The organism is Clostridium celatum (genome assembly GCF_021412605.1).
Lineage (GTDB): Bacteria > Bacillota > Clostridia > Clostridiales > Clostridiaceae > Clostridium > Clostridium celatum.
The window spans coordinates 1-43,506 of record NZ_JAJKGM010000031.1; the positions used below are offsets into that span (position 1 = coordinate 1).

General features: G+C 26.8%; 36 protein-coding genes, 1 pseudogene and 1 other annotated feature. Of the genes and pseudogenes, 8 read left to right on the forward strand and 29 right to left on the reverse strand.

The genetic code is table 11. The features are described from left to right. Nucleotides 1-91: 91 nt before the first annotated feature. Nucleotides 92-361: a binding site (T-box leader), on the reverse strand. A gap of 164 nt (nt 362-525) precedes the next feature. From LPC13_RS17120 to LPC13_RS12210, 5 genes are all read right to left on the reverse strand, one after another. Continuing rightward, nucleotides 526-1,314 (reverse strand): M15 family metallopeptidase, encoded by a 789-nt coding sequence (locus tag LPC13_RS17120; RefSeq protein ID WP_005214313.1) that lies wholly within the window; start codon nt 1,312-1,314, stop codon nt 526-528. A 240-nt stretch (nt 1,315-1,554) separates the two neighbouring features. After that, on the reverse strand, nt 1,555-2,970 hold the full coding sequence (locus tag LPC13_RS12195; protein ID WP_195244131.1) for a nickel-dependent hydrogenase large subunit: 1,416 nt from the start codon (nt 2,968-2,970) through the stop codon (nt 1,555-1,557). Then, entirely contained in the window at nt 2,967-3,848 is an 882-nt protein-coding gene (locus LPC13_RS12200) for a hydrogenase small subunit (RefSeq protein ID WP_005214316.1), read from the reverse strand. The genes LPC13_RS12195 and LPC13_RS12200 overlap by 4 nt, the downstream gene beginning before the upstream one ends. 99 nt (nt 3,849-3,947) lie before the next feature. Beyond that, nucleotides 3,948-4,652: a hypothetical protein gene (locus LPC13_RS12205; protein ID WP_005214319.1), complete on the reverse strand. Its 705-nt coding sequence runs from the start codon at nt 4,650-4,652 to the stop codon at nt 3,948-3,950. A gap of 218 nt (nt 4,653-4,870) precedes the next feature. Continuing rightward, nucleotides 4,871-5,689, reverse strand: a complete 819-nt coding sequence (locus tag LPC13_RS12210; RefSeq protein ID WP_005214321.1) for a MerR family transcriptional regulator — start codon at nt 5,687-5,689, stop codon at nt 4,871-4,873. 80 nt (nt 5,690-5,769) lie between these two features. Here LPC13_RS12210 and LPC13_RS12215 point away from each other — a divergent pair, with 80 nt between their 5' ends. The 3 genes from LPC13_RS12215 (at nt 5,770) to LPC13_RS12225 (ending at nt 9,206) form a co-directional block, all read left to right on the forward strand. Next, on the forward strand, nt 5,770-7,116 hold the full coding sequence (locus LPC13_RS12215; protein WP_040419772.1) for an MATE family efflux transporter: 1,347 nt from the start codon (nt 5,770-5,772) through the stop codon (nt 7,114-7,116). A gap of 109 nt (nt 7,117-7,225) precedes the next feature. Next, a complete protein-coding gene (locus LPC13_RS12220; protein ID WP_221699043.1) occupies nt 7,226-8,281 on the forward strand; it encodes an IS1595 family transposase in 1,056 nt (351 codons plus the stop codon). A gap of 502 nt (nt 8,282-8,783) precedes the next feature. Continuing rightward, entirely contained in the window at nt 8,784-9,206 is a 423-nt protein-coding gene (locus LPC13_RS12225; protein WP_147576262.1) for a hypothetical protein, read from the forward strand. 400 nt (nt 9,207-9,606) lie between these two features. Here LPC13_RS12225 and LPC13_RS12230 read toward each other — a convergent pair whose 3' ends face one another. Next, on the reverse strand, nt 9,607-10,977 hold the full coding sequence (locus tag LPC13_RS12230; protein ID WP_005214331.1) for an MATE family efflux transporter: 1,371 nt from the start codon (nt 10,975-10,977) through the stop codon (nt 9,607-9,609). 21 nt (nt 10,978-10,998) lie between these two features. Then, nucleotides 10,999-11,808: an MBL fold metallo-hydrolase gene (locus LPC13_RS12235; protein ID WP_005214333.1), complete on the reverse strand. Its 810-nt coding sequence runs from the start codon at nt 11,806-11,808 to the stop codon at nt 10,999-11,001. A gap of 268 nt (nt 11,809-12,076) precedes the next feature. Here LPC13_RS12235 and LPC13_RS12240 point away from each other — a divergent pair, with 268 nt between their 5' ends. From LPC13_RS12240 to LPC13_RS12250, 3 genes are all read left to right on the forward strand, one after another. Then, complete coding sequence (locus tag LPC13_RS12240) at nt 12,077-12,907, forward strand: pyridoxamine kinase (RefSeq protein ID WP_195244129.1); 831 nt, start codon at nt 12,077-12,079, stop codon at nt 12,905-12,907. Between the two features lie 21 nt (nt 12,908-12,928). Continuing rightward, the gene (locus tag LPC13_RS12245; protein ID WP_195244128.1) at nt 12,929-13,588 is read left to right on the forward strand and encodes a TIGR04100 family radical SAM protein; all 660 of its coding nucleotides are present in this window, start codon (nt 12,929-12,931) and stop codon (nt 13,586-13,588) included. 239 nt (nt 13,589-13,827) lie between these two features. Next, complete coding sequence (locus LPC13_RS12250; protein ID WP_005214340.1) at nt 13,828-14,454, forward strand: biliverdin-producing heme oxygenase; 627 nt, start codon at nt 13,828-13,830, stop codon at nt 14,452-14,454. Nucleotides 14,455-14,568: 114 nt separating this feature from the next. On the opposite strand, the gene LPC13_RS12255 is transcribed toward LPC13_RS12250, so the two are convergent. Next, the gene (locus LPC13_RS12255) at nt 14,569-15,729 is read right to left on the reverse strand and encodes an iron-containing alcohol dehydrogenase (protein ID WP_234088832.1); all 1,161 of its coding nucleotides are present in this window, start codon (nt 15,727-15,729) and stop codon (nt 14,569-14,571) included. 205 nt (nt 15,730-15,934) lie between these two features. On the opposite strand from LPC13_RS12255, the gene LPC13_RS12260 reads away from it, so the two are divergent. After that, nucleotides 15,935-16,729, forward strand: a complete 795-nt coding sequence (locus tag LPC13_RS12260; protein WP_005214343.1) for a Cof-type HAD-IIB family hydrolase — start codon at nt 15,935-15,937, stop codon at nt 16,727-16,729. Nucleotides 16,730-16,885: 156 nt separating this feature from the next. On the opposite strand, the gene LPC13_RS12265 is transcribed toward LPC13_RS12260, so the two are convergent. From LPC13_RS12265 to LPC13_RS12305, 9 genes and pseudogenes are all read right to left on the reverse strand, one after another. Beyond that, nucleotides 16,886-20,110 (reverse strand): ligand-binding sensor domain-containing protein, encoded by a 3,225-nt coding sequence (locus tag LPC13_RS12265; protein WP_234088833.1) that lies wholly within the window; start codon nt 20,108-20,110, stop codon nt 16,886-16,888. 156 nt (nt 20,111-20,266) lie between these two features. Beyond that, nucleotides 20,267-20,917: a helix-turn-helix transcriptional regulator gene (locus tag LPC13_RS12270; RefSeq protein WP_005214345.1), complete on the reverse strand. Its 651-nt coding sequence runs from the start codon at nt 20,915-20,917 to the stop codon at nt 20,267-20,269. 45 nt (nt 20,918-20,962) lie between these two features. Then, nucleotides 20,963-22,149, reverse strand: a pseudogene (locus LPC13_RS12275) (M20 metallopeptidase family protein). A 233-nt stretch (nt 22,150-22,382) separates the two neighbouring features. After that, nucleotides 22,383-23,069 (reverse strand): MgtC/SapB family protein, encoded by a 687-nt coding sequence (locus tag LPC13_RS12280; protein WP_234088834.1) that lies wholly within the window; start codon nt 23,067-23,069, stop codon nt 22,383-22,385. Between the two features lie 269 nt (nt 23,070-23,338). Then, complete coding sequence (locus LPC13_RS12285; RefSeq protein WP_005214353.1) at nt 23,339-23,683, reverse strand: hypothetical protein; 345 nt, start codon at nt 23,681-23,683, stop codon at nt 23,339-23,341. Then, nucleotides 23,676-25,598 (reverse strand): OPT family oligopeptide transporter, encoded by a 1,923-nt coding sequence (locus LPC13_RS12290; RefSeq protein ID WP_005214355.1) that lies wholly within the window; start codon nt 25,596-25,598, stop codon nt 23,676-23,678. The genes LPC13_RS12285 and LPC13_RS12290 overlap by 8 nt, the downstream gene beginning before the upstream one ends. Nucleotides 25,599-25,953: 355 nt before the next feature. After that, nucleotides 25,954-27,366, reverse strand: a complete 1,413-nt coding sequence (locus tag LPC13_RS12295) for an MATE family efflux transporter (protein ID WP_005214356.1) — start codon at nt 27,364-27,366, stop codon at nt 25,954-25,956. Nucleotides 27,367-27,539: 173 nt separating this feature from the next. Continuing rightward, nucleotides 27,540-29,426, reverse strand: a complete 1,887-nt coding sequence (locus LPC13_RS12300; protein WP_005214365.1) for an endonuclease MutS2 — start codon at nt 29,424-29,426, stop codon at nt 27,540-27,542. 481 nt (nt 29,427-29,907) lie between these two features. Then, entirely contained in the window at nt 29,908-30,285 is a 378-nt protein-coding gene (locus LPC13_RS12305) for a hypothetical protein (protein WP_005214366.1), read from the reverse strand. A gap of 139 nt (nt 30,286-30,424) precedes the next feature. Between LPC13_RS12305 and LPC13_RS12310 the strand changes: the two genes are divergently transcribed. Then, on the forward strand, nt 30,425-30,682 hold the full coding sequence (locus tag LPC13_RS12310) for a hypothetical protein (RefSeq protein ID WP_234088835.1): 258 nt from the start codon (nt 30,425-30,427) through the stop codon (nt 30,680-30,682). Between the two features lie 68 nt (nt 30,683-30,750). Here LPC13_RS12310 and LPC13_RS12315 read toward each other — a convergent pair whose 3' ends face one another. The 12 genes from LPC13_RS12315 to LPC13_RS12370 all read right to left on the reverse strand — a co-directional run bounded on the left by LPC13_RS12315 (nt 30,751) and on the right by LPC13_RS12370 (nt 43,207). After that, nucleotides 30,751-32,166 carry a glycoside hydrolase family 32 protein gene (locus LPC13_RS12315; protein ID WP_320414758.1) on the reverse strand — a complete coding sequence of 472 codons (1,416 nt, stop codon included), beginning with the start codon at nt 32,164-32,166 and terminating at the stop codon, nt 30,751-30,753. A 157-nt stretch (nt 32,167-32,323) separates the two neighbouring features. Beyond that, nucleotides 32,324-33,397, reverse strand: coding sequence for a PTS transporter subunit EIIC (locus tag LPC13_RS12320; protein ID WP_005214369.1), 1,074 nt, complete (start codon nt 33,395-33,397; stop codon nt 32,324-32,326). A gap of 166 nt (nt 33,398-33,563) precedes the next feature. Further along, a complete protein-coding gene (locus LPC13_RS12325) occupies nt 33,564-33,782 on the reverse strand; it encodes a PTS transporter subunit EIIB (RefSeq protein WP_234088836.1) in 219 nt (72 codons plus the stop codon). 213 nt (nt 33,783-33,995) lie between these two features. Then, on the reverse strand, nt 33,996-34,976 hold the full coding sequence (locus tag LPC13_RS12330) for a LacI family DNA-binding transcriptional regulator (RefSeq protein WP_005214372.1): 981 nt from the start codon (nt 34,974-34,976) through the stop codon (nt 33,996-33,998). 190 nt (nt 34,977-35,166) lie between these two features. Further along, nucleotides 35,167-36,540 (reverse strand): MATE family efflux transporter, encoded by a 1,374-nt coding sequence (locus LPC13_RS12335; protein WP_195244114.1) that lies wholly within the window; start codon nt 36,538-36,540, stop codon nt 35,167-35,169. A gap of 180 nt (nt 36,541-36,720) precedes the next feature. Next, complete coding sequence (locus LPC13_RS12340) at nt 36,721-36,975, reverse strand: hypothetical protein (RefSeq protein WP_005214374.1); 255 nt, start codon at nt 36,973-36,975, stop codon at nt 36,721-36,723. A gap of 15 nt (nt 36,976-36,990) precedes the next feature. Then, on the reverse strand, nt 36,991-37,605 hold the full coding sequence (locus LPC13_RS12345) for a DUF4318 domain-containing protein (RefSeq protein ID WP_005214375.1): 615 nt from the start codon (nt 37,603-37,605) through the stop codon (nt 36,991-36,993). After that, nucleotides 37,605-38,057, reverse strand: coding sequence for a LytTR family DNA-binding domain-containing protein (locus tag LPC13_RS12350; RefSeq protein WP_040419774.1), 453 nt, complete (start codon nt 38,055-38,057; stop codon nt 37,605-37,607). The genes LPC13_RS12345 and LPC13_RS12350 overlap by 1 nt, the downstream gene beginning before the upstream one ends. A gap of 432 nt (nt 38,058-38,489) precedes the next feature. Then, nucleotides 38,490-40,001 (reverse strand): bifunctional metallophosphatase/5'-nucleotidase, encoded by a 1,512-nt coding sequence (locus tag LPC13_RS12355; protein ID WP_005214380.1) that lies wholly within the window; start codon nt 39,999-40,001, stop codon nt 38,490-38,492. A 95-nt stretch (nt 40,002-40,096) separates the two neighbouring features. Beyond that, a complete protein-coding gene (locus LPC13_RS12360; RefSeq protein WP_005214384.1) occupies nt 40,097-41,389 on the reverse strand; it encodes an MBL fold metallo-hydrolase in 1,293 nt (430 codons plus the stop codon). Between the two features lie 221 nt (nt 41,390-41,610). Then, a complete protein-coding gene (locus LPC13_RS12365) occupies nt 41,611-42,756 on the reverse strand; it encodes a glycerate kinase family protein (protein ID WP_005214385.1) in 1,146 nt (381 codons plus the stop codon). Between the two features lie 124 nt (nt 42,757-42,880). Next, nucleotides 42,881-43,207: a thioredoxin family protein gene (locus LPC13_RS12370; protein ID WP_005214387.1), complete on the reverse strand. Its 327-nt coding sequence runs from the start codon at nt 43,205-43,207 to the stop codon at nt 42,881-42,883. Between the last annotated feature and the right edge of the window lie 299 nt (nt 43,208-43,506).

Consider the following 43,506-nt stretch of genomic DNA (forward strand, 5'->3'; position numbering starts at 1 on the left):
CTAGTGGTTCCCACTACCAAGCCCACAACGGACTTTCACCGTCAAGTTGTTGCCCATGCTGGGCACACACAAAAAAGCCCTCATCCTATACAAATAGGACGAGAGCTATACTCACGTGTTACCACCTAAATTTATCATTACTTCACAATAACAACCTCTTCAAGTACGCCAAAAATATAAAATAAACCTTTGGTTATACTCTAGCACTATAACGTGTACATTACGACATCTGCCTACTGGTTGTTATCTTTCGGAGTGCTGCTCAGAGATGTATTCAAATTAACTCGTTTTGCCCCTTTCACCAACCGGGACCTCTCTATAAAACTCCATTAATTCTACTCTTTCTCTTCAAAGCTTTAAATATTAATTAAAATTTACTTTCTAAAACTTCAATTTAATAAAGTAAATTCATACCTACTAATGTAAAAAAGTAGGAATCTCTTTTTATAATCAATTATATTCTCTTATTAAGTTTTGTCAATATATAAAAAATATTTATATAATTTTTTTACTTAGTAGTTATACCTATTGTTGTAAATATTCTTCTAAAGTTAATCCTTTTTCAGTTATTTCTTTAGCATCATCAACACCTACATATCTTAAGTGCCAAGGCTCATATTCATACCCCGTTATCTCTTCTTTACCCTTTGGATATCTAAGTATAAATCCATAATTACTCATATTTTCACTTAGCCATTTGAAAGCATTTGTATTTTCAAATCCTTCATCTAATGAAGAATATTCATTTGATAAAACATCCATTACTAAACCTGTTTGATGCTCACTACTTCCCGGAACTGCAACATATTGACTTGTTTTAAGTTCCCCTTCATTTTTTACATTATTATCATATACTGTTTGTTGATAATCATATGATCTATAACCTGAAATTCCAATTAAATATACTCCATCTTTTTCTGCATCATTAAACATATTCTCAAGCGCTGTTGCTACTTCTGCTCTTACATATTCAGTCATATCCTCTGCTGTAGTTAATCGTATATTAGGTATAGTTAAATCACTAGGTACATACTCTTCATCAAGGGTGTTCTCCTTATTTACTAGTATTAAATTACTATTACTCTTTAAAATATTCTCCTTTTTATTTCCTGTTGATGAATTATTTGTTGTTGCCACTACTGAATTATCTGTTACTACATCAACAGATCTATTTAAATTAGTATTTATCTTAAAAATATCATTTTTTACTATATTTGCTATAACCAATATGCCTAAAGCGCTTATAACTAATAAAATCTTTTTCATTTTCTTTTCCTTATCCCTCTTTAATCTATTTTTTATCTTTATGTCCACTAAGCTATCTTCTTCTCTTTATCATAATACTTTTTATTTTTACATTAAGTTTACCAGATAAAGCTAATAGATTGCCCTTTTTAATATTAAGTATAATATATCATAAGTATACTATATTATTTAATATATTTATTTACAAATTAATTACAAAGTCCTATTAAAATTTATACAGTTAATTATATCAAAATTACTTTTATTAAAATAACACTTATTATGAGATTATTAACACTTTTACTTTTATTATACAATTTTTATATAAAGCTGTTTATATTTATCACTAACTACATGAGCTGCACAATTTGAGCATGGATCAAAACTTCTTACTACTCTTCCTATTTCAACTGGAGATAATGTATTTTCAATTTCCATTCCTATAAGTGCTTGTTCAACAGTTCCTTTAATCCCCTTATTATCCATAGGCGATAAATTCCACGCTGATGGAGTTATTACAGTATAATTATAAACTTTGCTATCATTTATAGAAATCCAATGACCAAGTGACCCTCTTTCAGCTTCTATAATACCTATTCCCTCTGATTTTTTTGGAATTATCCATTCTTTTTGAAATGCATTTTTAAGATTGAGTAATGATATTAACCCCTCAATTATATTACACATTTTCTTAGCTTCAAAACTTTTAGCAACTATTCTATCCATTACTGAAATTCCTTTTGTATATTCTTTTGCTAAAGTCATCCTAGCTAATGCTCCTACCTCCATAGGATTACCACTATATCTTGGTGCATTAATCCAGCTATATGCTTCTTTTTTTAATGGATTTCCTTTAATATATACATTTGTTCCTGGTATTAATTCAGAACTATTACCTTCAATCCAAGTACTGTTTATATGCTCAGTTATATTTTTTAGTTCTAAACTATTATCTATATTATTTATTCTAACTTTAGGAGTAGAGTATTTTATAGGTTCACTATATTCATCAAAAATTCCATAAGTCATTAAATTACCATGCCCTTTTCCTTTTAAAAAATAATCATTATAACTTTTAGCTATAAACTGAACATCTGGAATAAGCTTTTCTTCTATAAAAGATTTTATTACTGAAACACTATATTTTATATATTCATATTTTTGAATATCAATATTAGTAGTTACACCTCCAACCCAAATTCCATGACAATGCGGTGCCTTTCCTGCCAAAACTCCAATAGCTTTATGAGCTTCTCTACTATATTTTATTGCATCTAAATAATGCTCATTTATTACTATTGTATCATTTTCATTTAATCTATAATCCCCATATTGTTCATCTTTAGCTTTATATAGAGGATTAACTTTTAGCATTTTTACATAATCAGGAATTACAAAAAAGTAAATATGCCTTATATGATTTTGTAAAAATTCAAAAGCATTTGCTATATCTCTAACTACTTTTCCATTAAAGTCTGGAGTTATATTCATAGAATTTTCTATAGCTAAAGCTGCTGCTAAAGCATGATGGGTTGAGCATATTCCACAAATTCGTGGTGCAAGCCGTATAATATCAAAAGGATCTCTATTTTTAAACATTAATTCAAAACCCCTAAATTGATTTCCTGTTACCTTCGCATCTATTATTTTATTGTTTTTAATTTCAACTTCTATTCCCAATGTCCCACTTATTCTAGTTAATGGATCTACTATTATTTTACTCATACATTCTCTCCCCCATATTTCACAAAAGGCTCCATACTATCAGGAAAATTTGGACTTGCACATCCTATACAAGTTGTATTATCTCCTATAGGCCAATTTTCCGTGCCATTCCATCTACTTACAGGGCAATATGCATAAGTAACAGGCCCTTTACAACCTATCATAAACATGCATTCTTCTTCACCAAATTTTTCTGCAAAAATACCAGCATCAAAAAATCGTCTTCTTGGACATCTATCATGTATAGTTTCTCCATAATAATCTATTGGCCTTCCTTCATTATCCAGCTTAGGTATTCCAATAGAAGTTAAATAACCTAATATCCCCATTACCCAAACTGGATTTGCTGGACATCCAGGTATATTTATAACATCTTCCCTATTCAAAAATTTACTAATGCTAAATGCCTCTGATTCATTAGGTTTTGCCGCAGTAGGTCCTCCAAAGCTGGCACATGTTCCTATTGTAACAATATATTTTGCTTTCGCAGCTAAGTTTTTAATTACTTCCATAGTAGTTACTTTTTTCCCTTTATATGTTGCAATAGTAGTATATAATCCATTATCTTTTGTAGGTACTGCACCACATATAATAAAAACAAACTCATCATTTAATAGCTCTAATAATCGTTCATATGCTATCTCTCCTTCATCTGCCATTATACTTCCAAAAAACTGCATATTAACAAACCTTTTAAGCATATAAATAACATCAGGTTCTTCAGAATCTAGTAATGAAATTACTTCTCCAAAACAACCTGATGTTTCTAACCAAATTGCATTTAATTTTTTCTTAATCCCTGTCTTTACATCATCTATAGCTCTATTTGCTATATCAATTGCCTTTTGGTTTGTTTGCTTCAAACAACTCTCTTTCATATTTCACCCCAAATAAATTACTACTAATAATTTATTTCTAATTTTAATTTATATAACTTAAAACCCAATTAAAGTATTTTACTAATTATTAAAATAACCTTACCAACACTTAAATTGTTTACTACATTCATTAAATGCTTCAGTAAAATTTATAACATGCATCTTAATTATTGCCTTTAACTCAGTTTCTTTTAATTGCTTCTTCACCTCTATAAAACATGGTAAATTTTCTATTAATAAATTTAATATACTAGTAAACATAAATATATGAATATCTAATATATATTTATTACTCTTAAAACCTACCTTTTCATATAGCTCCTCAAACAATTCTTCTATTTCATTATCAATATTTTTAAGTTTTACTTCTAATTTCTTTTTCGTTAAAGTTTTATTATTTTTTTCAGTATTTATATCACATTTAAATTTATTTACATGATAATCATAAATTTTTTTAAAACTACCTAAACAATATTTAATAAAATTTTTTTCATCTATTTCACTAACTTCTTTTTCTTTAATTCCCTTAAAACAAGGTATATTATTTACATGAACTAACGAAATTGATTCCAAAACCCTTTCACATATATAATATATGTCCTCATTTTCAGATATTTTAACTAAATCACTTAGCTTAAAAAATAAATATCGCACTTTTTTTTCAAGTTTAAATTCAATATCTTTTGCATCTTTTTCACTCTCTCTACTATCAAAGGCTTCTTCACTAATATCAAATTCAGAAATATCTAAATATTTTATTGGAATAATAAACTCATTACTTCTTCTTACAAACACTTTTTTCACCTAAAAATTATTTTATATACTATAATATGTTCATCCTAATGATTTGACTTATTTAATATCCAAAGTCCAACATATATATTTTTCATATTCTCATGTTATAGCATTATTTATTCTTTTTACTAAAGAGATTATTAATATAGAACAAATATAGCGTTTTTAGCCATAAAAAAATAACATCTAATATGGTTTTACATAAAGATGTTATAACTTCATTCTATTTACGCTACTTGTATTGATATTTTTATTACATAATCATCTATATTTTTTTCTACAACCTCATCAATTAATATTTGTTCATAAGCATCTCCTATAATAATTAAATTATTTTTATTAATATATTCAACTAACTCTTTATATAATTTGGGAGCCTTATCATAATACCCATGTAAATATCCAACTACATATAGTCCTTTGGGCTTTATTATTATATTTTCATCACAAATATTCCTGTTAACCTTAGTAAAATAATAACTATACTCTAAATAATTTTCATTTTCTAACCTCTCCTTATTTATAATTGATCCTACAGAATAACCAATACCTAAATCATTGTCATAACAATAATTTATATGTGATATATAATTTTCAATATCATAATGTTTCTTTGTATTATCAACAGGATCGCTTATCAATAAATACTCTTCCTCTTGTTCTTCTAACATTATTTCATTACTATACTTTATACCTTCTTCTATAATCTTAATTTTATTTAAAAGCCTTTCTTTATTTCTTTTAAGCTTTAAAATTTCTTTTTCTAATTGACTAACTTCATATTTTAAAACTTTAATAACATTTTCAGCATTTCTTTTATCTATAAATTCTTTAATTTCTTTAAGTGACATTCCCATATCCTTCAGTGAAAATATTGCACTTAATAATTCAAGTTGAGTATGTGAATAGCATCTATATCCATTTTCCAATATTTTTTCTGGTTTAAACAAATCTATTTCATCATAATAAAATAATGTTTTCTTATTTACATGACATAACTTTGCAAATTCTCCTGTAGAAAAATAAATTTTATTATTTTCAATCATATTTTAACTCTCCTTATTGACTATCCAGTTACTGTATACATTACTATACAGTATATCACTATTTTAAAATGGAGGTCTTTATGAAAAATTTATTTGATACAAAAATCACTTTCTTATCTCTTATAAAATTAACTTTACCAACTGTTATAATGATGATGTTTTTTTCTTTATATACTATAATAGATGGAATATTTGTATCTAATCTTGTTAGTTCAAATGCTTTATCTTCTATAAATATAGTTTTTCCAATAATAAACTTATTAATAGGAATAGGAGTTATGTTTGCCACTGGGGGAAGTGCTATTGTAGCCAAGACTATGGGCGAAGGTAATAATAAAAAGGCTAGAGAGAATTTTTCAATTATTACTTTAAGTGCATTAATATGTGGTTTAATTATTGCAGTTATAAGTATTTTATTTATAAAAAACATTATATTAGCTTTAGGTTCAACTGAAGTTCTTTATAATGACTGTTATTCTTACTTACTTATTATGTTAATTTTTACACCATGTATAATTCTTAAAATGTATTTTGATTATTTTTTAATAACAGCAGGAGTTGCTAAACTTGGTCTTATCAGCTCTGTAGTTGGTGGAATTATAAACGTAGTATTAGACTACATATTTATGGCTAAATTTAATATGGGTGTATCTGGCGCGGCTATTGCAACCTGCCTTGGATATGCTATTCCATCACTTGTTGGAATCTTATACTTTTTTAATAAAAATAATTTATTACATTTTGTAAAACCAAAGTTTGATTTTAAAGTAATAAAAGATAGTTGTATTAATGGCTCATCTGAAATGGTAACTCAATTATCATCAGCTATAACAACTTTTGTTTATAATATTGTTATGATTAATCTTTTAGGGGAAGATGGCGTTGCTGCAATAACTATTATATTATATATTCAATTTTTATTATGCTCTGTATACTTAGGTTTTACTTCTGGTGCCTCTCCTTGTATAAGCTATAATTATGGTGCCAAAAATAATAATCAATTAAGGTGTTTAGTTAAAAATAGCTTTTTAATTGTATTTTTATTTTCAATAGCTTCATTTTTAATTTCCAGATTATCATCTGAATTTTTAATATCAGCTTTTACAAGCAAAGGTAGTGATGTATTTAATATTTCATTAAACGGCTTTAATATTTTTTCATTTAGTTTTTTATTAACTGGCTTTAATATTTTTATAACAGGTATGTTTACTGCCTTCTCTAATGGAAAAATATCTGCAATGCTCTCTTTAATGAGAACACTTATACTATTTATTATTGGTATTATACTATTACCAAACCTAGTAGGAATTAACGGAGTATGGCTTGTTGTTCCATTTTCTGAAATTATAACTATACTTTTAGGAGCTTTCTATGTATATAAGTATAAAGAAAAATATATGTACAAAAAACAATTAGTTCTTAATTAAATATTAAGATTTAATAGTTAGGCTTTGTTTTAATAAACTGTGGAAATTTGATTAACCTCTATAAATATGGTTATAATATACAATATGACTACTATTTAGGAGGTTTTTTATGCCAAGAGTTAATAATGTTATTCAGCAAGTTTCACAATTAAATACATATGAGCAAGGTAAGGTATTTGAATTCTTGAAAGTTGTATTGATGTCAAATGGAATTACTAACTCTGTAAATAAAGAAATCACTGAAAATAGATTTAATAAGGGAAAATGCTGTCCTTTTTGCAATCATAACAAAATATCTAAGTATGGAAAATATCATGGCAAAAATGGTGTTAAACAAAGATATAAATGTCAGAATCCTGAGTGTAGAAAAACTTTCAATGACTTTTCTAAGTCTCCTGTTTCAAGTAGCAAAAAGGGAATAGATAAATGGTTACTATATGCTCAATGTATGGTAAATGGCAATACTATTAGGCAATGTGCTGAAATAGTTGAAATTAATATTGCAACAGCTTTCTTTTGGAGACATAAAATTATAGACGCAATTAGGAAGTTTATTGGTTATGGCTCTCTTGAAGGTGTTATTGAATTGGACGAAACCTACTTTGCTATTAGCTATAAAGGTAATCACAGTAAAAGTTCTAATTTTACTATGCCAAGAGAACCAAGAAAGCGTGGCAAAGAAATAAATATAAGGGGTATATCAAAGGAATTTGCCTGTGTGTTGTGTGGTGTAGATAGATTAGGAAATATTTATACTGGTTTAATATGTGATGGTAGACCTAAATATACTGATATAAATAGGGCTCTATCAGATGTTGTTGAAGAGAATTCTATATTATGTACTGATAAGCATAGGAGCTATATCCCCTTTGCAGCTCAACGTAATTTTGAATTACATCAAATTAGGGGTGGAAGAAAAACTGTGGATATTTATAATATTCAAAGAGTTAATGCCTTTCATAGCAGTTTAAAAAGATGGATAAATAAATTCAATGGAGTTTCAACAAAATACCTAACTAACTATTTATTCTGGTATAAATGGAGCCAATTATTTAAAACAGAAATGGAAAGAAATAAGCCTAAAAAATTCTTTGTTCATGCTAATTCAACACATTCTGTATCTTTAATAAAGGATTTTAAGATTAGAAGACCAATATATGTATAAAAGGTAAAATTTATTTTAATTTTACTGTTTTTGGTGTACAATTAATATAATGATTGATGAACAATCGTTAAATATTGTGACCAAAAGTTACCTGGTTAAGAATAGTAAAAAATACTTTCGCTAATTAGCTCTAATAAAGAAGAATTAAATTACTATTCGTAAAAGTAAATGGAGGTAGTGTTGAGAAACTATGAAAAAGAAATTAGAAAAATATGAAATCGAAGAAATAGATATAAAAATGCTATTTGCAGTTTTAACTTGGGGATTTTTATTGATATTATCACCACTATTGAAAATAATTTGTAATATAACAAATATATATAAAGTAAACCTAATTTATATGATTTTAATTAATCTATGTTTATGTACTATAGGTTTTATCTTGTTTAAAATATATAAATATTTATCATTAAAATTTAATCTATTTTTAAAAATATATATAGGAATTACAATAAGTATCTATATATTAACTTTAATTTTTATAATAATTGAAAATATATTTATGAATAATAACATTTATTTTAAAGGAACAGTTTCATATATAATTCTTATAATTAGTTTTGCTAATTTAATCTCAGCAATACTTTTATTGTTTATAATAAGTATAAAAATCATCCAGGAAAGCATTAAGAAGAATAGCGGTAAAGTAGTAGCCTTAAAAAATATTATAATTCTAACTCCAGTAATTATATCTTTAGGTTTTACTTTATCATTTGGCTCTATGGGTGTATTATTCTCAAAACCAGAAGAAATTAAGGTTATTAACAAAAATATACAATATAATATCAGGATTGTAGGATTTTTAACTGCAAGGGATGAAGCCACTTATATATATAATAAATCAATAAACTCTCTATTGATGAAAAAAATTTATAATAATGAAATTCCTCCAGAAATACTTGCTGAAAACAATGATTACTATTAAAGATAATTAGAATATATTATCAAGGGTTCTATTTTTTATAATATACTCTAATTTATTTAGTAGATATGAGGAACAATTTTAAACTATTGCGATTTAAAGGGATGTCCGATGGACATCCCTTTATATTATACTTATTTCAACATTATTTTAAAACAAAGCCAATAGTTAAATAAGAGATTGTATCAAAATACAACCACAATATCTTAAATCGGTAATTTTGATTCAATCTCTTAAATTTTATAATTTAATCTTATGGTATTAATCTTTTTCTATCCCTTGGATATAAATTCACTATTTAACTTTTCTTTTGCATATTTACAAATTAACTTTTCACCTTCTGGATCTAAGTCTCCTTCTAAATCAACCTTATTATATTCTTTATTTAAAAATCAATCCTATATCATCTTACATTTATAGCTTCTCTTGTATCATTAAAATTTTCTATAGTATTATTGCGTACTTCTATTATTAATATACTTCCTAATATAATAAGTGTGATTAATTCTGCTAATGGCAAAGATAAAAACACCCCTACAGTTCCTATAAATGGTGGTAATACTATTGTAAATATAAATTGAAATACAAATCCTCTTCCTATAGATATTATATTTGCATAAATATTTTTACCTATTGCTTGATAATATCCACTCATAGTGAATATTGTTCCTATAAAAGGGCTTCCAATACAATAAATTAGTATCATTCGATATGCAAATTCTATATTTTCAGGACTTACTCCAAAAATTCTAATAATTTCTCTACCATAAATAAATATACCTGTATAAACTAAAATACCACTTACAACACATATAGATATTGTTATATAAACAAATTGATTCATCCTTTTTATTTTCTTGGCACCATAATGATATCCAATCAAAGGCTGCAATCCTTGTGCTATCCCCATACATGTATTTACTAAAAAGCAATTTATATATGTTGCCACTGTATATATAGCCACATCTACAGTATTTCCATATAAAAACATAGTTCTATTTTGTGTTAATAATATAATTCCATATGATATTTGTATTGCAAAACTTACAAATCCTATTTTAAATATTCTTTTTACTAATTCTATATTTATCCTTAAATTTTTTCTTTTTATCTTTATAGTAGCTTTTCCTTTTATAAAATGATATAAGGATACAGTCATTGATATTACTATACTTGCACTTGTAGCAACTGCTGCACCCTTTACTCCAAATCCTAACCTCATAACAAATAACCAATCTAATACTATATTTGCTATAGCACCTACACCAATCATCATCATTGATAAATCTGGTCTTCCATCTGTTCTAACTATAGGATTTAATGCTGTTGAAAACATATATGGTATTGCTATTATAAATATTATTGTATAATATTCAGTTGCACTCTGCATAGTATCTGAAGTTGCCCCTAATATTTTTATTATGGGGTTCCTAAAAGTAATTCCTAATATAGTAATTATAATTCCAATAATTATAATTAAACTAATACAAGTTCCTAAAGCTTTTTCAGCCTTTTCATTTTTTCCTTTTCCCATATAAATAGCCATTATACTACTTGTACCTATTCCTATCATAAGTCCAATTCCCACAATAAGAGTTACAGCAGGCCATGCTATATTTACACCAGCAAGTCCAACTTCACCAACACCTTGTCCTATAAATATTCCATCAACTACTGTATATATTGTATTTAATACTACTCCAACTACAGATGCTATTATAAACCTAGCCCAAACTTTAAATATATTAGCATTTAAAACTTCTTTTATATCCACTGCTATGTTCCTTTCTTTCAGTTACAGAATCTCTATTCTTTCTAAGTCGCCTGGAACAAACACTTGTCCATTATATACTGACTTTGCTTCTTCAGTATATAGCTTCTTACGTTGAGAAAGCTTTTTATCCTCTGTATGATATAAAACTAAATTTTCTACATTAAGTTCTTTTGCAAGCTTTCCTGCTTCAATAGGTGTGCTATGATTTTTTTCATATGGCTTAAATATGTGTCTATCTGCATATAAACAAAATGCTTCTGAAAGTAGCCAATCACAATTTTCAACATACTTTCTATTAACTTCATTGTAGGGTTCATCTCCAAGACAAACTAATGTCTTTTTATTTGGAAGAATTGCTTTAAATCCAAATTGTTTATCTTTACTAGATTCAATATCGAAAAATTCTATACTCATTCCTATAACATCAATTTTATCTTCATTCCAAACTTCACAAATATTAATTCCATTGCCAATAAATTTTACTAACTTTTTAGTTAACATCATATTGCTTAACGTATTTAAAATATTAACAACTTCATTATGTCCGTAAATATTAAATTCACCTTTAAATTTTCCTTCATTCATTAAAGCTGCATATTTTCTTATTATCCATACGGCTCCCATTATGTGATCTGTATGTCCATGAGTAACAAACATTCCTTTAATATTTTTATAACTAATTTCTGCTTTCTCTAATTGTGCCAGTATTCCATTACCACCACCAGCATCTACTAAGAAATATTCTTCATCATTTCTCAATGCAAAACAGGTATTATAACATTTTGTTACCATAGCTGAACCTGTTCCTAACATAATTAATTCCACATTCATATTATGTACCTCTTTCCAGTATAAATTTTCTTACATATCAAATAATATATTACATTAATTCTGCTAATTACAAAATCAATACTAATAAATATTTAATTTAATCTAACTTCTAAATTAATATTTATTGTTTAATTTATATCTAATTATCACATGAATAGAGCAATTACTTAAATATTACTATTATACTATATTCGTATCGATACACTTTCTCAAAAATTGCTTTTTACAAATTCTTCTTTTATAATTATTACTTAAAGGATGTGAAATAATGAGAGAATTTAATCAAAAAAAAATAGCACTTATTAATGATGTAACCGGCTTTGGCAGATGTTCTATAGCTGTGGCATTACCTATAATTTCAATACTTAAAGTTCAATGTTGCTTCATTCCTACAGCTATATTATCTAATCACACTGGATTTGATAATTTTTTCTTCGAAGATTACACTCCTAAAATGAAAGAATATATAAATAATTGGGAAAAGCTTAATTTAAATTTTGATGGAATATGTACTGGCTTTTTAGGATCTAAAGAACAAATTGAAATTGTGGTAGAATTTTTAGAAAAGTTCAAAACTGAAAATAATATAGTCATAGTTGATCCTGTAATGGGCGATTATGGAAAACTATATTCTACTTACACTGATGAAATGTGCAAAAAAATGCAGGATTTAATTAAATATGCAGATGTAGTAACTCCAAATCTCACTGAGCTTTGCAAACTATTGGACGTGCCTTATCCAAATGAAACACCAAATCATGAAGAATTGTATATTCTATGTAAAAACCTTTCTAATAAAGGTCCTAATAAAATAGTTATTACTGGATTACAAAGAGGTGGCTGTATAGAGAACTTTATATTTGAAAGCGATAAACCTTACAAAGTTATAAAGGTTGAAAAAATCGGAGATGATAGACCAGGAACTGGAGATGTTTTTTCATCTATTGTATCTGGTAGCATTGTTAAAAATGAAAGTTTTTCAGTATGTGTTGAAAAAGCAACTAGCTTTATTAGTAAATCATTAAAATTTACTAATGATTTAAACTTGCCTCCTAACTATGGAGTTTGTTTTGAAGAATTTTTAAGCGAATTAAAATAATATATAAAAGGTAGGGGTAATATGGTTATTTTATATACTGTAGATAATGGGAATTATATTAGTTTAAGAAATATAACATTAGATGAAATGACCGCTAGAGGGATAAAGAAAAATATATATATTAATTTAACAAACTTGTGTCCTTGTGCTTGCACATTTTGTTTAAGAAAAACAAAAGAAATGTCCGAAAGCAATAGTTTATGGTTAAAAAGAGAACCAACTGTTGAAGAAGTAATTAACGAATTTGAAAATATCGATTTATCTAAATGTGATGAGATTATATTCTGTGGCTTTGGAGAACCTACTGAAAGGATTAATGATTTAGTTAAAATTTCAAAATATATAAAAGAAAAAAATCCTAAAGCTAAAATAAGAATAAATACTAATGGACTTGGCGATTTAATAAATAATAAAAAAATTGCTCCACTTTTAAAAGATTTAATAGATACAGTATCTATTAGCCTTAATGCTTCTACTGAAGAAGAATATTATAAATTAACACAAAGTAAATTTGGAATAAAATCTTATGAAGCTATGAAAAAATTTGCATTAGATTGTAAAAATTATATACCAAATGTAGTTCTTTCAGTAGTAGATTGTATTGGCAAAAACGAAATTAATGCTTGTCAAAAAATTTGTGATAATTTAGGTGTAAAATTAAGAGTTAGACCTTTAGAATAAAAAGTAAAAAGTGCATGTTACTTAAATTACGTAACATGCACTTTTTATTTTTTTATATTTATATTTAACAAAATTACTTTAATACATTATTAATATATTAAGAAAATTAAAGAAAACAAGAGCATATCTTAGTATTTAACTCTGAATTAAATCAATTCACCTCCACATCGCAATTGATAATAATTATCTGTTAATATATATTGTTATTAAAGTGATTATTAAATAATGAGGTGAATATAATGAAATTTATGATGGATATAAGAGAAAAAACTTCACTATTACATAGTGCGGCAGAAAATACTGGATATATAAAGAAATTAGTTGATGGAATTGCTTCAGTTGAAGGATATGCTGAATACATTTATAATTTAGAAAAAATGTATAAAGCTATTGAGGATGCATTAGATAAAAATGAAAACAATGCTGTAATTAATCCATTTGTTACAAAAGAGTTATATCGTTCAAAGCTTATAAGAAAAGATTTAGAGTTCTTATTAGGTGATAAATTAAATTCAATGAAATTATTAGCTTCTACAGAAGCTTGTGTTGCAAAAATAGAAGAATTATCAGAAACTAAGCCTGAGCTTGTAGTTGCATATGCGTATACAAGATTTTTAGCTGATTTATTTGGTGGTAGAACATTCCTTTCACTATTAAGTACAAGCTATAAAATATCTAATGAAGGATTAAACTACTATCAATTCCCTGAAATTAATGATTTAAGAGGATATGTTATGAAATATCATAATATGTTAGCCGAAATTAATTTATCTGATGAAATGAAAATTGATTTTATTAACGAAGTTAATAATGCTTATATTTATAATCTTGCTATATCAAATGAATTAGATGCTAAGTTAAAATAAAACCTTTCAACCTTATATTTATTATGGTTTAAATATACCAAAAGTGATGCTCTAACTTTTAGAGCATCACTTTTTATAATATAAAATATTTTATCTAAATTATTCTTTATATTTTTATAGACACATTTCTAATATTTTTTTAACATCAGTTTCATTTAATGGAACATAAGCGTAAGCTAAAGAACCATGTTCAACTGCTCCCTTTGCCATTTCATCAAAATGAGTTTCATCAATATTAACCTCTTTTAAAGTCATAGGAATTCCACAGTCTTTAAAGAATTTTTCTGTTAAATCAATTGCTTCATTTGCTAAAGCAAATTTATCTTCTTTAGGTTCTAGCTTCCATACATTTATTGCATAATCTACAAATTTATCTACCGTATTTTCACTTAAAATATATCTCATCCACCTTGGAGTTACTATTGCAAGCCCTACCCCATGTGTAATATCATAAAAAGCACTTAATTCATGTTCTATTGGATGACAAGTCCAAGCTCCAGGCTTACCACTTCCACATAACCCATTTAGAGCCATGGAACTAGCCCACATTAAATTAGCTCTAGCTTCATAATTTGTAGGATCTTTTAGAGCTATTGGGCAGTACTTTATACAAGTTTCTAACAATCCTTCTGAGAATTTATCTTGAACAAATGCACCTTCTGTCTTTTTAAAATAACTTTCAAATACATGTGACATTATATCAGCTGTACCTGCTGCTGTTTGAATACTAGGTAATGTATATAGATATTCTGGATCTAATATAGATACTTGTGGTTTCATATTTACACTTGCAGTACCTAACTTTTCATTAGTATCCATCTTAGAAATAACGGCATTCCCGTTCATTTCTGAACCTGTAGCTGCTAAAGTTAAAATAGTTACTATAGGTAAAACTTTATCTATCTTTTCTGGATTTGTTACTAAATCCCATGGATCTCCATCATAAAAAGCTCCTGCTGCTACAACCTTAGCGCAATCTATTGTACTTCCTCCTCCAACAGCTAAAATAACATCAATATTATTTTCCTTACAAAGCTTAACTCCTCTTCTTACAGTTTCAATCTTTGGATTAGGTTCAATTTTATCAAGTTCAATTATATTATAGTCTTTTAATAACTTCTTAACACTATCATATATTCCATTTCTTTTTATACTTCCTCCACCATAAGCAAGTAAAATATTTTTCCCATATCTACTAATTACTTCTGGTAAATTTGTAATTTGTCCTTTTCCAAATATCATTTCACTATATGCCTTAAAATTAAAATTTTCCAACTTCTCTTCCTCCTCAAATATATAAACCTTTAATACTATTATTGCTCTACTCTATGCTTTAAAGCAATATTATTTTTATATTTTTAGAAAAATTTACATATTAACTTGTAAACAATTACTAACTTCTCGCTTTATTATAGCCCTTATTTCTTACATAATATATACTTAAATATATCTATGATATTTAAAGGTGGTTGTTTAATTTATGAATAAAAGTATTATATTTTTTGATATTGATGGTACTCTAATTGATGAAAAAACTCATATAATTCCTGATAGTGCTAAAAAAGCTATAAGGCTTGCTAGGAAAAATGGTCATTTAGCTTTTATTAATACAGGAAGAACGCTATGCCAAATTAAAAACTTAAAAAAAGAAATAGATTTTGATGGATTTATTTGTGGCTGTGGAACTTATATTGAATATAATAATGAAACTCTCTATCATAAATGCTTAGGAATTGACTTTACAAAAAAACTTATTAAAAGCTTAAAAAAGTACAAGCTAGATGCAGCTTTAGAAAGTATTGACGGTGTATATTATGATTATTTATATAATATAAAACATAAAGAGGTACTTAATATTATTGAAGCTCATAAGCATGAAGGTACTTATGAAGATTTAACTTGGGATTCTCATAACCTAAATGTTGATAAACTTGTTTTATTTATAACTGAATATAGTAATTTTGAAGGATTTTTTCAAGAATTTAAAGATACTTTAGATTTTATAAAAAGAGCTGACGACTTTTATGAACTAGCTCCCAAGGGTTGTTCTAAAGCCACAGGAATTGAATTTATAATTAATCATTTAAATATTGATTTTGAAAATACTTTTGGAATTGGCGATAGTACTAATGATTTAACAATGCTTCAATATGTAAAAAATAGTATCGCTATGGGTAATTCAAATCCTCAATTATTTGAATATGTAAATTATATAACTACAGATTTATTAAATGATGGTATTTATTCTGCACTAGCACATTATAACCTAATATAAATAACTTTATTATTAACTTTTATTTAAATCTATAATAAATTAAATGAACAGTAGATACAGCTATTTTAAATAACTTATATCTACTGTTAATTATTTTTAATCTATTAAATAATTATTTATATATTTTTTAAAATTTAAATTTACTATTAATATACTCTAATTTACAGGTAATATTATTGTAAAACTGCTTCCCTTATTTAATTCACTTTCTAAAGTAATATGTCCATCATGTAACTCCACAATATATTTAACCAATGTTAATCCTATTCCACTGCTACTTACTTTAGTGGAATTAAAATTCTTTCCTTGCTCAAATCTCTTGAATATAAACTCTTGATCATCTTTAGATATTCCAAGACCATTATCTACTATAGAAATACTTACAGTCTCCTCATCTCTTTTAATTAAAACTTCAATTTTTCCACCTTGCTCTGTAAACTTAACTGAATTTCCAATTAAATTAATAATACATCTTTCTATTTCTTTAGGATCACAACTAATTAACATTTCTTCAACTTCAGGATCAATAATTAATTCTATTCCTTTTTCTTTTATATAATCACTCATATTTAATGCAGTCTCCTCCACTAAATATACTATATCAACATTTTCTTCTTTATTTATTTTATAAGCACCTGATTCAATTTTAGAGCTATCTATAATATCATTTATAATGTTTAATAAGTTATTAGAGCTTTTCTTTATTACCCCCATATAATGTGATGTTTTTTTATCAGTATCCTTTCCAGACTTCTCTAAAGAATTTAGTAACTGAATTACTGATAAAATTATATTTATAGGTGTTCTTAATTCATGAGATAAATTAACGAAATAATCATTTTTAAACTGCTCATTTCTAATATTCTGCTCATAAAGCTTTTTATTTTCTTCCATTTGCCGATTTATCTCTTTTGTTTGATTAGCTACTATTTTTTTTAAAAATTTAAGCCTATATCCTCCCCAAAAAATTACTAACATGAAAAGGGCTAGATATAAACAATATGCTATATTTGACTGCCAAAATGGCTTCTTTATAATAAAATTTATAGTAGATTCTTCTGTTAAACTTCCATCACTCTTAACTGCTTTAACTCTAAAGGTATATTTACCTGGTTTTAATTTTGTATAAACTGCATAACCCTCTTTATTACTAACATTCCATTCTTCATTTATTGCATCCATTTTATACAAATAAGTTATGTTACCTATCCTTGTATAATTAGGAAGAAAGTATGCAAACGATATAGTATTTTCATTATAATTAAGTTCAAGGGTTTCTCCGTCAGTTATATATAAACTCCTATTTATCCATAGAGTATCTAAGACTACTTTATCTACTATAGGAGTTATTTCCCCTATAGTATTAGGGTCAAATGAAACTACACCATTAGTTGTCCCAAATAGTAACTGCCCCTCTTTAGTCTTATATGCAGCTCTTTCATTAAATTGATTTCCACATACTCCATCTACTTCTTTAAAATTTATAAACCTATTCTCATTAATAATAAATTTACTTAATCCATTACTTGTTCCTAACCATATATCTTCATTATCATCTATAATTATACTATTTATATAATGGCTTCCTAAACCATCTTTTTCATAATATTTAGTGAAAGTTTCTTCTTCGATATTAAATTTATTTAATCCTACTTTAGTACCTATCCAAATATTACCTTCTTCATCTCCTTGAATACAATTTATATAATCATAATTTAATGAATTATCTTCTGAATTTGCTAAATAATTTTTAATTATTCCTTTAGTTTTATGAAACTTTATTAATCCAGCATCTATTCCTCCAGCTAGCCAAAGAATATTTTCATCACTTTTATCTTGAAAAATATCATATATTTCATAATTATTAATACCTGCGTTTATAAAATCATCCCTATAATAAGTTACTTCATGAGTTCCATTAGTATCCCTATAAAGTCCTTCTATTGTAGCTGCCCATGTATAATTTCCATCATTTATAGTTTTAAACTCTTTACTTAAAAAAAGGTTTCTATTGTATTCATCATAAGCGTATATATAGTGCTCTCTCATTTTTTTATTAATTACATCTACACCCTTTTCAGTACAAATTATTATATTACCATTAGACTCTTCTAAAATATATTTTATTTTATTACTTAATAATGAAATCTCCTCATTCTCATCATGAACAAATCTTAGCATACTCTTTTCATTTCTATCAAAATAAATTAATCCATTTTCTTCTGTACCTATCCATAAATCTCCATCAATGTCTTGTAAAAAAGATGTTATACTACTTTCTGATATTCCATATTTTTTAAAAATATTATTTATTTTGTTACTAAATTGTTGCTTAATATTTAATATGCTGATTCCTTTATTACTACCAACCCATATAACTCCACTTCTGTCCTCATACAAACATCTTATTGAATTACTTATTAAATGGCTATTACTGGTATTATATATGTTTGTTTCATTACTATCTTGTATGTATCTCATTAAACCGTTATCACCATAAAACCATATATTATTATTACTATCACATAATACCTTTGTTTCAATATCAATATTATAATTGCGTAATTCATCATTATAATCATTCAGTTCATTATTTTCGTTTAAAACAACTATGCCACTCTCACTAGATATCCAAATATTACCCTTTGTATCTTTCTCTATTTCATATATATATTCTAATTTACTATATTTACTTTTATTATTGGATATATAATTTGTTTTTAAATCTATAATATTTGCTCCATCCTTAGTTCCTATCCATAAATTTCCTCTATCATCTTCTTTTATATAAGTTATATGATTATTATCTAAGCTTGTACTACTTCCATCTGAATAGTATTTTATAAACTTATTATTTTTCTCATCATATCTATTCAATCCATTTTTAGTTCCAACCCACATAGTATCATTACTATCTCTATATATTGAAGTTATTTCATAATTAGATAATCCTGAATTATTTTCTTCCTTTGTACATATTCTTATTATATTACTTTCTTGCCTATTAATAATATTTAATCCGCAATCAGTTCCTATCCACATGTCTCCATATTTATCTTCATTTATAGCTGTTATATATGGCGAAGTAAGGCTATTTTTATTATTAATTTCATAATTATACTTTACCACCATATTTCCATTGTATTTATTAAGTCCATCTTCAGTCCCTATCCAAATATATCCTAGTGAATCTTGATAAATATCAGTTATAAGATTACTAGATAATCCATCTTTTGTAGTTAAATTATTAAAGTTTATTTTTTCTTCTATAAGTAAACTATTATCACCTTCTAATTGATTAGCAAAAACCACATTGCCATTACTTAATAAAATAATAAATATCATCATAAATAATAATATTTTTTTTAGTTCTCTACTCATAGCACCCTCTCTATTTTTCATTATAATGGTATATATCATAAATTATTGAATATACTTACATTTTTTACTAAAAGTATTGTTATTATATCATACAAATAAGACACATTATGTCTTATTTGTACATAATGTGTCTTATTTTTATTTTTCACTTCTTATTTACACTATTTTTAAACTTTTTTTATTATCATTATAGCTTATTATATTACCATTATAACTCTTATTAAGTAATACAACATTATCTATATTCTTTATTGGAATAAGCTTATATTCTTCATCATAATAATATAAACATAATCCTTCTTGTCTTAAAACATAAGAAATTGGAAATATGCATATTTTACCCCTATTTATCTCTACCTCTATAAAAGTTTTGTTATCTAATGCTTTATCGATTTTCTTACAAACTTCACTTTCGCTATCAAATTTCTCTTCATACAAATCTACTATAAAACGTTCCTGTAATTTATTTAATATCTTAGAACATCTCTTTTCATCTACAATCTTAAATCTATCAATTAAAAGAGATTGCTCTAAATTTTTACTTATATTTTCGCAAATATATAGTGCAAGCATTAAAGACTCATAATCATTATATCTTAGCATTTGCCTTCTTATTATATAATTATTATCTATTTCTATTCCACCATTTTTTCCTCTATGAATTATTATTGGAATACCTAAAACTGATAATTTATCTAAGTCCCTTTGTATTGTTCTTGTTGATACGTTATATACGCTTGCAAGCTCCTTAATTGTAATTTTACAGTTGCTTCTTAAGAGATAAAATACAATTTCTAACAATCTCATTACTACTACCTTTCCAACTTCCTAACATTCAATTATATTTCTAATTTATTTATTATTTTTTAACCACATAATAGCACAATATGTATGCATTGCTGCACCTGTAACTAATATATCTTCATTAAACACTACTTTCTCATTATGCATAGGTTCACCATATAAAGAGTTTTCTTGCTTTGTACCAGCACCTAACATAAGATAAACACTTGGAACTTCATATGAGTAGGAAGCAAAATCTTCTGATCCCATTCCTCCACCTTCAAATAAACACACTGATTTTTCGCCTAATAAATCTTTTATGTAGGAAGTAACTTCCTTAGCTAAATCAGTATCATTAGCTAATGGTGGTACTGATGATAATTCTATTAATTCAGCTTCCCCTCTAAACATCTTAGCAGTAGATTCTACTATTTCTTTCATTCTATTAAATATAAATTCTCCAACCTCTTTATCTAAACTTCTTATAGTACCTTCCATAATAACTTCATTTGGTATTATATTTGGTGCTTCTCCACCTACAAATTTTCCAATTGTTACAACTGCAGGCTTTGTAGCTGATATTTCTCTAGATATAATTTCTTGTAAAGATATATATATATATGAGCTGCTATATTTATTGGATCTACTCCAAGCTCTGGCATAGCTCCATGACAGCCTAATCCCTTTACAACTATTCTAAATCTGTTACACCCAGCTATACTAGTTCCTAAACCACATAATACAACATTTGAAGGAGTACCAGAATGCACATGCATTGCCATAGCTGCATCAACCTTTGGGTTATTAAGAACTCCTGCTTCCAACATTTTTTTTGCTCCAGTAAATCCTTCTTCATCTGGTTGAAATACTAATTTAACAGTTCCCTCTATTTCATCTTGATTTTCTTTAAGTAACTTTGCTGCTCCTAAAAGCATTGCTGTATGCATATCGTGTCCACATGAATGCATACAGCCATTATTTGCTTTAAAATCACATTCAGTTGCTTCAGCCATTGGTAATGCATCCATATCCGCTCTTAATAAAAATGTTTTTCCTGGCTTATTCCCTTCAATTGTTGCCACTATACCACTTTCACATATCTCCTTTGGATCATATCCAAATTCCTTTAACTTTTCTATTACATATGCTTTTGTCTTTGGTAATTCAGCCCCAACTTCAGGATTTTGATGGATGGTTCTTCTATATCCTACTATTTCATCTTTTATTGATTTAGCTTGTTCCATAAATTTATTCATACTAAGACCTCACTTTACTATTTTATGTTATCAATTTATTTATATACTACCTCGCAAATACGACATATATTGTCATTATTTATAGTAATTTTAAAATAAATTTATATACCAAATAGTATTTCCTTTTAAAGTCACTATTAAAACTTTTTATAATCTTTTATTTAATACTTTTATAATATTTTATTAACTTTTAATTTTTTCTCAAATATGCTTTATTTCCTTTTTAACTCTATCTATTGATGCTCTATTAACTCTACTTTATCTACTTCATCTATAGAAACTATATCCGTTAAAACATCACTAATATCTAACTCATCATCAAGGTTAATTTTAAACCTAAGATTTACTCGTTTTTCTGCTTCCTTTCTCACTTCAATTGATATTATATCTGCCCCAGAGCTTCTTATCATCTCTTTTATATTTTCTACTGAGATTGCTATATTGCCATTTATACCTACCTCTATATGTGCATGTGAATTTTTCTTAATTATTATTAATTTCTTTATTTTAAATATATCATTTAAAAAAGCATAAGCTACTATAGTAATTACTATAGATGATATATATATTCCTGACCCTACAGCAAGACCAATAATTGCAGCTAAACAAATTGAAGCAGCTGTCGTTAATCCTTTTATACTTCTTTTATCCTTTAATATTGTTCCAGCTCCTAAAAATCCAATACCTGATATATATTGCCCTGCTAATCTAAATACATCATTTGATCCACCATTAACACGATAATATTCTAAAGAAGTTATTTGAATTAGCAATCCAACAAGTCCAACCATAACATGAGTCCTTATCCCCACTACCATGCCTTTTTTTTCTCTATTATATCCTATAGACCCTGTAAGTATTACACCTAATATAATTTTTATTGATACTTCTATTGCTACTTTTAAATCTAAATTTTTCATTAACTCTCCTAGCATATAAATACTCATCTACCTTAATCTAAACTTTATAATTAAAATAATTTTTAAAACTTTTTCTATACTAAATGGGCTTTTATTAAACAACTATCATATCTGTATTGATAAATTTATCATATTACGCCTTTACAATATATGTTAATAATACTATATGAAAAATACTTTTCTGTCTAATTAAACTATTAATTATAATTTCTTTTTATAAAAATAAATCCTAAACTCAAACGAGTTTAGGATTTACTATATAATCTCCTTTATTCTGTCCTCTGAATATACTTACAGTTTACACATATATGATTTAAAAAAACTAATAATCTTTCATAAAGGGGATATACATTCTCACCAAATTTCTTCTCTAATAATTCCCCTATTTCCTTAACAGTTTTACTTCCATCAATTTGTATAAACACTTCACTACTATATTGGTCGAAAGTAATAGTTTTGTACATAGGAATTTTAAACTTTAATCTTCTAAAAATTTTTTGAATTTTATGGTCTTGTTTTTCAAAAATAGTAACTATACCTTCTTTATCTACTTCATACTCAATATTATCACAGATTTTAAACTTTATATTTAAAACTTCTTCATTATTATTCATTATTCTTTACCTTCGATGACATAATTGGTATGGTTGTAGCTATAACTAAAATAATTAATAATATTATAGCCATCATATTTCCACCAGCGAATCCTGTTGGAATTCTAGGTTTTATAACACCACTAACTTGTAATATTATCCCTACTAGCCCTATTATAGATCCACCTGCAACAAGACCTGAAGATAGGCTTATTCCATTGGCCACTTTAACTTCTTTTTCTCTTTCATCTTTGCTGATTTTTTCAATAAACACACGTATTAATGCACCTACTAATATTATAGATGTTGTTGATATAGGTAAATAAAATCCTATGGCAATAGTCATTATTGGTAAATCTAATAAGAATAAGAATAAAGCCATAACAACACCAACTATAATCATAGGCCAAGGTAAATTACCTTGCATTATTCCAGAAGTTAATGTAGACATTAAATTTGCTTGTGGAAGTGCAAATGGTGCATCTGCTCCTGTAATAGCTAATTGATCTGAAAGTACCATTACTGTTCCTGTAACAACAATAACCCCAACTATACTAGCTATTAAAAAATAATTTTGCATTTCTTTTTTACTTCCACCTATTACATATGTTACTTTTTGAGATTGACTATATCCTCCTGCTACTGATATAGCAACAACCATAAAATTTGCAAATAAAAGCAATGATTTATTATCTGCTTGCCCTTTCCATCCCATTATAACAAATACTAATGTTAGTATAACTAATGAAGCTATTGTCATACCTGATACAGGAAGGTTTGATGTTCCTATTGTACCTGCTAAACGACCTGAAACTATTACAAATAATAAAGCCAATATTATTGAAACAATAGCTGCTACTATAGCCATTGTAGCCCCTTGAGAAATTAAAAATGCTGATACAATTATTATTGAAAGCCCAGCTAAAAGTATTATCATTTCACCTGAACTTTTTTCTTTACTATCATCTTTACTTGATTTTGCCTTTAATGTTTCTTTTATAGATACAATTATTGTTGGTATAAGCTTTATTGCACCTATTATACCACCACAAAGCATCATTCCTGCACCTATATATTTAACATAACTTCCTGCTATTGAGTTTACTTCCATTTGATGAAGAAGTACTGTAGCATCATTCCATGAGTGCACATTTTTATCTGCTAAATCTGTAAAATAACCTATCAAAGGTGTAATTCCAAAGTTAGCTAGTATTGATCCTGCAAACATAGTTAAAGATACCTCTAACCCAACTATAAAACCTATACCTAATAAAAGTGGATTTACTTCAGTAGAAAATTTCCATTTGTAAAACTTGCTTCCTACAAAGGTAATAGTATTATTAATTAAGTTTAAAAATGAACTTGTTAAAACATTTATAATACCACTTATAAAAAAACCAATTCCCATAAATTTTATAGCATCTCCGCCTGCTTCTGAAGCAACAAGAGTTTCTGATATAGCCATAGATTCTGGATACATAAGTTTTCCATGCTCTTCAACAATTAAGTAATTATAAACTAATGATAAAGCCCCTATTCCAAATAGAGCTCCAGCTATTCCTACACTTATACCTTCTAAAAAAGTTACCTTGCTTCCTATTAATATAATTGCAGGTAATACATAAATAACACCACTTGCGATAGATTCTCCACCACTTGACATACCTTGAGTTATGTTTTTTCCAAGTATTCCTTTACTTTTAGCAAAAGCTCCTATAAGCATTGAACCTATTATTGCTCCTGGTATTCCGGCTGCAACAGTTAACCCTGACTTCATACCAGAATAAGCAGTAGATGCCGCAAATATAGTAGCTAATACTATTCCAATTATAAGTACAGAAACATTGGCTCCGCGCTTTGATTTATCAGTTATATACGGAACATAATCTTTTCCATGCACACCACCATAAGCTTCTTTAGGTAATTTGTTTTTCATATATAATCTCCTTCCTTTGTTTTATTGATGCAATATATTTAGTATGTGCATTTTATTATTTAACATAATTAGAGATTATATTTTTTTATAAAATAATTTCTAAAAATACTTCAATTAAACTACTTTTTAACTATTTATTTTATAAATGTAATTAAATCAAAAATAACCATAGATACTTAACATCAATATCTATAGCTATCTTCTTTCATATTTTTCAAGTACACTATTATTTATAATAGGATATCCTTATCTATATTAATTAAAAATAAAAGATATACTTAAATGAAAATCACTTAAATATATCTTTATTATTAGAATTATTTAATTACTATTGCTATTAAAAATCTATAATATTTTATACTAATCTTTCTCTTTTATTTAAATTGTATTTATTTGATTCATCAATCTTGTATAACTTTCTCTTAGAAATTTGTTTCATAAATATTACGCCTACTATAAAAGCACAAGCTTCAGCAATAGGGAATGCCATCCATACAATGTTTTGAGAATTAGGTAGTTTTGTTAATATCCATGCTAATGGTAATGCAATAATAATCAGACGCATTAATGAAAGAACTAAAGAATGTACACCACATCCAAGAGCTTGAAAAATACCTTGGTATGCTACATTTGCACCAACAAATAAATACCCTATAGTAACTATTCTTATTGCTCTAATACATAAGCTCTGTGTTTGCTCTGATAATGCAAATATTCCAATTAACTGATGTGCAAATAATTGAAGTACTACTATACCAATAGTCATGATTATCAATGTGTATATCATTCCATATTTAATTCCATCATAAACTCTTTTCTTATCACGCTTTCCATAATTAAATCCTATAATTGGAATCATAGCATTATTCATTCCAAATGCTGCAAAAAAAACAAACTGTTGAATTTTATAATAAACTCCATAAGCAGTAACTGCAGCAATAGAAATTGTACCGAAAATAATATTTACACCATATGTCATAATAGACATCAACGCTTGCATTACAATTGCAGGAATACCAACCTTATATATTTCATAAATAATATGCTTTTGTGGTTTTAAATATTTTAGTTTTGCATCAATATCTTTATTATATTTATGATGGAAAATACATCCTAAAACACAAGATAATATTTGCCCTATTACAGTTGCATATGCTGCTCCATTTACTCCCATTGCTGGTAATCCAAAAAGTCCAAAAATTAATATTGGATCAAGTATTATATTAGAAAGAGCCCCCATAACTTGAGCCATTGTAGATAATGTAGTTCTTCCTATTGCTTGTAATAGCTTTTCATATATCATAAATTCAATTACGCCAAAGGATAATACTGTACAAATAGTAATATATGATTTACCCATTTCAATTATTATAATATCTGTAGTTTGTGAGGTAATATAAGCATTAACTCCAAATAAACCAAATATTAAAAATACTATATAAATGCATATTCCAATAAAAATTGCATTACCGGAAATATAATCTGCTTTTTTTCTATCCCCTTGTCCAATACTTTTAGATAACAATGTATTAACTCCAACACCTGTACCAACACCTACTGCAATCATTAACATTTGAATAGGAAATGCTAATGTAAGTGCATTTACTGCATAATCACCCATGCCTGAAATATTACTTACAAAATAACTATCAACAATATTATAAAGCGCTTGTAATATCATAGATATAATCATCGGCATTCCCATTGTTATCATGAGTTTTTTTATAGGCACAACCCCCATCTTATTCTTTGAAACCTCTTTTTCCATAGCTTCTTCCTCCTATCATCAATATTACGGAGTCTTTTAACGGATAAGCTACCATAACCAATAAATAAAAAAGTGCGTAAATCCCTAATCTGGATTTACGCACTTTTGCTACTCGACTAATTTAATTTTACTTCTATTGGTAAAAAAAGTCAATCAAGAAGTTTCTCTTTATTTTATAATGAATTCTTTCTTATTTTTTTTAAAGCCTTTTTTGACCCACGAGCAATATCATGTTCAAGTTTTCTATCAATATAACTTGTAAATAATTGATTTAAATCATAACCTTCAGGATACAACTCACTAGCTGATATTTCTAATTTTATTCTTTTATAATTAATATCGATAAATTCACCTTTATAAAAAACAGTTAAATTATTTAATTCATCTAACTCTTTATAGACTATAGCACTTTCATTATTATCTAAAAGTATTACTTTATCACCTATACAGTAATTATACTTGCTATCTACTTCTTGTATTTCTTCCTTTTTCTTTGTAAGCTTACTTGAATTTATTAAATCATAATTATATTTTTTTGTTTCTATATATTTCTTAGTCTTTTCAATAATAGAATCTGAAATTCCCATCCTTTTAGAAATATAAAGTGCATTACTATCACCACTTCTTCCAATATGAAGCTTATATAATGGTTCAAGTGTATCCTTTTTAAACTCCATTGCTGCATTTTCAAAATGAGGATGCTCCTCTGAAAAATTTTTAATTTCTCCATAATGAGTAGTTGCAATTGTAATACATCCCTTATGATATAACTCCTCTAAAATAGCAATAGCAAGAGCTGCTCCCTCATTTGGTTCTGTCCCACTTCCTATCTCATCAAATAATAGCAATGTAGACTTTGAACTTTGTTTTATTATATCCGCTAAATTCTTAACATGAGAGGAAAAAGTACTTAAAGCATTTTCTATACTTTGATTATCTCCAATATCAACAAATATTTTATTAAATACTGAAATTTCTGTGCCCTCTTTAGCTGGTATATGAAATCCAGATTGTGTTGCTAATGTTAATATTCCTACTGTTTTTAAAACTACTGTTTTACCACCTGCATTTGGCCCTGTTATTATAAGTGCTCTATAATCATTACCGATTTCAAAATTAAGTGGTACTGGATTTTTTAATAATGGATATTTTCCATCTACAATTTTTATATATCCATATTCATTTAATTTCGGCTTAATCCCATTAATATCATTACTATATTTTGCTTTTGCCCAAATCATATCATATTCAGCTATTACTTCAATATTAATTTTTATTTCTCTTATTTTTTCATTAAGCATTTCAGTAAGCATACCTAATATTTTATATTCTTCCATACTTTCTTCTACCTTTAAAATAGCTAACTCTGATGTATGCTTTGAAATTGTAGTTGGTTCCATAAAGACTGTTGTCCCCTTTGATGATGATTCAACAATGGTCCCTTGTACATAATTTTTATATGATGATTTTATTGGAATCGTATATTTTCCATTCCTCTTACTTATAAAAAATTCTTGTATATACTGTTTATTTTCACTATTTTTTAAAAATTTATCCAACTTTTCTTTTATCTTATTTTCACAATCATCTATTAATCTTCTAATTTTCTTTAACTCTTTGCTCGCATTAGAGTCAACTATAGAACCCCTTATACACCTATTTATCTCTTCTTCAATATAACTCAAATCCGTAATACTCTCTCCATAGCTACTTAATGTTGGTGCATATCCTTCTTTATCTTTTATAAATAGCTTTACTTTTCTACATCCTCTTAAAAAGTCAGACATAATAGCTAAATCTTCTGGATCTAAAGATGCACCTTTTTCAATTTTTTCAATATATGGTACTACATTAAATATTCCGACAAGGGGTATATGATATGAAGCATCTAAAAGTCTTCGTCCTTCTGATGTTTCATCTAACCTTCTATTAACAATCTTTAAATTATTACTTGGCTCAAGTTTATCAATTAAGGCTTTTCCTAAACCACTTACACAATACCCTTTAACTAACTCTTTTAATTCATCGTAATTCAATTTTTCTAATGTCATTTTATCCATTTTTATTTTCCTTCCTTGTATCAAATATAAATACAAGTCAACGAAATCCTGATAGATTTCATAACTTAAATATAAAAAAAGCTGTGGATACTTCCACAGCTTAAAACTCAACTTTAAATAAAGGTAGACTCCTACCTCTGAAGTAAATTCGTGGACTTGTATCAATTAGTTATAATTAATTCCACAACAAATAAAGGTATAAATACCTTAATTTTTTAGGAATCAATATTTAATTTAACTATTTGATACTAAACACTCACAAAAATACCTCGCTTTTTTTGAAATCTATCACTTATAGTATATTAAAATATATAATATATGTTGTCAATATTTCTTATTATTTATCCTAGAGACCAAATCACATTTTCATTTTTCATAAAGAAATTCACTACTCACTCTAGTTGGTAGAAGTATACCTTGTGTAACTTTAATTGAAGAAATTACAAGTCTTAATTTCACTTATACTTTTATATTATAAAAGCTAAATATAAGGATAGTAAGGATATGGATAAGGGTAAGGGTATGGATAAATTGGATATGGCGGTATAATATATGGATATCTCAATGGCCCAACTCTATCTATATTCCTCATTGGAAAATTTCTTCTTCTAAAACGTCTAAACCCTCCTGGCTGTCCATGACCAAATGGTCCTTGCCTATTTGCTTCTTCCGCACATTCTTTTTCTATTACATTTTCACCAACTAATATAGTAACACTATCATCATTTACTTCTTCAATAATTCCATCACACATACTCCCATCTTTCATTACTATAATCGCATGATAAGATTGGCATTTTTTACATTCTTCATATAAAGACCTTGAATCTCTATAAAAACCTACTACTTCTAATGCCATCTATAAATCACCCCCCTTTTAATTAATATAATATTCATTTATAAAAAAGAGGTGAAATATTAAAATAGATTAGATAGAAAATGTTTATTTGATTTATCTTGTGCTTTTATAAATTGTGTAGATGCTAACATTGTATAATATGGATGGTAAACTTTTAGGAATGGCTTGTAGACTTCCTAATACTATCTCAAAGAGTACTAATATTTGTTCTCTTTGTAATCATATTGGTTCTGAAAATGAAATTGCTTTTGTTTCTCCTATATGTAAAGCACGACATGTAGATGATTATAAATCATTAGGTTTTCATGTTTGCTTGAATAGCTCTGAATGTAATGAAAGAATTACATCAGTAGAAAAACTTGAGAAACTTTTAAAGGATGTCAATAGAATAAAGTAATAAAAAAAGTGACATGTATACTCTAAAAAGATTAGCATGTCACTTTTTTTATTTTAAAAATTAATTTATTAAATATTGATTTTCCATAAGTTAATTTCTACATTTGTATTATTATCTGCAAATACACTTACTCCTGTACTTATTTCTTTTGTAAATATTCTTGAAGTAAATACTTCTTCCCCATCATTAACAAAGATTTCAACTGATGAAGTATCCACAAATATTTGAACTTTTAAGTTTTCAGCGTTATATTCACACTTTCTTTCTGTGCCATATTCTGTTGCAAATACTTCTCCTGATTTACTTCTATCTAATACAAGCTTTTTATTTTCTATATCATAATAAAATACAGTTTCTTCATCTATACCTTTTCTTAGTTTTACCCCAACATATTTACCAGTAAAATTACTAAACTCACATATAAACTCATACGTTTTTTCATTAAATCCAACTATATCTTTTTCTTCATTATTTAATGTATATGAATATTTTAGATTTTCCCCCCTAAGAAGCTCTAATTCTTTTACTGGTTTTTGAATTAATTTATCACCTTTTAACTCTAATTCTCTAGGTATAGTCAAACAATGAGCCCATCCACTTTTATCAGTAGGGTAATCTATCTCTGGTAATCCCATCCACCCAACTAATATTTTTCTTCCGTGTTTATCTTCAGTAGTTTGAGGAGCATAAAAATCAAATCCTCTATCTAATTCATTAAAATTACCATGATTGAATTCTCCATTAGAAAAATCAATTTTATCTCCTATTAAATATCCTGATTGGAATATATTTTGATATTTATCTCCATCTGCTTCTAAGCCCTGTGGAGAAAATATAAGTATTCCTTTATTATCAAAACGTAAATAATCTGGGCATTCCCACATAAATCCATTACCAAAGAAATCTGTTTTTATTTCTCCTTTAAACTTCCAATCTAATAAATTATTTGATTCATAATATACTATAGTTCCTAAATTTTCTTTTCTTTCAGCTCCAATTAAACAATAATATTTATTATTATCTTTAAACACCTTAGGATCCCTAAAATTATCTGTATATCCATTTGGTAAATCCTTTATAACAGCTTCACTATTCTTTGTTATTTCGCCATTACTATCCATTATAGCTAAACATTGATATGGATGTCTTATCCATTCTTCATTTCTTGTATTTCCTGTATAAAATAAATGAAGTTTATTATTTTCAACTATACCACTTCCTGAAAATGCTCCATGACTTTCAAAGTATTCAGTAGGAATTATTCCAACTCCACAATCTTTCCAATTAACTAAATCTTTTGAAGAAACATGATACCAATGCTTTATTCCATGAACAGGCCCTAATGGAAACCATTGATAAAACAAATGATATTCACCATTATAATAAGAAAATCCATTAGGATCATTTAACAGTCCTGTAGTAGGTTGAATATGAAATTTTTGTCTATATGAACAACTATCTACTATTTCTTTTAATTTTGTTATTTCTTCATTTTATGCATCTAAAATTGTTCTATATCTTTCTTCTCTTGTCCACTCTTTCATTATTATTTCTCCTCGTTTAATATCTTATAATTATTTATTAATTACAAAATAGAAGGCATTAGTATAGTACTAATTCCTCCTATTTCATAAAACACTCCTATGCAGCTATTTGCTCATCATTTGCCACTTGTTTTTTATTCATAAACTTTGCTATAACAATTGTTGATACAACAGCTACAACCATTGAAAGTATCATTGCAATTATATAGTTTACTATAGATGTAGGTCTAATTGATATAATTCCTGGTAATCCAGCTGCTCCTGGAGATATTGCAAGAACTTTTGTCAGCATTACATAAGCAGATCCAACTGCTGATCCTATCATTGCTCCAAAGAATGGATAACGTAACTTTAAGTTAACACCAAATATTGCTGGTTCAGTTATTCCAAGTAAAGCAGATATACCTGATGCTGATGCTATTCCTTTCATCTTGTTATCTTTTCTTAAAATAAGAAGTACTGATAATGCTGCAGCACCTTGAGCTACATTTGACATTGCTGCAACTGGGAATATAAATGATCCACCTGTAGTTGCTATATCTGCTAATAATTGAGTTTCTATAGCCACAAAACTATGATGCATACCTGTTATAACTATTGGAGCATACAAGAATCCAAATATTGCTCCACCTATTGGACCTAATGTATTTATTAACCATAATAATCCTGTTGTTATACCATCCCCTAATCCTCTCATTACAGGACCTATAACAACAAATGTTAATATACCAGTGATAAACACAGTAAATAGTGGTGTTAATAAGTTATTTAATACTGAAGGTATTACTTTGTGCAACATCTTTTCTACTTTTGCTAAAACAAATGCAGCTGCTAAAACTGGAAGTACTGTTCCTTGATATCCAACCTTAGCTATATTTAATCCAAATATATTCCATACTGGTACAGTTCCATCAACAACTGCTGCACCGTAACTATATCCATTTAATAAGTCTGAATGTATCATAAGTGCACCAATACAAGCACCTAAATACGGATTTCCTCCAAAGGCTTTTGCTGCTGAGAATCCTAAGAATATTGGTAAAAATGCAAATCCTGTATTAGCAAATGTATTTATTAATTCTGCCAAATCCTTAAATTGTGGATATGCTTCTACTATAGATTGTCCCTCAATAAATAATCCTTGAGATGTTAATATATTATTTATTCCCATTAGCAATCCTGCTGCAACTAATATTGGTAATATAGGAACAAAAACATCTGCTAAAGATTTTAATAATCCTTGTAATGGATTTAATTTTTTATCAGCTTCTCTTTTTAATTCATCTTTACTTTCTTCTTTAATATTAGCTAATTTTATAAATTCTTTATAAACCTCATCAACAACAACCTGATCCTAAAATTATTTGAAATTGCCCCGATGTATTAAAGCTTCCTTTGACTTCTGCCATTGATTCGATTTCTTTAACATTGACATTCTTATCATCTTTAAGCACTAATCTTAATCGAGTTGCACAGTGTGCTGCACTAATTACATTTTCCTTACCACCTATATTCTTTAAAATCTCTTTACCTATTTCTTTGTAATTTTTACTCATTTCCATCCAACCCCCTGGCTGTTATTTTCATTTTTGAAACGTTTCATTTTCTATATTAATCATGTTAATACGTTTTCATCAATTCGTCAATATTTTTTTATAAAAAAATAGGATTTTATTTTTCAATTTCTTATTCTTTACTTAATATATATACTATGTATATTTTAAAGTATAAAACTTGAAATCTTATTTATATAAAATCCTAAATAAAATTTATTTTTTTGTAGTGTATCCTTCAATAAATTTAACTGGTAAAATTATTTCTTTTTTCACTTTATTATTTTCTATAATATTTATTAATGCTTTAACCGCTTCTTCTGCAATAAGTTCAACAGGCTGTCTAATAGTTGATATTTCTATTGTGTCTTTAGCTGATGATTTACTTCCATCAAATCCAATTACTTGAACATCTTTGGGAATCTTTATATTATATTTATTTAATTTTTTTATAAAATCTACTGCATATTCATCAGTTACAGCAAAAACACCTTGTATTTTTATATCATCTTCAAAATTACTCTCTATAAATTTATCCAGTAACTTATCAAACTCCTCAGTAGAACCTAGTAATTCACATATTTCATAATCTATATTATATTCTTTACAATAACTAATAAAACCATCTTTTCTTTTTCTTGTAGCATTATTTATTTTAGAACCTCTTCCTATATAAGCTATTTTCTTACATCCAAGTTCATCTAACTTCTTTGCTGCAATTCGTCCACCTTCAAAGTTATTACTAGATACATACGTTATATTTTTAGAAAAATATCTATCAATACTTACAAAAGGAATATTTTCAGAAACATATTCATCAATATCGCTATAAGTTATGGCTATTATTCCATCCATTTTATTTTGCTTTGCCATAGATATATACTCTATTTCAGCTTTATTATCCTCATTTGAGTTACAAAGAATCATTTTCATTCCAACTTTTCTTAAGCATTTTTCTATATTATACGCCAATTCACTAAAAAAAGGATTCCATATTGTAGGTAAGATTACAGCTATAGTATTAGTTCTATTCATTTTAAACCCTCTAGCATAAATATTAGGTTCATAATTTAACTTCTTTATTGCCTCTTCTACCTTAATCCTTGTAGATGGTTTAACCTGTATATTATTTATTACATTTGAAACCGTTCCTACAGATACACCAGCTTCTTTTGCAACATCTTTAATAGTTACCATTTGTTTCTCCCCTTATATATTCATTAAATATATATTATTATCTAAATAAAATCAGATTAAAATTATCTTCATTTAATTATATACAATAACTAAATTATGAACAATGTAATAATAATTTTTTGTTTAAAAAAGCCATGTAAGCATACGCACTTACATGACTTTAAATAAAAATTATTTATTATATATTAAATTAATCATTCTGTACTAAACTTATCTTTTTATTATTCTTATGTGCTTTAATATAAGGATGATTATAAAAAACATATATAAGTTGAGCACACATAGCACACCAAATTATTGGTTCGCAAATTATAACTCCCAAGTATCCTGTCTTTGGAATAATGAAAATAACAAATAATATCTTTCCAATAAACTCAATAATACTTGATACAAGGGGAAGTACTTTTTCTCCTAATCCTTGTAATGAATTTCTCAAATTTAGTAATACTCCTAATACAGTATAAAATGGTGCATTTAGTATCAAATATTTTGCTCCAATTTCAATAACTAACTCCTCATTAGATCCGGATAAAATTCTTACTAACATAGGCGCAAAAAATAGCAATACAATAGAAATTATACATCCCCATACAATTGATATTAAGTTACAATACCAAAGCGATTTTCTAATTCTATATCCTTGATCTGCTCCTTTATTTTGAGAAACAAAAGTTGAAAGTGATAATGACATTGTTATAGTTGGTAATGCACAAAAACTATTTAACTTTCTTGCTGCAGTATGCCCTGCAATTGTAAGATATCCTAAACCGTTTATAGCTGTTTGTAATATAACTGTTCCTGTTGATACAATAAACATCATAAGTCCCATAGAAAGACCTTGTCCTATTAATTCTTTATACAGCTTCTTTCCTACATTAAAACTACTTCTTCTTGGAATAAGAATTTTGCTCTTAAAATAAATATATACTACGCATAATATAACAGAAATTCCTTGTGCTATAATTGTTGCAACAGCAGCACCTTTAATTCCCATATTAAATTGTGTAATAAATACTATATCTAAAATAATATTTAATATAGATGATATTATAAGAAATACTAACGGCATAAAACTATTTCCTATAGCTCTTAATAATCCTGCACATAAGTTATAAGCAAACATAACTCCTACAAATAAAGTTATTGTTGAAATATAGGAATATGCTTCATCTATTATATTAGATGGTGTATTTAATAATTTTAATAATGGCATTAACAATACAACCGATATAATCATAATTATTACTGTTACAAAAATACCAATAACTATTGATCCCGAAACTGATTTCTTTAATAATTTCTCGTCATTTGAACCATAACTTCTTGCTGCAACAATACTAAGTCCATTTCCTATCCCTAAAGCAAATCCTACTAATAATTCATATATAGATGAACAAGCTCCTATTGCTGCTAAAGATGTATCACCTAAAAAATTTCCTACAATCATTATATCTACAGTATTATATAACTGTTGGAATAAGTTCGATATAAACAATGGAATTGCAAAAATAATTAATGATTTAAATATATTTCCCTTTAATAAGTCTACCTTCATATTTAACATTTTATATACCCTCCAAATTCAATCCACAAATTAACTTTATACCCTAAACTTAACTAAAGGTCAATATATAAATAAAAAAGATATTCTTATATAATATTTAATCATGTAAGAACATCTTTAAATTATAATATTTTAATATAATATATACCTATAACCTCTAAACTTATAGTTACTTATACTTTAAACAGGTCTACAAATAATTGCATAACCTCCTCTACCTGTAAATGGGCGTAATACTTCATATTCTTTTTGCTCAATAGTAACCATTATATTTCCATCTTCATTATCATCAAGAAATTCATATTCTAGTTTTTCTTCAACACAATATTTTACTATGGCTGCTTTAGTTATTTTGTTAGTTGGATATTTAAGATTTCCATCATAAGGTATATCTATATTAAGCTTGACCATCTTCTTTAAAAATTTTCCTATCATAATATTCTCTCCCTATTAAAACTCTGTTATCCTCAATGTATATACTGCCTCTCCCGCCACTGAATAATAATATCCAATTTCAGCTTTATATAATATTCCATTTATTCTTATAACAGCTGGAATATCTCTTTCTATATATTCAAGAGAATCTCCATTAGACATACAATTTTCTTCTAACACTCTAAAAAACTCTTCCTTAGTCTTAGGTTTTGACTTTAAATCTACTATTAAAGTTTTATGCTTAACAGCTCTTCCTCCATTTAACTCTTTTGCCACTTTGCTTAAATGCATATAATCAACTGCCCACAACACAATAATTACAATCACATTAACTAATATAATATATCTAATGTAACCTTCTATAAACATTCCCAAAACAGGTATAACAATCATAATCATGGATACCCAATAATATATTCCTATACCTAAACTACCCGAACTACCTTTGCTGGGTAAATTTCTAATCCATTGAAATATTATTCCTATAACTACATATCCTATTAGAATTGGTACAAAATAATTAAATAGCTTCATAGTATTTTCAAAATCATTAGTAAATCTTAATGTTAAAATTGAACTTATAAGCAAAAGAAACCCTACATTAGTACCCTTTATTATATTTTCTCTCATTATTCTATTCCTCCCTTAATACGTTCCCTTACTTCCTTTAAATACTTTCTTGAAATATAAGTTATTTCTAAATTATTTAATTTAACTTCCATCAGTCCATTAAACATGGGATTATACGACATTACCATTTCTAAATTTAATATTGTAGATTTTGAAATCCTTATAAACTTAGATGGTAATATTTTTTCCAACTCATACAATCTATTTTTATATTCGTAAATCTCGTTTCTTGTATGAACTAATAATTTATCCCTACTGGTTTCTATATAATAAATATCATCACTTTTAATTTTAAAAATCTCTTCCTTCTTATAACATGATAATTTAATAGATGCATATTTTTCATTTTCTATATAATCAATAAGAATATCTATTGATTTATTTTTTTCATGGATATATAAATCTATAAATTCATCTTTTTCTATTCCTATTTCATGAACTGATACTTTCATAAAATTCCCCCTAAAAACTTTTAATAAAGGTTGCACGTGCTTTTATCTTTAATTAAATTAAGTAAATTCACTTAATTGTGTTCTTTAATATAATAATACTCTAGAGCTAAGTACTTTTCCACAGATTACCTCTAACCGGTCGTTAATTAAAGCTAAGTGGCATTTATTATTACTATTAAAACTTTTAATTGAATAATATTAAGGCTATATAAATAACTTGTTAATGTTGTTATTTATATAGCCTTACTTTAACCACTTTACAATTTACTCTCTATATCAATATTAATAGTTAATATTTCTAGTTTATTTAAATTAACAATTTTCTTTATTAAAATAATCTAGATTTCTCTAATTGATTTAAGTTTTTTAGTGCTTCTATTAAATTAAAATACTCTTTATTTCTATTCTAACTTATTACATATTCTAATTATATTATTTAATTATATAGTTGCTTTCTTCTATAACTTTAATATTATGGTGTTCTAAAAAATAGTTAATTATAAGTTCACTAATATCAGTATTTATTTCTTTAACCACTTCAGCACCTTCATATGCTGGATAAATAGAAGTATTAGTTGCACGATAATTGTTCATAACAACAGTATAATACTTATCAAACTCAATATTTTTTCCATCCTTTGTCATAGAAATAACTCTATCTCCAAAATCTCTTGATAAATCAATTTTATAATTAAAACCAGCAAAAGTATCGTAATTATAGTTTTGAACCTTAGGAACTAAGAATCCATCACTAATCTTAACTTCTCCGTTCTTTACTACAAAATAAGTAGCAGCCTTTTCAATAGCTTCTTTTATCTTATCTCCCCTAACCTTTAATACCATTAATGTATTTGGATATGGATAATTAATTAACACATCTCTTATTGATACATTTTTCTTAAAGCCAATAGCACTATCAAATAGAGATAAGACTGAAAAATCCGCACCTGAAGCTTCAAGTTGAACTTGATGTAAAAAATTAATAAATGGATGCCCTTTTAATCTGGCCTCAAAAATATCATCCATAAGTATATCCTTATCAAATTCACCAATTTCTCTATCTAAATAATCTTTTAAGTTAGCTTCAACATTATTAAATATTTCTTCCATATATTTATTAATTTGGTTATTTAACTTAGAAACATCAACTAATTCATAACTTAAGTCTTTAGTTTCAGTATCTAATACAACCTTAGTAAATTTTTGTCCATTATGAAGTGGTTGTGCACAAAGTATACCATTCATCATAGTAATAAAAGCTCTATGCTGATGCCCACTTAAAACCATATCAATAGAGTTAAACTTTTCTAACAATTCACTAGCTTGATTTTCTTTTGTAAGTTTCTCTGTTGGTGTATTGCTTCCATCTAGACTTTTTTCAAAGCCACCATGATAGCACACTATAATATAATCTGATTTTTCTTTTAATTCTTTTTCATATTTACCGTACATAGTAACTGGATCTAAAAAATTTAAATTAGTAATATTTTTTTCATGCTCCCAATTAGGTATAAATCCTGTTGTAAGTCCAATACATGCAATTTTGAAACCATCAAAATCAAATATTTTATATGGTTCACTTTTTAATTCTAAACCTTCAATATTAGCATTTATTATTTTATCTTCTACTAATTTGTACGAAGTATTTAAATATTCTTTACCATAATTGAATTCATGATTCCCTAATATATAAGCATCATATCCAATAAACTCTAAACCTTCTAAAATAGGATTTTTCTTTAATTTTTGTTTGGATAAATAATGTGCCAATGCTGATCCTTGTATTAAATCACCACAATCAATCTTTAAAGAAGCATCATATTTTTTTTCATCATCTAATATATAGCTTCCTATTTTAAGAATTCCAAGTGGTTGTTCTTTTACATAATTAGTTGGATAGACATATCCATGTAAATCACTTGTTTGATATATAGCTATTTTCATTTGTATTCTCCCTTCAATTAATAAAGTAAAAGTTATTATCTAAAATTTATAATGAAATTTTACTCTACTTTGCTTTTCTCATTAGTTTAAATATACTATATTGTTTGTCCCTTACTTGGTAATAATCTATCTCCATTTTTATTATATAGTTTTTCTGGACGATAAGAGTGTATTGGAACTAATAGTTTAGGACTAATTAAATCTATTATCTTAATTAAATCATAAGGACGCGCATGACCACTACATGGTAGTATCATAAACTCTATATCATACTCCTCAAACCTCTTTACAAATGGTGCAAATGCTGGATCGAAATCACCTAATGGTTGAGCATCACAATGAATATAAATTCCACCTGATTTTAATTTATCTATATGTTTTAAAGCAAGTGTATCTAATTGCCAGAAATACTTACTTTCATCCTCTAATAATTCTTCAAACTCAACTTTAAAACTTTCATCTAACCCATATTCTTTATCATCTAATTGATAATAATAACTTTGAATTCCAGTTGCTTCTTTTACTACATATGAGTAATATGCATCTAATACAACTTTTCTTGGATTAGTTTTTATTATATTTAAAATTCTTTCTACATTTGAAATATAATAATTAAATGTTATTTGCTTATTATCATTATTTTTTACCATTTCATTAATTTTTTCTATAAGCTCTGGTTCATTATTTGCTTCTGTTTCCCTTATAGGATCTCCAAACTCTTGGAAAGAAACACTGACCCCTTCAATTAATAAAACATCACAATTTTCACTTTCTTTGCAAAAATTCAATGTATCATTTTCTCTATAACCATGAAGTCTTATATCTCCTGTATAAGCCATTTTTAAATCTGGAGTTTCAATAACCAAACCACAAGCACCATAAGCATCATGATCAACTGGCATTACTTTTACCTTTATTTTTCCAACTTGTACAGTTTCATTTTCTTTAACACCAATTACTTCTCTAGTGTTATTTTCTTGCTTTTCATAAAAAGGGAAAATAAAATCATTATTAATATTTAAAGTATTTAATAAAGATTTTGTTCCCTCTAAAGTATATAAAGGTATTTCAGGATTTAAATAATTGATAATTTTAGAATGGTCTAAATGAATATGTGATAAGAATACCGCTGTGTTTTTGAAATCATCTTTTTTTGATTCATATCCTTTTAAATCAATTTTAGGGTCAAAGATATTATTTAAGAATGGAACTAAGCTTTCATCTAATAATCCTTGTAAATCTGTAGGTTGCACCTTAGCAGACGGATTGTATTCGCTTCCAAAATCAAAGAAAATATGGCTATCTTCATACTTAACTTCAATAATTGTTCCACCAATTGTTAGAACTCCACTATGAAATGTAATTTTTGTTTTCTTGTCATTTAACATATTGCAAACAACTCCTTTTTTTATGATTTATCATTTGTTCTATTATAGTTATATAATAACTTATTTTTATTTAATTACAATATTTATATCTTACAATAAAAAGGTAGTTACTATATAAAAACTATCTTAATATTACATATATTATTATATGACTTTAATACTATACCTTTATTAACAATGATTATTTCAAATAAAATTATATAATACACCTTAACTTTTATTTACCACTTTAAACTCATAAGTCTTATTACATTCTCAGCAGTCTTTTCCATATTTTCTTGACCTTTTTCTAAAGCCTCTTCAATTGATGTAACATCTTTTATAATTCCAAATATAGAATCTATTCCCTTTTCATATAAAATATCTATATCCTCTCCAACCCTTCCAGCAAATGCTATAACAGGCTTATCATATTTTTTAGCAACAGTGGCAACACCTAAAGGTGTTTTACCATATTGCGTTTGAAAATCAATACTTCCTTCACCTGTCCAAACCATATCTGCTTCTTTAATCTCATTCTCTAAACCAGTATATTCAATTACCATTTCAATTCCTTTTTTTAAAGTTCCATTAAAAAAAGCCATAAGTCCAGCACCTAATCCACCTGCAGCGCCTGCTCCAACTACATCTAAAACATCTTTACCTATTTGTTCTTTAATTACATTTGCATAATGTTTTAAATTATTATCTAATAAGTTAACCATTTCCTTTGTTGCCCCCTTTTGAGGACCAAATACATTTGATGCTCCTTTTTCTCCACAAAGTGTATTATTAACATCACATGCTACTTCCACCGAAATATCTCTTAATCGCTGATCAAAATCAGTTAGGTCTATAGTATGTAGTTTTCCTAACTCTCCCCCTCCAAAGCTTAATTCTTTACCATCTTTATCTAATAATCTTCCACCAAGAGCTTGAATAACTCCTGCTCCACCATCATTAGTTGCACTTCCTCCAATACCTATTAATAATTTCTTTACTCCCTTATCTAAACAAGCCTTAATAAGTTGCCCTGTACCATAAGTAGTAGTTATTAATGGATTTCTTTTATCTAATGGAACTAAGTGTATTCCACTAGCACTAGCCATTTCTAATATTCCTATTTTTCCACCACCTAAAATACCATACTGTGCTTTAACTTTATTTCCTAATGGCCCAATTACTTCTAAAGAATAGATATTTCCATTTGTAGCATCTACTAATGATTGCATAGTACCTTCTCCCCCATCTGCCATAGGAACATGTACACATTTAATATTTGAATTTACTTTTTTTATTCCTCTTTCCATTGCCATGCAAGCTTCTTTAGCACTCATACTTTCTTTAAAAGAGTCTGGTGCTAATACAATAACAAAACCTTTTTTCATTTTACATTCTCCATAAACTCTTAATAACTATTAAATTTATATTTAAAACTATTATCTTAAAAATATCTCTATATTGTTTAATATTAATAAACCTTGCCATCTCCTTAAATGACAAGGTTTATTTTTATTTATATATCATATTATAGTATCTCTCAATATTTCTCTCTAACTCGAGCAAATCAATATTTCTTCCTATTCTTAAAGTTTCTCTTCCTTCAATAAATAGTAAAAATATTGGTAGTGAAAAAACTCCATATTTCACTGCTATCTGTAAATCTTCTTCACCATTTATTTCTCCACTTTTAATTTCCGGATGTTTTCTCAATATATTTTCTACTTTAAATTTAATTACTTCACAAGCTCCACAATCCATGCCAGTAAAATATACTACTGCCATACTATTATTATTTATTAATTCAATTATCTCATCTTCATTATGTAACTTATTCATATATATTCACTCCTAAGTTATTACTTTAATATTTAAAAATCACTTAATTCTCTCTTTTGAATTTTTAAATAAAACTACTACATGATATTTTTATTTTATATTTTGTTTTAATTATATCATTATTATCCCTATATAGGTACTAGTCATAATTTTTTAAGACTGTTTTATTAAATGATGTTGATTTTAAAGCGAAAAGCAAATAAAAAGAGCAACAGTGTTGCTCTTTTTATTTCAGTTTGTTGAAAAACCCCCTGTTTAAAAACAGAGGGTTTTTCTATTATTAGTTGTGGATAAAATTT

What these genes read in the sequence shown, in the direction of transcription:
- LPC13_RS12345 (WP_005214375.1), bottom strand. Translation starts at nt 37,605, where the DNA reads ATGAGAGAAAATATAATAAAGGGTACTAATGTAGGGTTTCTTTTGCTT.
- LPC13_RS12200 (WP_005214316.1), bottom strand. Translation starts at nt 3,848, where the DNA reads ATGAAAGAGAGTTGTTTGAAGCAAACAAACCAAAAGGCAATTGATATA.
- LPC13_RS12195 (WP_195244131.1), bottom strand. Translation starts at nt 2,970, where the DNA reads ATGAGTAAAATAATAGTAGATCCATTAACTAGAATAAGTGGGACATTG.
- LPC13_RS12245 (WP_195244128.1), top strand. Translation starts at nt 12,929, where the DNA reads ATGGTTATTTTATATACTGTAGATAATGGGAATTATATTAGTTTAAGA.
- LPC13_RS12370 (WP_005214387.1), bottom strand. Translation starts at nt 43,207, where the DNA reads ATGAATAAGTTACATAATGAAGATGAGATAATTGAATTAATAAATAAT.
- LPC13_RS12250 (WP_005214340.1), top strand. Translation starts at nt 13,828, where the DNA reads ATGAAATTTATGATGGATATAAGAGAAAAAACTTCACTATTACATAGT.
- LPC13_RS12360 (WP_005214384.1), bottom strand. Translation starts at nt 41,389, where the DNA reads ATGTTAAATGACAAGAAAACAAAAATTACATTTCATAGTGGAGTTCTA.
- LPC13_RS12310 (WP_234088835.1), top strand. Translation starts at nt 30,425, where the DNA reads ATGGATGGTAAACTTTTAGGAATGGCTTGTAGACTTCCTAATACTATC.
- LPC13_RS12240 (WP_195244129.1), top strand. Translation starts at nt 12,077, where the DNA reads ATGAGAGAATTTAATCAAAAAAAAATAGCACTTATTAATGATGTAACC.
- LPC13_RS12260 (WP_005214343.1), top strand. Translation starts at nt 15,935, where the DNA reads ATGAATAAAAGTATTATATTTTTTGATATTGATGGTACTCTAATTGAT.
- LPC13_RS12295 (WP_005214356.1), bottom strand. Translation starts at nt 27,366, where the DNA reads ATGGAAAAAGAGGTTTCAAAGAATAAGATGGGGGTTGTGCCTATAAAA.
- LPC13_RS12325 (WP_234088836.1), bottom strand. Translation starts at nt 33,782, where the DNA reads ATGAGTAAAAATTACAAAGAAATAGGTAAAGAGATTTTAAAGAATATA.
- LPC13_RS12235 (WP_005214333.1), bottom strand. Translation starts at nt 11,808, where the DNA reads ATGAATGTGGAATTAATTATGTTAGGAACAGGTTCAGCTATGGTAACA.
- LPC13_RS12215 (WP_040419772.1), top strand. Translation starts at nt 5,770, where the DNA reads ATGAAAAATTTATTTGATACAAAAATCACTTTCTTATCTCTTATAAAA.
- LPC13_RS12365 (WP_005214385.1), bottom strand. Translation starts at nt 42,756, where the DNA reads ATGAAAAAAGGTTTTGTTATTGTATTAGCACCAGACTCTTTTAAAGAA.
- LPC13_RS12280 (WP_234088834.1), bottom strand. Translation starts at nt 23,069, where the DNA reads ATGAAAAATTTAGATTTAAAAGTAGCAATAGAAGTATCAATAAAAATT.
- LPC13_RS12320 (WP_005214369.1), bottom strand. Translation starts at nt 33,397, where the DNA reads ATGGGAATAAATAATATATTAACATCTCAAGGATTATTTATTGAGGGA.
- LPC13_RS12290 (WP_005214355.1), bottom strand. Translation starts at nt 25,598, where the DNA reads ATGAAAAACAAATTACCTAAAGAAGCTTATGGTGGTGTGCATGGAAAA.
- LPC13_RS12300 (WP_005214365.1), bottom strand. Translation starts at nt 29,426, where the DNA reads ATGGATAAAATGACATTAGAAAAATTGAATTACGATGAATTAAAAGAG.
- LPC13_RS12305 (WP_005214366.1), bottom strand. Translation starts at nt 30,285, where the DNA reads ATGGCATTAGAAGTAGTAGGTTTTTATAGAGATTCAAGGTCTTTATAT.
- LPC13_RS12335 (WP_195244114.1), bottom strand. Translation starts at nt 36,540, where the DNA reads ATGTTAAATATGAAGGTAGACTTATTAAAGGGAAATATATTTAAATCA.
- LPC13_RS12330 (WP_005214372.1), bottom strand. Translation starts at nt 34,976, where the DNA reads ATGGTAACTATTAAAGATGTTGCAAAAGAAGCTGGTGTATCTGTAGGA.
- LPC13_RS12355 (WP_005214380.1), bottom strand. Translation starts at nt 40,001, where the DNA reads ATGAAAATAGCTATATATCAAACAAGTGATTTACATGGATATGTCTAT.
- LPC13_RS12225 (WP_147576262.1), top strand. Translation starts at nt 8,784, where the DNA reads ATGAATAATAACATTTATTTTAAAGGAACAGTTTCATATATAATTCTT.
- LPC13_RS12350 (WP_040419774.1), bottom strand. Translation starts at nt 38,057, where the DNA reads ATGAAAGTATCAGTTCATGAAATAGGAATAGAAAAAGATGAATTTATA.
- LPC13_RS12210 (WP_005214321.1), bottom strand. Translation starts at nt 5,689, where the DNA reads ATGATTGAAAATAATAAAATTTATTTTTCTACAGGAGAATTTGCAAAG.
- LPC13_RS12265 (WP_234088833.1), bottom strand. Translation starts at nt 20,110, where the DNA reads ATGAGTAGAGAACTAAAAAAAATATTATTATTTATGATGATATTTATT.
- LPC13_RS12340 (WP_005214374.1), bottom strand. Translation starts at nt 36,975, where the DNA reads ATGATAGGAAAATTTTTAAAGAAGATGGTCAAGCTTAATATAGATATA.
- LPC13_RS12285 (WP_005214353.1), bottom strand. Translation starts at nt 23,683, where the DNA reads ATGAATAATAATGAAGAAGTTTTAAATATAAAGTTTAAAATCTGTGAT.
- LPC13_RS12270 (WP_005214345.1), bottom strand. Translation starts at nt 20,917, where the DNA reads ATGAGATTGTTAGAAATTGTATTTTATCTCTTAAGAAGCAACTGTAAA.
- LPC13_RS12220 (WP_221699043.1), top strand. Translation starts at nt 7,226, where the DNA reads ATGCCAAGAGTTAATAATGTTATTCAGCAAGTTTCACAATTAAATACA.